The organism is Ruegeria sp. AB10 (genome assembly GCF_056542745.1).
In genome coordinates this window covers 55901-113571 of sequence record NZ_JBQGAI010000002.1, presented here as the reverse complement: position 1 = coordinate 113571, position 57671 = coordinate 55901, and the positions used below count along the sequence as shown (strand labels likewise).

Here is a 57671-nt window from a genome sequence, read left to right as displayed (position 1 = left end):
GACGATCAGGGCTGGGGTGATGATGGCAAAAGTCATCTGGAACGCGAAAAAGAGAACCTCGGGCAGGGTGCCCGACAGGCTGTCGGCATCCACACCGTTCAGGAAGGCCTTGCCCAGACCGCCCCATAGACCCGACGTTCCGTCGCCGAACGCGATGGAATAGCCTGCAACCAGCCACAGGATGCTCATCAGACAGGCGATGCTGAAACAGTGCATGAAGACACTCAGCACGTTGCGGGCCCGTACGAGGCCGCCGTAAAACAGGGCCAGTCCCGGCAATGTCATGAACAGGACCAGGGCGGTTGCCACTATGATCCAGGCAGTATCGGCTCCATTCATCGGCCGGTCTCCTCTACAGCTTGCGTGTCGCGCGTTGAAGCGGAGAGAAGTCGGGGAAAAAAGAGGCAGATGCGATTTTTGACGCCTATTTTGGCGGCTTTTTATTGACTGGTGATTAAGTGCGCATCAAAGGGCGCCAGTTGCCCTATTTTTGGGCGATAGTGAAAAGCCCGTGCGAGAGCAACTCCAGCGCATGATCCCGCGCTGCACGGCGGACGTTGTCACGGCCAAGCGCGCCGAACTCCACCGTTTCGGTGCGGGTGGGTAAGCCTTCCGCGGCAAATCCAAAGCAGACGCGCCCCTCGGGCTTGAACTCGGACCCGCCGGGCCCCGCGATACCGGTGACCGAAACGGCGAGTTGGGCGTCGGAATTCTTCAGCGCACCCTCGGCCATTTCGCCGGCGACCTGTTCCGAGACGGCGCCATGTGCCGCCAGTGTCTCGGCCCGCACGCCCAGCATCTGCTGTTTGGCGGTGTTGGTGTAGGTGACAAAGCCGCGTTCGACCACGGCAGAGCTTCCGGGGATATCGGTCAGCGCCGCAGCGACCATACCGCCGGTGCAGCTTTCGGCGGTGGCAATCATCACCCCTTGCGCCTTGGCGCGGTCGAGGAGCGTGGCGACGGTCAAAGGCCCAGAACCCCGTGTGAGATACCGGCAAGGATCACGACTCCGACGCCTGCGAACATGCCAGCGATCACGTCGTCCAGCATCACACCCATCGGGTCATTGCGCCGGTCGGCCCAACCGACGGGGCCGGGTTTAGTAATGTCGAACAGGCGGAACAGCAGGAATCCGGCGATCCAACCGGGCCAGAGTGCTGTGATATCGATCCCATACGCCCAGGCTGGATAGGAAATCGCCCAAAAGGCGGTGAATTGCCCGGCGACCTCGTCAATGACGATCTCTGATGGGTCGTGATTGTCCTGGCCCTCTGTCATCACGCGCGTCGCCCACAGGCCGCCGAAAAACACGGCGATGGTCGCGATCACCAGTAACGGAAAGCCACCCAGCACATGCAGGACCCATGCCATGGGCAGGGCGGCCAGCGATCCCCACGTCCCTGGCGCAGGGCGCAGATATCCGACGCCACAAACGGTTCCGATCAGGCGCGCGGCATTCATGATTTCACCAGACAGGCAGTGGCGAGCGAGGCGATCCCCTCACTGCGCCCAGTGAACCCCAGCCGTTCCGATGTGGTCGCCTTGACCGAGACCTGATCGGTGCGCAGCCCCATGATCCGCGCCATCTCGTTCCGCATGGCTGGCGCGTGGGGGCCGATCTTGGGGTATTCACAGACCAGCGTGCAGTCGACATTCGAGATGCGGTAGCCCAGCTTTCCGGCCAGATCGACCGCGTGACGCAGAAAAATCTCGCTGGCGGCGCCCTTCCATTGCGGGTCCGAGGGCGGGAAGTGCTGACCGATGTCCCCTTGCGCCAATGCGCCATAAATCGCGTCGGTCACGGCGTGCATGCCCACGTCTGCGTCCGAATGCCCTTGCAGGCCGCGATCATGCGGCACCTTCACGCCGCACAGGATCACGTGATCCCCGTCGCCAAACCGATGCACGTCGTACCCGTTGCCCAGCCTTACATCCATATCCGTTCCCAATATGCGTTCCGCCCGGTCAAAATCCTCGGGCCGTGTGATTTTGATGTTGTCCGCATCGCCCGGCACGATGGCCACGTCCAGCCCCGCGGCGCGGGCGACTTCGACGTCATCGGCAGCCCCTCCGGGATGGGCCGCATGGGCCGCAACAATGGCACCATAGTGAAAGCCTTGCGGTGTCTGCGCGGCAAACAGGCCCGAGCGGTCCTGTGTTCCGGTCACGATGGCTCCGTCCCCGGTCCAGAGCGCATCGGTCACCGCCAATCCGGGCGCAGCGGCCGGGCGGGCCTTCAGCGCGCCCAGTACGTTTTGAATGGTGTCCAGCCCGACACATGGCCGGGCGACGTCATGAATCAGGACATGATCGACCGCCAACTTTGCTAGGGCGGCCAGACCATTGCGGACCGAGCCCGCCCGGTCGCTGTCGCCACGGGTTAGAATCATGTCGGTGTTTTCGAATTCCGTCCACGCCGGGCCGTCATCCTCGGATAGGACCAGTACGATGTGATCCACCTGACCCCGAAAGCGCTCAATGGTCCAGTCTGCCACGCGCCGTCCGGCCAGTGGTCGCCATTGCTTGGGAATCCCCCCTCCGGCGCGCAGCCCGCGTCCTGCGGCGACGATGATGGCGGCGGTGGTCATGAGGGCGTTTTCTCCGGTGATTTGAGGGCAATGTTTAGGGTGCGGTGAATGCAGAGGCAATCACCCGCGTTAACCTGCCTAAAAATTAGGCATGTGATGATTTTGCGGGCTTGAAGGCCGCCGTTTTGTTGTTCATATGCGCTCAATTCGATATCAAAGCCGCAACTGCCCAAGGATTAAGCACGTTGACCGTTCAACTCGCCGACAAAGACCTGAACCCGCCGGTGCTGCTGGCTCCGATGGCCGGAATCACTGACCGGCCGTTCCGTGATCTGGTAATGCGCTTTGGTGCGGGCATGGTCGTCAGCGAGATGGTCGCCAGCCAGGAGATGGTGCAGGCCAAGCCCGGTGTCCGCGAGCGGGCCGAGCTGTCGGCAGATGTAGAAAACACCGCCGTGCAACTGGCCGGACGCGAGGCGCATTGGATGGCCGAGGCCGCGCGGCAAGTGGCCGATCGCGGGGCGCGGGTGATCGACATCAACATGGGCTGCCCGGCCAAGAAAGTGACCAATGGCTACTCCGGTTCGGCCTTGTTGAAAACGCCGGATCACGCACTGACCCTGATCGAAGCGGTGGTCGAGGCCGTTGATGTGCCGGTGACCCTGAAAACCCGTTTGGGCTGGGACGACACCTTGTTGAACGCCCCGGACGTGGCGCGGCGGGCGCAAGAGGCCGGTATTCGCATGGTTACGATCCATGGCCGCACCCGCTGTCAGTTCTATAAAGGGCAGGCCGACTGGAACGCGATCCGGGCGGTGAAAGAGGCGGTTTCGATCCCCGTCATCGCCAATGGGGACATTGTGGATACCGGCTCTGCGCGCACGGCGTTGGAGCAATCGGGCGCCGATGGGGTCATGGTCGGGCGCGGGGCGCAGGGCAAGCCTTGGCTGCTGGCGCAGATTTGCCATGACCTTTTTGGCGCCGAGGCCCCTGACATTCCAACGGGTGCCGATCTGACCGACATGGTCCGCGCGCACTATCAGGCGATGCTGGAATTCTACGGCATCGATCTGGGCCTGCGCGTCGCGCGCAAGCACCTGGGCTGGTATATGGATGAGGCCGGAACACCCGCCGCCCTGCGCCGCGCCGTTCTGACCTCGCGCGATACGGAGGAGGTGATGCGTCTGCTGGGCGAGGCGTTGAGCGCCGAAGCGGAGGTGGCAGCATGACCTCGGATCAAAGCATCTGGACCTCGCTGCCGGTTCCGGCCTTCATCATCGACGCCGAAGACCGGATTGCCGATGTGAACTCGGCCGGTGAGGGATTTCTGAACGCCTCGCGCAAATCGGTGATCGGGCATCCGGTCTGGGATCAGATCGCCGTGGACGCCCCATTGGAAGAAGCTTTTGAGCGCGCGCGTGCCCATGGTACGCCGCTGTTCGTCAACGACGTGGATGCCGGGTCGGGCAACCGTGCACCGCTGCAATGTGCATTGCAGATCGCGCCTTTGGTGGGGCAACCGGGGTCGATGATCATGATCATCTCGCCACGCGAACTGGCGGGGCGGATGACGCGGGGCAATACGGTGAAATCCGCCGCGCAATCGGCCATCGGCATGGCCGAGATGCTGGCGCATGAGATCAAGAACCCGTTGGCCGGGATCACCGGGGCGGCGCAGTTGCTGAGCATGAATATCCCCCAGCAAGACCTTGAACTGACTGATCTTATCGTTGCCGAAAGCCGCCGTATCGTGAAGCTTCTTGAACAGGTCGAGCAGTTCGGCAATCTCTCGCAGCCCGATTTCAAACCAGTCAATATTCACGACGTTCTGGATCGTGCGCGCCGCTCGGCACTGCTGGGGTTTGGCGCGCATATGACAATCATCGAGGATTACGACCCCTCGCTGCCGCTGGCCTATGGTGATCCGGATCAATTCCTGCAGGTGGTGCTGAATCTTCTCAAGAACGCCTCGGAAGCTGCTGATCCCAAAGGCGGAACCATTCGCCTGCGCACCTATTTTGAACATTCCTTCCGGCTGCGGCGCAGTGACGGCTCCGGTCATTCCCTGCCGCTGCAGGTCGAGATCGTCGACGACGGGCCGGGGCTGCCCGAGAAAATCCGCGGCGATATTTTCGATCCGTTCGTTTCGGGCAAGGAAAACGGCACCGGCCTTGGGCTGGCGCTGGTCAGCAAGATTATCTCGGACCATGACGGCTGGATCTCTGCCGACTCGGTTCCGGGCCGCACGGTGTTCCGCATCTCGCTGAGGCGGGCGCCGAAAGACGCAGCATAAACAGCCGAAAAGAGCAGAGAAGTAAGGAGAGCACCCGATGGATGGCACAGTACTGGTCGCAGATGACGACCGCACGATCCGCACCGTTCTGACGCAGGCCCTGACGCGAGCGGGGTGCAAGGTGCACGCGACATCGTCTCTGACCACGCTGATGCGCTGGGTTGGCGAAGGCAAGGGTGACGTGGTGATCTCGGACGTGGTCATGCCGGATGGCAACGGATTGGAGATGCTGCCCAAGATCGCGCAGGATCGGCCCGGTTTGCCGGTCATCGTGATCTCGGCCCAGAACACGATCATGACGGCTATTCAGGCCGCTGAGGCGGATGCCTATGATTATCTGCCGAAACCCTTCGATCTGCCCGATCTGATGAAACGCACCGCGCGGGCGTTAGAGCAGAAACAGCGAGTGCAGACCGAAGTGGTGGAAACAACCGAGGATAGCCCTGAGGAGCTGCCTCTGGTCGGCCGGACGCCGGTAATGCAGGCTCTGTATCGGTTGGTCGCGCGGGTGATGAATACCGATCTGTCGGTGATGATTTCTGGTGAAAGTGGAACTGGTAAGTCTCTGATTGCAAGGGCGATTCACGATTTTTCAGATCGTCGCACATTGCCGTTTGTGACGGCGACGGCGGCGGACCTGCGCGATCTGGAAGGTCCTGCGCGGGTGATGGCCCGGGTGCGTGGCGGTACGCTGCTGATCGATGAGATCGCTGATATCGAGGACGAATTGCAGGCGCGCATCGTGCGGATGATGGACACGCCGGGTGACCACGTGCCGCGTTTCATGGCCACCAGCCAGTCGGACCTGACCGAAGCGATGGAGAGCGGGCGGGTGCGTCAGGACCTCTACTATCGTTTGTGCGGCGCGACCGTGCATGTGCCGGCCCTGCGGGAACGGGTGGACGATATCACACTGCTTGCCGATCATTTTCTGGCGCGGGAGGAACGCGAGCACGGCGCCAAACGCTGGCTCAGCCCTGATGCGGTGGAACTGGTGCGGCGCTATTCCTGGCCGGGCAACGTGCGGCAGCTGGAAAACGCCATTCGCCGCCTGAGCCTGACCAGCCGCGTCGACGAAATCTCCAAGGCTGAGGTAGAGATGGTGTTGGGCAGCCAGCCCGAGGCTGAACCGATTCTGGGCGACGGTGAGCGCGAGAAATTGTCGGCCTCGGTGGCGCGCCATCTGCGGCGGTATTTCGACCTGCACGGCAATTTGTTGCCCCCTCCGGGCCTGTATCAACGCATTCTGCGCGAGGTTGAGGCGCCGCTCATTGAGCTGGCACTGGACGCAACCGGCGGAAATCAGGCGAAATGTGCCGATCTTCTGGGGATCAATCGAAATACGCTGCGGAAAAAAATTACAGATCTCGATATTCAGGTGACACGTCGACGCAAACTGATGTAATATCGCCACACAAATTGTGGCATCCGGGTTTGCGCCCGGCAAGGACCACGACATATGGCGGTACGTCGCACAAGCGACACATCAGGATGAGGGCAGACGGTGGCAACCCGGGCACAGAGCGGGCCGATTCCAGCGATCAATCGGTGGCGGAAATCCCGAAAACTGCGCAATATCGGCACTTTGGGGCTGGTTCTTCTAGGCCCTGCCTTGGCGCTCGCCACCTATCTTGTCATTGGTCCGTTTGATCTTGGGGCAACGGCCCCCACGCTGCGCCTGATCCTTCTTGCAGACTTGGTTTATGTGCTTGTCGTTGCCGCGCTTGTTCTGGGGCAGGTCGGCAGTCTGATCGCCGCCCGCAGAGCGAAATCTGCCGGATCGCGTCTGCACCTTCGCCTGATCGGCGCATTCACGCTGTTAGCTCTGGTGCCGACCGTGACCGTTGCGATCTTTGCGGGTCTGACTGTGAATATCGGGCTTGAGGGGTGGTTTTCGGACCGCGTGCGGCAGGTTGTGGGCTCGTCCCTGACCGCAGCCGAGGCGTATGAGCAGGAGCACCGCGAAGGCCTGACGCAGGATGCCGTTGTGTTGGCGCGGTTCCTGGATAACGCCCGTGCGCGGGATTATTACATCTCGGATGCGGAACTGCGCGAGGTTCTGGCGCAGGGCCAAGCTCAGATTCAGCGCGGCCTGCGCGAAGCCTATGTCATTGATGGCAGCGGAGAAATCCGGTCGCGCGGGGATCGGTCCTATCTGTTCAACTACGAAGAGCCCACGCCCGAGCAGATGGTCGAAGCCACGGATACTGGCTTGTTGATCATCGCCGACTGGCAAAACAGCGAGTTCCGCGCGCTGGTTCCGTTACAGGCCTATCTGGACCGGTATCTCTATGTCAGCCGCGAGGTGGATGGCCAGTTGCTGACGCTGCTGGATGACACCAAGGAAACGGTGCAGTTCTACCAACAGCTTGAAAACGACAGGGGGCAGGTGCTGTTCGAGTTTGGCCTGCTCTATCTGGGATTCGCGGTGATTCTGATTCTGGCGGCTATGTCGCTGGGCATGTGGTTCGCCGAGCGCCTGTCGCGGCCGGTTGGGCGTCTGACCACAGCGGCGCAGCGCGTTGGTGCGGGCGACCTGAGCGTTCAGGTGATCGAAGAGGCCAGCGATGACGAGATCGCCATGTTAGGCCGTTATTTCAACCAGATGACCCGACAACTTAAAGGGCAACGTGACACTCTGCTTGAGAACACCCGCCAGATCGAACGTCGTCGGCGCTTGTTTGATTCGGTGCTCAGTTCGGTAACCTCTGGCGTGGTCGGGGTTGACCCGGATGGTTGCGTGACCTTTGTGAACCGCTCGGCCGAACGGCTGCTGGACTGGGCGCATGTGGACGAGAAGCTGTCGATCGGTATCGCAGTCCCCGAGTTCCTGCCTCTGTTCGAAAGCCTCAAGGACAGCGGGCAGGAGGCAGTTCAGGGTGAGATCAAGGTCACCCGCAAGGGACAGTTGGAAAACCTGCTGGTACGCATGGCCACGCGGCGCGGCGAAGATGGCGGGCTGGAAGGATACGTGGTCGCCTTTGACGACGTCACCGATCTGGTCAGCGCGCAGCGGATGGCAGCGTGGGGCGACGTGGCCCGGCGGATCGCGCATGAGATCAAGAATCCGCTGACACCAATCCAGCTGAGCGCCGAGCGGATCAAGCGCAAATTCTCACGCAAACTGAATGAAGAGGATTGCGACAGCCTCGAATCCATGACCGACGTGATCGTGCGGCAAACCAACGACCTGCGGCGGATTGTGGACGAATTCTCGAAATTCGCGCGGATGCCGGAACCGGATCGGCGCGAAGAAGACGTTGTCGGGCTGGTGCGCGAAGCGGTGTTGTTGCAACAGGCCGGGCAGCCGGACGTTCAGATCGACGCCTCTCTGCCGGATCATCCGATTCTGGCGGATCTGGATGCGACGATGCTGAATCAGGCACTGACGAACCTGATCAAGAATGCGGGTGAGGCCATTGAGACCCTCAAGAAAAAAGGCCCGCCAGACAATCTGAAGCCACAGATCAAAGTGGACGTGATCAGCGACGATGCGGGGACGGTCATTACCATTGCGGATAACGGCATCGGGCTGCCCGAAGACCGGGCGCGCCTGTTCGAGCCGTACGTGACCACACGGGACGAGGGCACAGGTCTGGGCCTGCCCATCGTCAAGAAGATCATCGAAGAACACGGCGGAGCGCTCACACTTGAGGACGCGCCCGTCTTTGACGGACAGGACCATTTCGGTGCGATGGCCGTGATCCGTTTGCCGGGGGGCAATTTCTCTCCGACCGCAGCGCCACAAAAGCAGGCAATTCAAACCAATAAACTGAAAGCAGGCCAAAGATGAGCGACATTCTGATCGTAGATGACGAACGCGATATTCGCGAGCTGGTGTCCGACATTCTGGAGGACGAAGGCTATTCAACCCGGCTGGCCGGCAACTCGGACGAGTGCATGGCCGAGATCAATTCCGAACCGCCGGGATTGTTGATTCTGGATATCTGGCTGAAGGACAGCCGCATGGACGGGATCGACATCCTGAAATCGGTGAAGCGCGACAACCCGGATGTGCCGGTGGTGATCATTTCGGGTCATGGCAATATCGAAATCGCGGTGGCCGCGATCAAGCAGGGGGCGTATGACTTCATTGAAAAGCCCTTTAACATCGACCAGTTGATGGTGGTGATCCGCCGCGCGATGGAGACCTCTCGCCTGCGCCGCGAGAATGCCTCGCTGAAACGCAAAGAGGTCACCAGTTCGGACATGATCGGCAAATCCGCCGCCTTCCGCGCGATGCAGAGCCAATTGGACAAGGTGACCAAATCCAACGGCCGCGTGATGCTGAGCGGTCCGGCCGGGTCGGGCAAGGAGATTGCCGCGCGGTACATCCACGCCCATTCCAACCGCGCCAATGCGCCTTTCGTGACGGTGAATTGTGCAGGGATTGAACCGGAACGGGTCGAAGAGGTCCTGTTTGGCCGCGAATCCTCGGAACGGGGGATTGAATCGGGCCTGCTGGAAGAAGCCCACGGCGGTGTGGTCTATTTCGATGAGGTCGCGGATATGCCGCTGGGCACGCAATCCAAGATCCTGCGGGTACTGGTCGATCAGCAATTCCAGCGCGTTGGTGGATCGGACAAAGTGCGAGTTGATCTGCGGGTAATCTCGTCGACCAACCGCGATCTGGAACATGAAATCGCCGCCGACCGTTTCCGCGAGGAACTGTATCACCGCCTGAACGTGGTGCCGATTGCGGTTCCGTCGCTGGAAGAACGGCGCGAGGATATCCCGGTTCTGGCGCAACACTTCATCGAAATGTGCAATGAATCTCAGGGGTTGGCCCTGCGCGAAATTTCGGAAGAGGCGGTGGCGTTGCTGCAGACCATGACCTGGCCGGGCAACGTGCGTCAGCTCAAGAACCTGGTCGAGCGGGTGCTGATCCTGGGCGATGGCTCTGGCCCGATCGAGGCCAAGGAGCTGCCGACCGAAGAGGAAAAGACCGACGATACAGGCCGCGTCGTGTTGTCGGGTGCCCTGGCGACGCTGCCGCTGCGCGAAGCACGCGAGGCGTTCGAGCGGGAATACCTGCTGACCCAGATCAACCGCTTTGGCGGCAATATCAGCCGCACCGCCAGCTTTGTCGGGATGGAGCGCAGTGCGCTGCACCGGAAGCTGAAATCGTTGGGCGTGGTGACCTCGAACAAATCCGGCGCTCGGGTGGCGCAACTGGACGAACCGGAACCGGCGGAATAATCCGCCGGGTCTTTATCCTGCCTGACCGGGTGTGATGATCTGGAACGACCCGTTGTCGAATTTCACGTAGCAGGATTCGGTGCTCAGCGATGGCAGTTTTGTCGTGGGCACCGCGGCGACCCGTGACTTTACGTTCTGTTTGCAAGGCGGCAGGCTGACCGGGCGAAATCCCTTTTGGGCCATGCACTGAGCCTCGACCTGATTGCGCAGCCCTTGATTGACATCGACGGTATACACGCGCCCCGGCTGCCACCAGCCGGGCGTGCGGTGGCACCGCCCCCGGCTGTCGCAATAGGTGCGACCGGGCCAGTAGGTGGGCGGGCTTTGCCGCACCTGATTGGCCACCGGCACGTCCTCAAGCGCCAGAACCTGACATTGCGTGGTTTCGGACTGCACACGCGATACGCTTTCGCCCTCGCGGTAATACAGCGAAAGTGGGCCGCTGCACGCGGACAGAAACATCACTGGAAGTAGCAAACGAAGTACTGATTTCATGGGCTAATCTTGCCTTAGCTTTGTGGGTATGACAATTCAATTGACCGCTATGAGGGCATCTGTCATTCAAAGATTTCAGGCAGAAGGGCCAAAAACATGAAGGTCATAATTTGCGGTGCCGGTCAGGTTGGCTGGCAGATTGCACGGCATCTGTCGGGCGAGCTTAACGACGTAACGGTGGTGGACAACAACCCCGATCTGGTGCGCCGCGCGACCGAGACGCTGGATGTGCAGGGGATCGCCGGGTTCGCCAGTTATCCGGACGTGCTGAACCGGGCAGGGGCCCGTGATGCCGACATGATCATCGCCGCGACCCATTCGGATGAGGTGAACATGGTCACCTGTCAGATGGCGCACTCGGTCTTTTCGATCCAGCGCAAGATCGCCCGCCTGCGGTCGAAATCCTATCTTGAGGCGATCCATTCGGATCTGTACCGCCGCGACCATCTGCCTATCGATGTGGTGATCAGCCCCGAGCGCGAGGTGGCCGCCGCCGCCATGCGCCGCCTGTCCGCGCCATCAGCCTTCGATACCGAGACGTTCATGGATGGCAAGGCGCAGTTGCTGGGCATCCGTATCGATGAAGACTGCCCCATCATAAACACGCCGCTGCGCCAGTTGACGGATCTGTTTTCGACGCTCAGCTCGATTGTTGTGGGCGTCCGGCGCGACGGGAGCCTGTTTGCCCCGGAATCCGAGGACCAGCTATTTGTCGGCGACGAATGCTATGTCTTTACCAATGTCAAAGACGTGGACCGCACGATGGAGGTCTTTGGCAAGACGCAAAAGAAACAGGACCGGGTGGTGATCGTGGGGGGCGGCAATGTCGGGCTCGAGGTCGCGCGGACGCTTGAGGAACGCGAAAGCCGGGTTCGCGCCAAGATCATCGAGCGTGACCGCCACAGTGCCGAGCTGGCTGCCGAAGCTTTGGAGCGTACCATTGTTCTGAATGGCGACGGCCTGGATGCCGCTTTGCTGCGCGAGGCCGGGATCGAACGTGCTGATGCCATGCTGGCGGTCACCGATGACGACCGCGCCAACATGCTGGCCGCAGTGCGCGCCAAGGCCGAAGGCTGCGCGCTGGCGATTGCGCTGATCAATGATCCCAGCATGGTGGCGCTGATGGGTCCGCTTGGGATCGACGCCTATATCAACCCGCGCGCCACCACGGTCAGCTCGATCCTGCGCCACATCCGGCACGGGCGGGTGCGTCAGGTTTATTCAATCGGCGATGCCGAGGCCGAGGTGATCGAGGCCGAGGTGCTGTCGACCTCTCCCATGGCCGGCCAGAAACTGCGCGACATCGACTTCCCCGAGGGCGTTCTGGTGGGCGCGGTCCGCAAGGGTGATGAGTTGCTGCGCCCCACCGGCAGTTTGCGGATCGAGGAAAAGGACGTGTTGGCGATCTTCGCGATGGCCAAGGACGTCCCGGAGGTCGAACGGCTGATGCAGGTTTCGATCGATTTCTTCTGATGATACGGGCAAGGACACAACGGATCGGGCTGGTGCGGCGCTTGCCGCTGTTTCTGCTGATTTGGGGTGTTGTTTCGCTGTCCATGTGGATACCCGCGATCTATGCGCTGGCGCTGGATAACCACGACGCTTCGCGGTCGTTTTTCTACTCCGGCCTGTTGGGCCTGTTCGTGGTGGGGACGATTGCGATGGCGTCGTCCAGCCGGGTGCCGCGTCGCGGGACGCTGGGACAGTTGGCGGTTCTGCTGGGCTGCTTCACCGTTTTGCCGGCATTCCTAGCAATCCCGCTGCATGATGCGCTGGGAAACACGACGTTCCTGAACGCCTATTTCGATATGGTCAGCGCGCTGACGACCACGGGCGCCGACATATTCCCCGATCCCGACCGCCTGACCGCGCCGCTGCATCTGTGGCGGGCGCTGGTAGGCTGGATGGGTGGTCTGCTGATGTGGATTTCGGCGGCGGCGATCCTGGCGCCACTGTCGCTGGGCGGGTTCGAGGTAACCGCGCGCGGACAGCCCGGTCGGCCGGTCTCGGGCGTGGCGCAAAGCGAAAAGGTCGACCCGCGCGGGCGCCTGATCCGGGTGACACAGACTCTGACACCGGTTTATGCGGGGCTGACAGCGGTGATCTGGCTGCTGCTGCTGATCGCGGGCGAGCAGGGGCTGACCGCCATCTGCCATGCCATGTCCACGATGGCTACGTCCGGCATTTCGCCGGTTGGCGGGCTGGAGGGCGCCCAGGCCGGTTTCACCGGTGAGGCGATCCTGTTCCTGTTTCTGTTCTTCGCGCTGTCGCGGCTGACCTTCTCGACCGATACCGCCACAACGGGGTATTCGCGGCTGGACAAGGACCCGGAGTTTCGGATCGGCCTTATGATAGTGATCGCCGTTGCCACGCTGCTGTTTTTCCGCGCCTGGGCCGGGGTTAACGAAATCGGCGGCACGCTGAACCCGATTGACGCCGTTCGGGTATTCTGGGGGATGACGTTCACGGCGCTGTCTTTCCTGACCACCGCCGGGTTTGAAAGCGCCAACTGGAATGACGCGCAGCAGCTTTCAGGGCTGGGTACGCCGGGTTTGATCCTGATGGGGCTGGCCCTGATTGGCGGCGGCGTCGCAACCACCGCAGGCGGGGTCAAATTGCTGCGGGTGTTCGCGCTTTACCTGAACGGCGCGCGCGAGATCGACCGCCTGATCTATCCCTCATCGGTCAGCGGCGAGGGCGGCGGCAACCGGCGCATTCAAAGCGACGGTGCCTTCATCGCCTGGATCTTCCTGATGATGTTCGCGCTGACGGCGGCGCTGTTCAACCTGTTGCTTGGGTTGATGGGGGCCGGTTTTGAGCAGGCCATGGTGCTGACCGTGGCGTCGCTCAGCACCACGGGCCCGTTGATCGAACTGGCGACGGATATTCCGATCCGGGTCGTGGACCTGTCTGCCGGGGCCAAGCTGACCATGTGCGCGGCGATGGTGATCGGGCGGCTGGAAACGCTGGCGATCATTGCATTGATTACGCCAAGCCTCTGGCGGGACTAAGATTAAACAGTTGCGCAATGCCTGATTTTTGATCTGGAAACTCGGTTAACTCCACTCCATACTCAGCCAGAGGGAGCGCGTTGGTCCGCAGCGCGTAGCAAGAACAACGGCGAGATAATAAAATATGGCTTCGGACAGACAGAATCTTCAGGACGCGTTCCTGAACAATGTACGGAAAGCAAAGGTACCGGTCACAATTTTCCTGATCAACGGTGTGAAATTGCAGGGCGTGATCACATGGTTCGATAATTTCTGCGTGCTGCTGCGCCGCGACGGACAGTCGCAGCTGGTCTACAAGCACGCGATTTCGACCATCATGCCGTCGCAGCCGATCAGCCTGTATGAGGGCGAAGACGCCTCTTGATGGAACATGACAGGACGCGCACCCGGGCCTGGGTGCTGCATCCGGAAATCAAATCAGATGAACAGCGCCGCGTCCCTGAACCGGCGCTGGCAGAGGCGGTGGCACTGGCCGCCGCTTTACCCGATCTTGACGTGATCGGGTCCGAGATCGTGCGCCTGCAACGTGCCCAGCCCGGCCTGTTGTTCGGCAGCGGCAAGATCGAGGAATTGGCCGAACGTTTGCACGACAACGAGATTGAACTTGTGCTGATCGACGGGCCGGTGTCGCCGGTTCAACAGCGCAACCTCGAGAAGGCGTGGAAGGTCAAGATCCTCGACCGAACCGGATTGATCCTCGAGATTTTCAGCGACCGGGCCCGCACCCGCGAAGGTGTGCTGCAGGTCGAGATGGCGGCGCTCAGCTATCAGCGCACGCGATTGGTGCGGGCCTGGACCCACCTTGAACGTCAGCGGGGCGGATTGGGATTTGTCGGTGGTCCCGGTGAAACCCAGATCGAGGCCGACCGTCGCGCAATCGACGAACAACTGGTCCGTCTGCGGCGGCAATTGCAGAAAGTGGTCAAGACCCGCACGCTGCACCGCGCGGCACGGGCCAAGGTGCCCTATCCGATTGTTGCCTTGGTTGGGTACACCAACGCCGGCAAATCCACGCTGTTCAACCGCCTGACCGGGGCCGAGGTTATGGCCAAGGATATGCTGTTCGCCACACTGGACCCGACCATGCGCCGGGTCGAACTGCCCGATGGCCCTGAGGTGATCCTGTCGGATACGGTGGGGTTCATCTCGAACCTGCCGACGGAACTGGTCGCGGCCTTCCGGGCGACGCTTGAGGAAGTTCTGGGTGCCGATATCGTGGTCCATGTCCGGGACATCAGCCACGAAGAAACCGACGCGCAGGCGCAGGATGTCGAGACGATCCTGACCTCGTTGGGGGTCGATGACGAACGGCCTCGGCTTGAGGTCTGGAACAAGATCGACCTTTTGAACGCTGAAGAGCGTGAGGCGGCATTCAAACGTGCAGATCGCGACCCGTCGATCTTTGCCATATCGGCGGTGACGGGTGAGGGGGTCGAGCCCCTTTTGGCCGAGATCGCCACCAAGCTGCAGGGCGCGCGCCACGAACAGACGCTGACGCTGGGCTTTACCGAGGGCAACAAACGCGCCTGGCTGTTCCGGCAGGATGTCGTGCGATCCGAAAAGCAGACCGAGGACGGGTTCGAGATCACTGTCTTATGGACGGATAAGCAGGCGGCGCAGTTCGGGGCGCTTTAGCAGTCAGGCGCCGTCAATCTGGCGCTGCATATCCTCGACATCGAACCATCCCTGTGAGGACAACACCTTGTGGTCTTCGCTCAGGTCCCATTCTTCCCATCCTCTGGTCAGGACGTAGTTGCCGGTTTTGGCGTGATGGCCTTCAAACGTCCAGACAAAGATCGCGTGATGACCAGCCCACCGCATCATATCGCAGCGAAGTTCAAGATCGGGAAAATCGGCTTGAAATCCACGCACCATCTCGGCGATTGCGGCCCGACCTTGCAATGTCTCAGTTCGATTCATGATCATCTGCCCGTCAGGGGCAAAAAACTCGGCCACCGCGTTCGGGTCGCCCGAACTCCAGGCGATTGCGTAGTCGCGTGCGAGATTGTTCAGCCTATCCCGTATACTTGCCATTTGTGCCCCCGGTCCCAACTTGTTGGTCCCCAGATCGTAGGCGAAAAGACGGGTCCGCGTCCACGGCACCCGGAAAAAGGGGCAAGGTCCTGCCGAAACAGGCGAAATCAGCGCGGGATCAGGTGCGTCACGCCAACGGCGGCCGCCCGCGCCAGGTCAAGGTCCAGCGACATCGGAATGTACTCACCCCGCCGCCACAGCTGCGCCTGATCGTCATAATAGCGCGACAGGAAATGGCCGGACTGACCCGTGGCGGTGATAAAGACCGAGCTGTCAGGGTCGGCAAAATCATAAACTCCGCGATAACCCGCGCCGTGGACGTTTCGGAACGGGTTCTTGCCTTCGCCAGCGGTACGCCCGCGCAGCAAGGTGTTGTCACCGCCGCTGGTCGATTGGCGGATATTGACAAAGAACCGCAGCACCGGAACCGTGCCTAGAACCGGGTGGTCATGGGTAGCCTGATGCGCATCGCCCCAGCGCAGGGATTGCAGCGCGCTGCCATAGTTCTCGGAAATCCAGATGATCGCGTCGTCCAAGGCCAGCCGCGCCATGTCGGTGCAGGTCTCGGTCGGGGCGCTCTGGCGCACGTCACACCAGACCGAAGCGCCGTCGATATCGCGGTAGACGCGTTCGATGAACAACGGCTGAACATGTTTGTATTCGGCGGCCAGCGGTCCGAGGTCGTCCGAGATCAGACGGATTTGCAAAGCCCGCAGCCATGCGGCGTAGATCAGCGGTTCCGGTAGGTGTTCGTTCATCTCACCATTCCACTCGGCCAGCAGGGACAAAGCGATCTGGCGCTGGCGTTCGGGCGTGCCCTCGGGGGCGGAGGCTCCGGTAAACCAAAGGTCAGCGCCGATCAGCGGCAGCAGTGACCGGGCGGTGAAGCTGACGGTATCTAGCTGCGCCTCGATAAAGCTGTCGCGGGTGTGGACCTCACGCGATTGCATCAGGCGCTCCCAGCGGTGCACACGTTGGGTGTCGCCCCATTCATAGGACACGTGCTCGGGGAAGGGGCGGTCGATGATTTTGTTGTTGGTGTTGCCCAGAATGCCGCCCACCGGGGCCACGAATTCCGGGTTGTCGGTATAAGGCAGGCGCCCCTGCCAAAGGTTTTCGGCCAGCCAGCCGGGTGTCGGGATGCGGCCCCGGCTTTGGTTCAGCAGGTCGCGTTTCGGCATCGCTCCGATCAGCTTGAGGCCAATTGTGTCCTTGTCCACAAGTGACAGGTTTTGCGAGGGTGCGATGAACAGTTCGGCCGCGTCGATGCCCTGCCGGACAGTGTCGGCATTCATCAGCGCCATCGACGCTGTCATCGACGTATCGCGCGGGCTGAGCGCCGTCCAGGAAAGTGACGCGACATGACCCGGTGGAGTGATCGTTTCCAGATCATAGTGACTGCCGGGCAGGACAGGGCCGTTTTCCGTCCAGCGCAGGGTCAGGGTGATCGGGGCCTCGTCCTTGATCTCGATGATCGAGGGGCGGGAGCGGAATGTCTTGTAGCCGTCCGGCGTCAGGTATTCCTCGGGGTTTTCTGGGTTCAGCTGCTCGATATGCACGTCCTGATCGTCCAGATACGAGGATGTCAGACCCCAGCCCAGCCGGTCACTGCGTCCGGCCATGATGGCTGGAATGCCGGGGACGGTCGCGCCGATCACGCCGCCCTTGGCCAGTTCCAGCCGGGCCAGATACCAGATGCCCGGCGCGGTGAGGCCCAGATGTGGATCATTGGCCAGCAAGGTGCCGCCGCTGGCCGAGCGTGAAGGCGCGGCAGTCCATGCGTTCGACGCCCCGGCGAGCCCGCGTTTGGGGAAGGGTGACAGCGGACTGTCGGGCATCGGTGTGCCGCGGGCATAGCGGGGCAGGCCTGGAAACAGCGCGGCGTATTCGGGCAGGGCCGCGATGCCCGCACCTGGAACGTTCGGCAGTATGTCGGCCAGCCGTGCGGGGTCGTTCAGCATCAGCGATGTGCGGGCGCGTAGAACCTCGTCTTCGAGATGGCCAGACAGTTGCAGGCTCATCAGTTTTATCACGGCGATGCTGTCGCCGGGCTGCCACGGGGACACGGGCGCGTTGAACAAAAACATCTCGGGCGCGCCACGGCCCAGGGCGGCCTCGTTGATCTCATCCAGACGGGCGTTGACCCCGGCAGCATAGGCGCGCAGAGCGGCTTTGGTGTAGTCGTCCTGCACCTCGACCGAGCGATGGGCCAGCCCATAGAGGTCCAGCCGCCGCAGCAGCTTGTCTATATGCAGGGTGCGGGTGCCGAAAATTTCGGACAGGCGGCCCTGAGCAGTTCGGCGCATCACGGTCATCTGCCACAAGCGATCCTGCGCGTGCGCATAGCCGAGGCCAAAGAACACGTCCGGGTCGTTTTCGGCCAGAATATGGGGGACGTTGGCCGTATCGCGGATAATCTCGACCGGGGCGGTTGGACCGTTGACTTCGACGGTCTGGTCATAGTCCGGCAGGGATTGGCTGGCCAGGAAATACACCAGCCCCACAGCGGCCAGGGCCAGCAGGATCAGACCCGTTGTAAGGCGCAACAGCCAGCGAAAAACGAAACCCATTTGTGGCCTTTAATCCCGATCCATTTCCGATTTCGGCAAGATTAGTGGATGGCCGGACTGACCGAAAGAGGAACAGCCCGGGAATATTCGTGTTTGCAGAACTATAAATGAAAAACCCCGCCACAGTTGGGCTGTTGGCGGGGCCGTCCGAGGGGCGCGTGGTAGCCCGGAGTTACGGAATGATCCGTGTGTATTTGGTGCCTTCGACCGTGGCGCCGAATTTCAGGCCGGCTTGCCCGAATACGACAGCCAGTACTGGCGAGCGCAGTGTCGTCGTGTCCGTGGATAGGGAGTTCCCAGTTGCATCAACGACATAGCCAATGTCGGCTCCGGCGGTCCAACCGTTGGAGCGGCGGAAATCGTTCAGCGCGTCCTGCGTCATGAAGAACAGGACATGTGTATATTGCTGTGCGCCAATTTGCAGGCCGGCGGTTCCGGAAATCGCGGAATAGTAGTCGACCGTTGCGCCCTGAATGCGCAGCGCGCCCTGACCGTAAGCGCCGCCGAAGAAGACTAGCCCGGCGTCAGTAATCAAGGGCATAACCAACATGCCGGTGGCTTTGTTGGCGATCTCAACCGTGTTGGGATATTTCGCATACATCTCGGTCAGCGTGGCATCGACGCGGGCATCGATGGTGGCGGCGTTGGAATTGCCGACGCCGTTGCCGCAAGCTGCGGTTACCGTCAGACCGGCCATGCCAAAGGCAAAGCCACGACGGCTTAGTCGGGGTGCGTTGGAACTGCTCATGTTTTTTTCTCTGTACTGCTGCCTGATATGTCGGGTGATCCCGATCTTATGTGCAAGAATACGCCGATTGCGGCTGCGTGTCACGGGAAAGCTGCGTGACCGCAGATCACAATCGGCGAAAAATTGCGACAATCTGGGGTTTTAGCCCTGAAGGATGCGGGCGACCTCGGGCGCGAAATAGGTCAGGATGCCGTCGCAGCCTGCGCGTTTGAAGGCCAGCAGGCTTTCCAGCATCACCTTCTCACCATCGATCCAGCCGTTCTGCGCCGCCGCCTGGATCATCGCGTATTCGCCCGACACCTGATAGGCATAGGTCGGCGCACCGAACGTGTCTTTCACGCGACGGCAGATATCCAGATAGGGCATCCCCGGCTTGATCATCACCATGTCGGCGCCCTCGGTCAGGTCGCGTTCGATCAGGCGCAGCGCTTCGTTCGAGTTGGCCGGGTCCATCTGATAGGTCTTCTTGTCACCGGTCAGCGCGCCCGAGGCCCCCACCGCATCGCGGAACGGCCCGTAAAAGGCGCTGGCGTATTTCGCGGCATAGCTGAGGATCATGACGTTCTGGTGCCCGGCCGATTCCAGCGCCCGGCGCATCTCACCGATGCGGCCGTCCATCATGTCGGACGGGCCGATGATGTCCGCCCCGGCATCGGCCTGAGCGAGGGTCATCTTGACCAGCGCCTCGACCGTCTGATCGTTCACAATTTCGCCATCGACCACGTAACCGTCATGCCCGTTGATGTTGTAGGGGTCCAGCGCCACGTCGGTCATCACCGCGATATCAGGGGCGGCCGCCTTGATCGCGCGGATGGCGCGATTGGACAGATTGTCGGGGTTCCAGGCTTCGGCGCAGTCCTCGGTCTTCAGGCTGGGGTCGGTGTAGGGAAAGATGCAGATCGCCGGAATTCCCAGCGCCTGAGCCTCGACCGCGGCCTTGGTGATCAAATCGACCGACCGGCGCACGACGCCGGGCATCGAGGGCACGGGTTCCTCCACACCTTCGCCGTCGCGCACGAAAACCGGCCAGATCAGATCATCCGTGGTCAGGGTGTTTTCCCGGACAAGCCCGCGTACAGCGTGCGACTGGCGTGCCCGGCGGAACCGGGTCAGGGGATAGGGGGCGATGGTCGGTTTCATGTCGCGCTCTCCTTGAATATTCCCGCATTGGGTGGCATGAATTCCGTGTGGTCTCAAGGGTAAGGATGGACGCAGCGGTGCGAAAAAGCCCCTCAGGACTGAGAACAAAGGGCTGACGCTTGGACTTATACTCTTCGCTATTCGAAATCATCGACATGCGCAGCTTTTCGAATCTGTGGTATTGGATCGTGCTGGCCGTGCTGTGGTCATCGGCAAGCCACTGGGCGATGGGTGTCCCGTTCGATCTGCTGGTGCGCGCCCGCCGGGTCGGAGGGCAGACCGAGCAGGACTTGCTGGATATCGTCCGGATCAACGGCAACCGTATTCTGTTCATCGTCGACAAGTCCGGACTGATCATTCTTGGGCTGAGCTGTTTCTTTTTCACTGGCCTTGCGATGCTTGGATTTTATTATGGGATCGAGTTCGCCCAGGCCGTGTTCCTGTTGCTGTTTCCCATGTGCCTTGTGACGCTTATTAACGTTAGGGCCGCGCATAAGTTGCGACGCAGTGATGGGTCGCTGGAGTTTACCGGCAAAGTTCTGACACGGTGCCGGATCTATACCCAGATCATCGGTATGATCTCGATCTTGATCACGTCGCTTTGGGGTATGTATCAGAACTTCTCGATTGGGGTTCTGGGATAGAAAATTCGGAAAGGCTAGGCGATGACGGCTCCGAACCACGTAACTGTTGGCGGCGCCCCTGAGGGGTTTGACGCGCAGCTTGTCCTGAACGAAATCGCGCGTTCCGGCGGGCCGGTTTGCCATGTCGCCCGCGACGACAAGCGGATGGAGGCGATGCGCGCCGCACTCGCCTTCTTTGCACCTGACATGCCGGTCTTTGTGTTTCCGGGTTGGGACTGTCTGCCCTATGATCGGGTGTCGCCCAATGCGGATATCGCAGCAGCCCGTGTGGCGACGCTGGCGGCGCTGGTGCACCAGATGCCGGACCGGTTCGTGCTGCTGACGACGCTGAACGCCGCAACCCAGCGGGTGCCCGCACGAGATGTGCTGCGAGAGGCCGCATTCACCGCGCGCGTCGACCGCCGCGTTGATGAAACCGCGCTGCGGAACTTTCTGGTGCGGATGGGGTTCACGCAAAGCCCGACGGTGATGGAGCCCGGTGACTACGCCATCCGGGGCGGCATCATCGACATCTTTCCACCCGGTGAATCCGGCCCTGTGCGCCTGGACCTGTTCGGCGACATCCTGGACGGTGCGCGTCGCTTTGATCCCGTATCACAACGCACGACCGAGAAACTGGAGGTGGTGGAACTCGCCCCGGTCTCTGAGGTCATTCTGGACGAAGCCGCAATCACCCGGTTCCGGCAGAACTACCGCATCGAATTTGGCGCGGCGGGCACCGATGATCCGCTTTATGAGGCCGTCAGCGCGGGCCGCAAGCATCAGGGCATTGAACACTGGCTGCCCTTCTTTCACGAGAAACTGGAAACCTTGTTCGACTACCTGCCGGATGCGACCGTAACGGTGGACGATCAAGTGACGCCCGCGCGACTTGCGCGTTGGGATACGATTGCCGATCAGTACGAAACCCGGCGGCTGGCGCTTGAGAACCGCTCCCGCATGGACACGGTGTATAAACCGACGCCGCCCGGTCTGCTGTATCTGGACGATGCCGCGTGGGATCAGGCGGTGGGCGATCGGCGGGTGCTGCAATTCAGCCCTCTGCCACAGGCCAGCGGTCCCGGAGTGATTGATGCGGGCGGCCGGATCGGGCGCAACTTTGCTCCGGAACGGCAGCAGGAAAGCATCAGCCTGTTTGGTGCGCTGGCTGGGCATATCACCGATAAGATGGCCAAGGGTCCGGTGCTGATTGCCTCTTATTCCGAAGGCGCACGCGAACGCCTGACCGGGCTGATCGAAGACGAAGGTCTGGCCGAGGCAATCCCAGTCACCGACGGTACGCGCGTCGGCAAACGAGGTCTGCATCTGGCGGTCTGGGCGCTGGAGCACGGGTTTGAAACGCCCGGCCTGACCGTGATTGCCGAACAGGACGTGTTGGGCGACCGCCTGATCCGCCAGCCTAAGAAACGCCGCAAGGCCGAGAACTTCCTGACCGAAACCCAATCGCTGTCCCCCGGTGATCTGGTGGTGCATGTGGACCACGGCATTGGCCGCTATATGGGGATGGAGGTCGTCACCGCCGCCGGGGCCGCGCACGAATGCCTGCTGCTGGAATATGCCGAACAGGCCAAGCTCTACCTACCGGTCGAGAACATCGAACTGCTGTCGAAATATGGTCATGACGAAGGCCTGCTGGACCGTCTGGGCGGTGGTGCATGGCAGGCCAAGAAAGCCAAGCTGAAAGAGCGCATCCGCGAGATGGCGGATAAGCTGATCCGCATTGCCGCCGAACGCGCTCTGCGGAAGGCTCCGGTCATGGACCCGCCGCCCCACGCGTGGGAGGAGTTCAGCGCGCGCTTTCCCTATCAGGAAACAGACGATCAGTTGCGGGCCATCTCGGAGGTCATGGATGACATGCACTCTGGCGCACCGATGGATCGCCTGATTTGCGGCGATGTGGGTTTTGGCAAGACCGAGGTGGCAATGCGCGCCGCCTTTGTCGCCGCCATGTCAGGCGTACAGGTGGCGGTGATCGCGCCAACCACCCTGTTGGCGCGCCAGCACGCGGCGTCGTTCAAGGACCGTTTCCGGGGCTTCCCGCTGGAGGTGCGGCAGCTATCGCGTTTTGTTTCGGCCAAAGAGGCGCAGCAAACCCGCGACGGGCTGGCGCGTGGCACGGTGGATATCGTGATCGGCACCCATGCGCTGCTGGCCAAAGGGATACGGTTCAAAAACCTCGGCCTGCTGATCATTGACGAGGAACAGCATTTCGGCGTCGGGCATAAGGAACGGCTGAAGCAGTTGCGCAGCGACGTGCACGTGTTGACCCTGACTGCCACGCCGATCCCGCGGACGCTGCAATTGTCGCTGACCGGCGTGCGCGATCTGTCGATCATCGGCACGCCTCCGATCGACCGTCTGGCGATCCGTACCTATGTCAGCGAATTCGACGCGGTCACGATCCGCGAGGCATTGTTGCGCGAACACTATCGCGGCGGGCAGAGCTTCTATGTGGTGCCGCGCATCTCGGACCTGCCCGAGATCGAAGAGTTCCTGAAAGAACAATTGCCCGAACTGACTTATGTGGTGGCACATGGGCAGATGGCGGCGGGCGAACTCGACGACCGGATGAATGCGTTTTACGACGGTAAATACGATGTGCTGCTGGCGACCACGATTGTGGAAAGCGGGCTGGATATCCCGACCGCGAACACGATGGTCGTGCACCGGGCGGATATGTTCGGCCTCGCGCAGCTCTATCAAATTCGCGGACGGGTAGGGCGGTCAAAGACCCGCGCTTACGCTTATCTCACTACCAAACCCCGTGCGCGCCTGACCGCGACGGCCGAGAAACGCCTGCGGGTTCTGGGTTCGCTGGACACGCTGGGGGCGGGGTTCACGCTGGCCAGTCAAGATCTCGATATTCGCGGTGCGGGCAACCTGCTGGGCGAGGAACAATCCGGTCAGATGCGCGACGTGGGCTATGAACTCTATCAGTCCATGCTGGAAGAGGCGATTGCCAAGATCAAAGCCGGTGAAATGGAAGGACTGTCGGACGCCGATGACCAATGGGCCCCGCAGATCAATCTGGGCGTCCCGGTTCTGATCCCCGAGGATTACGTGCCTGATCTGGACGTGCGTCTGGGTCTTTATCGCCGCCTGTCGTCGCTGTCGACCAAGGTCGAGCTGGAAGGGTTTGCCGCCGAATTGATCGACCGGTTCGGAACCTTGCCGAAAGAGGTGAACACCCTGATGCTGGTTGTCCGCATCAAGGCCATGTGCAAACGCGCCGGGATTGCCAAGCTGGACGGCGGGCCGAAGGGTGCGACGATCCAGTTCCACAATGACAAGTTCGCCTCGCCTCAGGGGCTGGTCGAGTTCATCCAGAACCAACGCGGGCTGGCCAAGGTCAAGGACAACAAGATTGTTGTGCGCCGCGACTGGAAGAAGGACAGCGACAAGATCAAGGGCGCCTTTGCCATCGCCCGCGATCTGGCCGAAAAGGTCTTGGCCGAGAAGAAAAAGGCGAAGGTTTAGTCTCCGAGTTTAGCCTGTGCTATTCTGATGCCGTATTCCTCAGCGGTATTGGATTTTGTTATGTGCAAAGCTCTTATTGCTTCTCTGTGTATTGCTCTGCCGGCCTCTGCCGCCCCGCCACAGAAGCTGGAGGTCATCGGAACCTTTCAAGAGTTCGATGAACATGGCGATGAAATCGAACAAGGCGCGTCGGTGAATGTCAGCGGTGTGGCCTGTATGGCCAGTGGACTGTGTTTTGCTGCCGCCGACGAGGGGCGTTTTGTCCAGGCCTTTAAGCTTGAGAAGGACGCTCTGTTCGTCGGACAGCGGGTTTACATGGCCGAAACCAAGGACAAGAAGAAGTCCGAACTGAAGGACTTTGATCTGGAGGGGGTGACGGTCGCGGGGGATAACCTGATCGTGGTGGGTTCGCATTCGCGCGGGCGGAAAAGCTGCAAATCGCCAAAGCGCAACACGCGTATTTTCTGGGGCGAGGTGGCGCCGCAGCATATCGGCTCCCGGGTTCCGTTGTCGCAACAAGAGGTATCGCTTGAGCCGCTGTTTGGGCAATTCGATCAGTTGAGCGCAGCCTTCGATGTTCCGTTGCAGCAAAATGGTCTGAATATAGAAGCGATTGCTGCCGTGGATGACGCTGTGCTGATCGGGTTCCGCGCACCTTATCCGGAAGCCGAACCGGCACGGGTCTTTGTCGCCGAATTCCCACTGAGCGCGTTGGAAACCGGCGATTTTTCCACTGCTGCTTTGCACGAAATCCCGGTTTCAGCCGAGATGGGGCGCGGGATCAGGGGGATGGAGCAGTCTGGTGAGGATGTGTTCCTGCTGCTGGGGGATGCGGGCGCTGGTGCCGGTACCAAACCCGAATGCGATCAACCGAGCCCGCACCTTACGGGAACATTCTCGATACACCGGTGGCAAAAGGGGGATGCTGCTGCAGAGCATGTGATGGACATTATCCCGCCCGATCCTGAGTGGAAGGCCGAAGGTCTTTTGCCACTGGATGCCACACGGTTTGTTATCTTTTTCGATGGGCCGCCCAATGGCAGCCCGCATATCTACAGTGTCAATTAATCACCGCTGACAAAGGTACATAGCTGCCATTCTCCCGCGTCCGATTTCACCAACGCGGCGCGATAACCTGTCATGGGCCACAGGTAATCACGGTGCATGTAGCCTTGCGTTCCATCGGTCAGCAGCACCTGTTGATATTCCGAGCCGGCCTGAAAATCGCGGACGATGGCGATCTCGTGGCTGATCAGGCCAGCGGTCGGTGCGTTGCGATCACCCGACTGACGAAGGGCAACGTCCGAACCGGTGACGTAGTAGGCCATGAACGGGTCCAGCGAGGCGGGCAGGGTGATCTGCCACTGGTGCGGCATCCAGAACTCGCCCTCGTCATCGAAATAGCCGGGCTGGGACAGGGTGTTTTCCAGATCGGACCAATACGCCTCGCGCAGGATATCCGCGTCTTTGCGGTACTCCTCCGACAGGGTTTCCGGGTCCAGGATCAGATTGGCATGCAACTCGTCCGGGCCGCCGTTTCCTCCGTGGCTCAGGTAGACATCCGGGCAGGCTGCCGCGACCACGGCATCGGTGTCCCGCGCGGCCACCTTGGCCAACAGCGCATCGCGAAACGCCACCAGTGACGGGTCCTGCGCGGCCTGATCGACCGGAGGGAAAGACTGACGATCCGCAAGGGCGGGGCCGCAGAGCAGAGCAGCCAACAGCAAGGCGTATCTCATTCCGCAGCCCTCATTGCGGCTTGAGCGCAGAAACAGGACGCGCCCACCGCACGGTCGGCCCGCGCCAGCGCCAGATCGAGCCGTTGTTTGATCTGCACGATCTCGACCGTTTCGCCACGGGCCTTCAGGCAGTCATGCAGCCCCTTGAGGCTCCAGACATTGTCGGGATGAACTGAGGCGCGGCTGAGCGTCCCGCCCAACCCCAGATCCTCGCGATAGGCCGCTTCGGCCTCGGCCACGTGCCCCTGTTCGAACAGCAAAGCCCCCAGCGCATGGCGGGTCGGTTGCATCCAGCCCCATGGTTCGTCGTAGGGCAACGTGTCGTCCAACTCGACCGAGCGTCGCAGATGGGCATAGGCGATCTCATGGTTACCTTTGCGGTATTCGATCTCTCCCCGCAGCATTTCGCCCGCGATCTCCAGCAGATCGACGACACGATTGTTGTGCAGCAGACGGGTCTCGGGGACGCAGGCCTTGGCGGACAGGAACAGTTGCTCCTCGGCCTCTGCCTCGGCCACCTGGTCGGTGGCGGCATGGGCGATGGCGCGGGCGTAATGGGTAGTCGCCGTCAACGTGCGATAGAGGTCGGGGTCCGAGGGCAGCTCCAGCGCCTTGGCCTCTTCCCATCGGCCAAAGCGGATCAGGATATGCGGGCCCATCGACATGTAGCTTTCGAAGTAGTCCGCCATTGGCGGGCTTTCGATGCGCAGCATTTCCTCGGGCGTGGTATCCCACATCCCCTGATTGGCGCGCAGGGCCGGTTCCATCTGGCCAATGAACAGCGCGCCATAGATGACAAAGTGATAATCGTGCTGGCGATAGCCGGTATAGATGTTGAACGCGCCTTCACGTTCATAATACTTCAGATCGGCCTCAATGGCTTTTTCGTTCCAGTAGACGACGTTGTGATAGTGCCCGCAGAGCACGTCGATATGGGTGGGCATATGCACCAGATGGCCCGCATCAGGGACCAGCGTGCGCAGCACATCCCCGGCCTTGAGCGCCTTTTCCGGTGTCGGTGACATCTCCATCAGGTGCACATAAAGGTGCAGCAGGCCCGGATGCGACATTGCACCGGGGTCATTGGCCATCGCGTCCTCCAATGCCTTCTGCGCCTCAACCGTGGCTGCGCCTTTGGCGGGTTGGCCGGATTGGAGATCCCACATTTGCCAGGGGGTCAGGTTCAACAAAGCCTCGACATAGATAGTGCGCAGGTCCAGGTGGTCGGGGTGTTCGGCAAAGGCTGCGCGCATCGCCTCGGCAAAGTCATGATCCCAGCGGTGCATATCCTCAACCGGGTCACGTTGCGGATATCGGGCGGGCAGGGCGCGGATCAGGGCTTGCTCGACCGGAGTGCAGGTGTCGAGCAAAGCCAGCGCCCGTTGCGCCGCATCGTAGGCCTGTGCCAGCGCCTTTTGCTGCCCGCTTGCGTCAAGCAAATCCCAAGGCAAGTTGTAATTCGGGCCAGCCGAATAGGCGATCCCCCAATAGGCCATGGCGCAGTTCGGATCATGGTCCGCCGCGCGTTGGAAGCAGACCACGGCCTCTTCGTGGTTATAGCCGTAGGTCCAGACCAATCCCCGGTCGAACCATAGCTGGGCCTCGGGTGATGATGTGGTGACCGGACAGGAATGGGACCCCAGATCGTAATCGTAACGCATTGAAAACCTCCTCTCGGATCAAGGGAAGGTTAGCGGGATTCGCGCAGTCTGCACAGATCAGGCAGGCAGTCTGTTTTCGATCCGGCCCATATGCAGCATCAGGCCAAAGCCGGTCACGCTCATGACAAGAATGCCGGTGGTCAGCGGGGCCAGGGACCCGTCGAACAGCAACCCGATGGGGGCCGCGATGGCTGCGGCCAGAACGGTCGAGACCGCACCGATGACCGAGGCTGCCATGCCGGCGATATGGCCCATCGGCTCCATCGCGATGGCGTTCAGGTTGCCCATCGTCATGCCCGCCATGAAAAAGATCGAGGTCTGCCAGAAGACGAACACCGCAAAGGACAGGTTCGCCGACAGGGGCGTCGCGTTCAGGGTAATGACGCCAATGGTGATGACGATCTGCGCGCCCAAAGCCCAGGTCACCAGCCGACGCATCCCCACGCGGATCACCAGCGCCGCGTTCAGCAGGCTGGCGGACCCGGACATCAGGGCCACGAACCCGAACCAGAAGGGAAAGCTGTCGGCGCTGTCGTGGATCACGTCATAGACCGGCTGCACCATGGTCAACGTGGTGAACAGCATGCCCAAACAAAGGGTCTGCACGAAAATCGATACCCGAACGGTGGGGTGCGTGAACATTTCGCGCGCAGCCGAAGCCATCAGAGGCAGGCGCAATGGCCTGCGGTTCTGAGGCTTAAGCGATTCCGGCAGGCGCAGGCCCATCCAGACTACGGTGCTCAACGAAAATAGGATGAACGAGACGAAAATCCCACGCCAGCCTGTGAGGGCGATCATCCCGGCCCCCAGCATAGGTGCCACGGCAGGCACCAGGGTGAAGATCATCATGGCAATGGATACGATCCGCGCCATTTCTCGGCCCGAGTACAAATCCCGGATGATGGCCATGGCAACCACGCGCGGCGCGGCACAGCCAACACCTTGCGCGACCCTCGCAATCAAAAGCAGCTCTAACGAAGAACTGGCCCAGGCTACGGCAGCAGACACGATGTATAAAGCCGAACCGGCGTAGATTACCGGCTTGCGTCCGAACGCATCCGACAGCGGGCCCATGAAGAACGTACCGATCCCCATGCCCAGCACGAAAGAGGTCAGGATCAACTGCGCCCGGTTGATGTCTTCGGGGCTGAGCTGTGCGCCGATCTCGGGCAAGGCGGGCAGCATCGAGTCGATGGAGAACGCAATCGTCGCAAACATCATTGCGACAAGTGCGATGAACTCACCTTTGGACATGCGATTGGCCATTGCGCCCTCCTGACCTGATCGCGCTATCACGACATGTCAGGCGGCGCTAGGCATCAATGTGCACAGACCCCTGTGCTAATTTGCAGGGGAGGCCTCAAGTTGAGACATGATCTCGCCAATTACTTTTTCCCACATTTCAGGCGGTTGCGCGCCGGGAACAGCGTGCTGGTTGGCCACAATGAAGGTCGGCACCGAATTGACGCCCATCTGACGCGAATGGGTGTCGCGATTGCGTATATCCTCGCGATCTGCATCCGATTTCAACAGTTTCAGAACCACGGCCGCGTCCATACCGACACTGTCGGCGATATCGGCCAGCACCTCATGGTCGCCGATATCGCGGGCCTGCACGAAATAGGCGTCAAACAGGGCGTCCACGACCTCGTTTTGTTTGCCCTCGATCCCGGCCCAGTGGATCAGGCGATGGGCGTCCAGCGTGTTCGGTGTGCGTTTCATGCCTTCGAAATCGATGCTCAGCCCGGCCTTCTCGGCGTGTTCGACAACCGGGGCATAGGCCTGAACAGCACCGTCTTTGCCACCGAATTTGCGCTCCAGATACTCGCGGCGGTCCATGCCTTCGTCCGGCATGTCGGGGTTCAGCTGGAACGGGTGCCATTCGATCACCATTGGATGATCAGGGATTGCGGCCAGCGCCTTGTCCAGATGGGTTTTGCCGATGTAGCACCACGGGCAGATCGGATCGGACATGATGTCGAGTTTGACGGTCTGGGTCATGGTGTGGTCGCCTTGAAATAGGCCGGCAGCGCCCGGCGCAGGAGTTTGCCGTTGCCGCCAGTTGGCAGTTCGGGCAGGTGAATGAATGCGCGCGGTTGTTTGTACCGCGCCAGATTTGCCTCCACATAGGTTTGCAGGGCCGCGTCGTCCAGCTTTTCCGGCCCGGTATAGAAGGCGGCGATCACGAATGTGTCTTCTTTGACCTCAACCGCTGCCGCGCCGACCTGGGTGATTCCGGGGAATTTGGACAAGGTGGCCTCGACCTCGACCGGTGAGACGCGATAGCCGCCCGCATTCATCATGTCATCGTCGCGGCCCAGATAGGTGATCTGCCCGTCGACGGCCATGGCGCCCTGATCTCCGGTCAGAAACCAATCGCCCTGCATCCGCGCCTCGGCTTCGTCCGGCGCGTTCAGGTAGGTCAACATCAGGCCAGGGTCCGAGCGGTGAATGGCAATAGTGCCCTCTTGGCCTTGAGGCACCGGGCCATCCGGCCCGAGGATCGCGATCCGGCGACCCGGTTGCGGTTGCCCCAGCGACTCGCCCCGCGCTGGATGAGCCGGGCTGGAGGAGATGAAGGTGGAACACTCGGACATGCCATAGGCTTCGTAGAGTTCGGTCCCGGTTGCCTCGACCCATTGTGCGTGCAGGTGCCGCGACAGTTTCTCGCCCGCGCAGAGGCCGTGGCGGAGCGTAGGTAGGTGCAGGTCCTCAGGCGTTTTCAGCAGCTTGCGAAACACGCCGGGGGCTGCCGCAAAGATCGTCGCGCGGTGCTGTCGCAGCAGGGCGGGCAGGGCGCCCGGATCGGTTCCAGGTTCGGGGATCAGGGCGGTCGCGCCAATGGTCCAGGGATCCATCAACCCGGTGCCCAGCGTATAGGTCCAGTTGAACGCGCCCGCATGGCACAGGCGATCCGTGTCCTGCAACCCGTACCAGCCATCCACCATCATCTGACGTGCCCAGATCGCACGATGCGCATGGGCTACCGCGCGCGGTTTGCCGGACGTGCCCGAGGTATAGACGACATAGGCCAGCCGCTCGGGGTCGCCCATCTGGAACTCGGCTGGGGGCAGGGCGCGCATTTCAGTCAGTTCAGACAATGCGATCTGCAGCGGGTGCGGTGCGCAGGCAACAGCCGGGTCCCGCAGAATGGCGGCCGGTTTCAATTCCGCGATCATGCATTCGGTTTCCGGCTGAGTCAGTTGTGAGGATGTCGGCACGGGTACGATCCCCACCGCAATCGCCCCAAGATAGGCAATCGGGAAATCAACCGTGTTCCCCAACCGCATCAGCGCAATGTCACCCGGTTTCAGCCCGGCGCGCAGCAACCCGCTGGCGGTACCCAGAATGGCTGACTTCAGCGCGCGATAGGTCCAGTCTTCGGCCCCGTCAGGTTGCAGAACCGACAACGCGATCTTTTCCGGATCATCGTCCGTTCGGCGCAGCACATGAGCGGCCAGATTGAATGGCGCGGGGCAAGGCAGAGGTGGCCCCTGATCAAAAACAGACAGCATGGCAACTGGCTACCTTGGTGCTTGGCGCGTTGCAAGCGGGACAGGCTGGGCCTATAGAGTTGACCCATGAGCACCAATGAACAGCCTTCCCTGATCCGCATTGCCCGGGATTCGGGCGACCATGCCGAGCATGAACCGCTTGATCTGGGCGCACGCGTGCGCCAATTGCGCAAGGCGCGGAACTGGACGCTGGAACAGGCGGCCACGCAGGCCGGGCTTGCGCGCTCGACCCTCAGCAAGATCGAAAACGGCCAGATGTCGCCCACTTATGATGCGCTGAAAAAGCTGGCGATCGGGTTGGAGATTTCGGTGCCACAGCTTTTCACGCCGCCGCAACGCGATCAGGTAATCGGGCGCATGGCGGTGACGCGGATGGGTGAAGGGGCCGCGCATCCCACAACGACGTATGAGCACGAGCTGCTGGCCGAAAACCTGACGAAAAAGCAGATGCTGCCCTATCGGGCCCGCGTGCGTGCGCGGTCAATGGATGAGTTTGAAGGCTGGGTGCGCCACGATGGTGAAGAATTCCTGTATGTGCTGACAGGGGTCGTCCAGCTTTATACCGAGTTCTACGAACCCGTCGAAATGCGTCGGGGGGACAGCGCTTATTACGACGGCAGCATGGGGCACAACGTTATTTCGGTCAGTGACGAGGATGCAACGATCCTCTGGGTCACGTCACTTGCTTAAAGACCGGCTGAACTCGCGGTTCAGGCCTTCGGTAAACAGAAAATCCTCTAGCTCTTCGTGTGCTTCATTCACGGTCAGGTGGTGGCGTTCGGCCAGATACGCTTCGAACCCTTTGCGGTCTTTGCTCAGCCGCACCTTGTCCTGATCGCGCAGGTTCGGAAAGCGCCGTTTTGCGCGGGAATACATAGCGTCCCAGTCTTGCGTGAGGTCAGTCCAGTTCAACATTTGTCAGCTATCCGTATTTAGGGTTTCACGGCTGCTCGGCCCTCATATCAGGGTACGGAGGGCACAGGGGTGCACGCGCATGACAAAATGTCGCACCTTGTTTGAGCTGACGTCGGGTCAAAGAGGCCCGCCACGCTGATTGCGCGACGGGCCCACGGACCTGAGGTGTGAGTGAGTGGAGGCCGGTCCGCAAAACCCAGGTGTGACGCGTCGAATGATCAGCTATCTAACGAATTTATCATAATTTATCCGGTCAACCGGTGCGTCTGAATGCAGATAGGCTATCTCGTTGGGATACGATACGTAAAGCCCCTTGTGGTCATTTTTCAACTTTTAGCTGGAAATGGGTATCTTTGCCATATGCAGCGAACGAAGGTGGATGGGTGCACAATATATGGCGTGCATCAAAGCGTGTGCTGAAATCCGCCGAAAGATGCGACCATTTGGCATGGCACTTCCTGGCGTATAAACCTGCAGATGAAAGAAACCACCGCGTTGAAGGCTCTGAGGCGTATCACGCCGATAACCAGCCGGATTTGGTCACTCTTCGTACCACCAAACCTGCGGCATATACTCTGGTCCATCACCATAGATCGGAACGATCTGGGGCTGTTTCAGTTCTTTGGCATGGGCAATGCGCCCGACGTCGAAGTTCCAGATCGGGATGATATAGCGCCCGGCGGTCAGAACCCGATCCAGCGCACGGGTGGCCGCCACGAAATCCTCATGACTTTCCGACGCCAGCATGGAGTCGATCAACCCATCCACGGCCGGAGAAGCAACACCCATCAGGTTGCGCGTACCCTGAGTGTCAGCATTTTCGCTACCCCAATACAGACGTTGTTCGTTGCCTGGTGACAAGGACAGGGCACGGCGGAAAAAGGTCATGTCGAAGTCCAGCTCGGCCTGGCGACCGGTGAACTGGGCACTGTCCACCTGTTCAACGGTGACCTGAATGCCCAGCCGTTCAAGCGCGCGGGTGTAGATTTCGATGGCCGTCTGCCCCTCGGTATCCCCCTGTTGCAGCAGGACGGTGATAGCGAAGTCTTTGCCGTTCTGATTCCGCAGCACGCCGTCCTGAACGGTCCAGCCCGCTTCGGTCAGCAACTTGTTTGCCTTGCGGATATTGGCGCGGTTGCGGGCTGAACCGTCACCGACGGGCAGGGTATAACCTTCCAGCGTGCCGGGAAGCAGGTCGTCGGCATAGGGCTGCAACAACTCGGCAACGCGACCGGTGGCCGGGCCGGGCAGCATACCCAGATCAGAACCCGAGAAATAAGAGGCGATCCGGGGTTGCGCGCCGCCGGTGATCGTATCGTTGATGTATTCGAAGTTGAACGCCAGCAGCAGGGCCTCGCGCACACGCCAGTCATCGAAGGGGGCTTTGCGGGTGTTCATGACAAACCCGGTCATGCCCGAAGGTTTGCCGTGCGGGATCTCGGTCTTGATGACGTCGCCGCGTTGCACGGCGGGGAAGGTGTACTGGGTGTCCCACTTGTCGGCATTGAATTCCCGTATTGCCGTCAGTTCGCCGGCCTTGAACGCCTCGAACAGAACGGTGCCGTCGCCGTAAAACTCGATCCGCATCTCATCGAGGTTCATGGTGCCGCGGCGAAACGGGATATCGGCGCCCCAATAGTCGGGGTTTCGGCGCAGGGTCACATAGCGACCGGCCTCATAGTCATCGACCACATAAGGCCCCGAGCCGACGGGTACGTCATGAAGTGCGGCGTCAGCGAAATCCTTCCCCTCCCACTGCGCTTTTTGCAGGATCGGACGGAGACCGGCGATCAGCGCCAGTTCCCGGTCAGGTTCGTTAAAGGTGATCCGCACCGTGCGCGGGCCGGTCTGTTCGATGCTGTCGATCTTGCCCCACAGCCCGCGATAGCGCAGATGCCCTTCGGTGCCCAATGTCTGATACGACCAGATGACATCATCCACGGTCACCGGGCTACCACCCGAAAACCGGGCGTTTTCTCGCAGGGTAAATTCGACCCAGGACCGGTCGGGCGCAGTCTCAACTGATTCGGCTAACAGCCCGTAAAGAGTGAAAGGCTCGTCCCAGGATCGGCCCATCAGGCTTTCGTGGGTCCAGAACCTTAACTGCCAGGGGACGGTGCCTTTCTGCACGAAAGGGTTCAGACTGTTAAAACCGCCGGTATTTCCGAAAACTACTTTGCCGCCTTTAGGTGCTTCGGGGTTGGCATAGGGCAGAGACACAAAATCCGGTGGTAGGGCGGGGTCTCCGTACATAGCTATGCCATGAGCCGATTCTGCATGGGTGATTGTGGCAGCAAAAACAGCGGCGATTCCCGCGATCACAGGGCGAACGGGGCGTAGAAAATCGGGGCGCATTTTGGAAACAATCCTGCTCTGGCCTTATTTTGTTGGGTTTCATCGTACCGATGATTTTTCTTGTTTTCAAACTTTTAGCTTGGACGAAGGCAGGGAATTGCGTATAAAGGGTGCACTGCTCGATAGGTTTCTTGCCTGTATGAAACCTGCCTCAATAACTTAACGCCCGCTTCGCGCGGGCGTTTTTTTTGGCAAATTTTCGTGTGACTCCGGAACCCTGATGTTTCCCCGTTTTCTTTGCAGGTGCAGCATGGCACTGTGCGCACAAAGCGGATTTTGAGGGAGAGAGCCCATGAACCTTTCGGGAAAAACAGCGATCATCACGGGGTCGAATTCGGGGATCGGTTTGGGCGTCGCGCGAGAGTTGGCAAAAGCCGGGGCCGATGTGGTTCTGAACTCGTTCACCGACCGGGAGGAGGACCACGCGCTGGCCGCAGAGATCGCGCAAGAGACCGGCACTAAGGCGCGTTACATCAAGGCGGACATGTCCGTTGGCGGTGAATGTCGTGCGCTGATCGAAAAGGCAGGGGCTTGCGACATCCTGGTGAACAACGCGGGCATTCAGCACGTCGCACCGATTGATCAGTTCCCGGTCGACAAATGGGATGCGATCATCGCGATCAACATGAACTCGGCCTATCACACCATGGCGGCGGCGCTGCCGATGATGCGCGCGGCCGGATGGGGGCGGATCGTGAATATCGCCTCGGCGCATGGTTTGACGGCGTCACCCTTCAAGGCGGCGTATATCGCGGCCAAGCATGGCGTCGTCGGGATGACCAAGACCGTGGCGCTGGAAACCGCGCAAGAGCCGATCACCTGCAATGCGATCTGTCCGGGCTATGTGCTGACGCCGCTGGTCGAGGCGCAGATCCCTGACACGATGAAAGAATACGACATGAGCCGGGAGGACGTGATCAAGAACGTCATGCTGGAACGCCAGCCCTCGAAAGAGTTTGCGACCGTTGAGCAACTGGGTGGTACAACGGTGTTCCTGTGCTCGGACGCGGCGGCGCAGATCACCGGGACGACGATTTCCGTCGATGGAGGTTGGACGGCTCTTTGAGGTGTCATGGGGGCTCTGCCCCCAAACCCCCGGAGTATTTCGAAAAAGATGAAGGGGTCACGTCGTGAAACGGATCAATCTGGCATTGCAGGGCGGTGGGGCGCATGGGGCGTTTACCTGGGGTGTTCTCGACCGGCTGCTGGATGAGGAAGATATCGAGGTTGCGGCGATCACCGGAACCTCGGCTGGGGCACTGAACGGGGCGGCTTTCAAATCCGGCATGGTGCGGGACGGGCGCGACGGTGCGCGCGCCAATCTGAATGGGCTGTGGGAGCGGATGGGCGCGGTCGGTGACATGCGTCTGGCAAATTGGATGCAGGCCATCGAACCTGCGCAGATTGCACAGGCGATGGAGTATTCCTTGCCGTTCTCGGTCGGCGATGCCTGGTCGCGGCTGGTGTCGCCCTATGCTTATGGTCCGTTCTACCGCAACCCGCTGGAGCCGGTTGTGGACCGGTTCAACTTCAATGAGATCTGCGCCGATGAGGGCCCGCGTTTGCATGTCTGTGCCACCTGTGTGCGCAGCGGCAAGATTCGGGTGTTCACCGGGGATGAGATTTCGACGGATGCGATTCTGGCTTCGGCCTGTTTGCCGACGCTGTTTCAGGCGGTAGAGATTTTTGATCCCAAATCGGGCCGGACCGAGGCCTATTGGGATGGCGGCTATACTGGAAACCCCGCGCTTTACCCGCTGTTCAACAACGATCTGCCTGATGACGTGGTGATTGTGAACATCAACCCGCTGGAACGCGACGAGGTGCCGAAAACGCCTCAGCAAATCCAGAACCGGATCAATGAGATCAGCTTTAACTCCTCGCTGTTCCGCGAGTTGCGCGCGATCAGTTTCGTTCAGCGGCTGCTGGCCGAAGGTAAGCTGAAGGCCGGAGAGATGAGCCGCGTTCTGGTCCACATGATCGCGGATGACGAACTGATGAACGATCTGTCGGTGGCAACTAAGACGGTGCCGAACCCGGTGATCCTGCATAAGCTGAAAGAGGCCGGACGCGCGGCGGCCCATCGGTTTATCAATGATCACAAAGCCGATTTGGGCGAACGCAGCACCGTCGACCTGCCCGAGATGTTCGGCTGACTACTCCGGCGGCTGTGTCGGGTCTTTTTCGTTCGGATAGACAAGCCCGGCGGAAATCACCAGCTTTGCAGCCTCTTCGATCGACATGTCCAGCAGGATCACGTCCTCTTCGGGGAAGAACAGCAAAAAGCCTGAGGTCGGGTTGGGCGTGGTCGGGACGAAGATGCTCAGCAGTTCTCCACCGGTTTCGGCACGCTCGCTGACCTCGCCTTTGGCAGTGGTTGAGACGAACCCGATCGCCCAGATGCCCCGGCGGGGGTATTGGATCAGGCAGGCTTTTTCGAATGACCGTTCGGTCTGGGCAAACACGGTTTCCGATATTTGCTTGATCCCGGAATAGACCGAGCGGACCACGGGCATTCTGTCGACGACGCTTTCCGCGAAATGGATCAGCGAGCGGCCCAGGATGCCCTTTGCGATCCAGCCGACCAGAACGGTGAAGATCAGGAAGATCACCACGCCGACGCCGCGCAGGTTGACGCCCACGTATTCCTCGGGCTGGAACTGCTGGGGGATCAGCGGCAGAACCGCGCTGTCGACCCAGCCCACTACGGACCAGATCAGCCAGATTGTCAGCCACACCGGTGCAATGACGACAATGCCCGTCAGAAAAGACGCGCGCAGCCGGGAAAACAGGCCCGGTCGGCGGTGTGGTTCTTCGTCAAAAGGCGTGTTCATTGCAGTCCTGAGTGGTTCGCCGAATTAGTTAAGCAGTCCGGGGCCTTGGTACAATAGGTTTATGTCACTCAGTCCGTGCGGCCAGCGAACGTGCGATTCCGGCCGCCAGTTTCGCGTTATTTCGAACCAGCGCGACATTGGCGGTCAGCGAGCGGCCTTCCGTCTGTTCGTAGATTCGCTGCAACAGGTAGGGCGTGACGCCTTTGCCGGTGATCCGGTGCGTATCTGCGTCGGCCTGGGCTGAAGCGATGATGGGGGCCAGTTCCTCGGACGGAATCTGATCGGCGGCTGGGATCGGGTTGGCGACCAGCTGCCCTCCGGGCAGGCCAAGCGCGCGGCGGGTGGCGTGGGCCTTGGCGATGTCCTCGGCGGCGTCCATGCGCAGGGGGGCGGCATAGGGCGACTTGGCCGACCAGAAGGCGGGGAATTCGTCCTGACCATGCGCGATAACGGGAACGCCCAGGGTTTCCAGAACTTCCAGTGTCTTGGCCAGATCCAGGATCGACTTCGCGCCCGCAGCCACAACCGTGACAGGTGTCTGTGCCAGTTCGTGCAGGTCGGCGGAGATATCGAATGACGTCTCGGCCCCCTGATGCACACCGCCAATACCGCCGGTGGCGAAAACCTCGATACCGGCGAAATGCGCTGCAATCATGGTGGCGGCCACTGTGGTGGCCCCGGTGCCGCCGGTGGCGACGCAGGCGGCCATGTCGGCGCGGGACAGTTTGGCGACGCCTTGTGCTTGACCCAGTGCCTGCAACTGATCGGATTCCAGGCCGACATGCAGCTTACCGTCGATCACTGCAATCGTGGCCGGAACTGCACCCGCATCGCGAATGTCCTGTTCGACCTGGGCCGCGACCTCGATGTTCTGAGGGTAGGGCATCCCGTGGGTGATGATGGTGCTTTCCAGCGCGACGATGGGTTGGCCTGCGTCTTTGGCGGCGCGGACCTCGGCGGAATAGTGGATGTCGATCACAGTGGGGTTTCTCCGGAAACGTAGGTTGCGGCGGCGTTCAGGGCGCGGGTCAGGGCCTCGTCGCTGGATGCTCCGCCGGATTCTGAGGCGATATGGGCTGCCATGAAGGTGTCCCCTGCGCCGGTCACGCGGGTGACCAGAACAGAGGGTGGTGTTTGCGTCAGGATTTCGTCTGCGCTGCCGACGGTGGCCGAGTTGCCGCCATCCGTGACCAGCACCCGCAGCGCGCCGCGGTCCAGCAGGCCTTTGGCCGCGGATTCGGAATCGGTGAACTCGCGCTGGCACAGGATGCCGGCCTCTTCGAGGTTCACGTACAGCGTCGCACGGGCATGTTTCAGGAACGGTAACAGGCGCTCCGCCTTGCCGGGCGAGGCCGGGGCCACACGCAGATCGGCCTGTGCAAAGGCCGGGCTTTGGGCGATTTCTTCCAGCAGCGTCAGGGTCAGGTTGCCGTCCAGTGCGATGGGGCCGTCGAACGGTGCATTCTCGTTACCCAGAGGCCCGTGCATCAACGGGTGCAGGATTTTGGCTCCGGCGGCCTCCAACGAATGTGCATCGGCAATTGCGGCGATCAGGCCGTTGGCGCCTTCGACAGCCATGTAACGGTCGGTCGGCAAATCCTGCGAGCGGTAGATGTGGTCTGTTACCATACCCAAACGGGCACAGGCGTTGACCAGTTCGTCGCCCTCGGAGTCGCGGCCAATGGCGGTCAGCAGGGTTGGAGTCATACCGAATCGCACCAGCGTCATGGCGATATTCATGGCCACACCACCGGGCAGGCGGGTGATCCGCCCCGGCACGTCGGAACCTTGCCGCATGGCGCTGGCCGAGCGCCCGATCACGTCCCACAGGACCGAGCCGATACACAGGATTTCGCTGTTCTGAGTCATGACGAACTCATGCCGCAGCCCCGGCGCGGGCGCAAGGGTTAACGCTCACATCGCGTCAGTCAGGATCTTCAGCGCGGCCAGGGGGTCGTCCTGCGACCAGATTTCATCCCCGATGCCGAAGAAATCGGTGTGGGGGGCCAAGTCGCGGATCAGGTCAGGGGTCAGGCCGCCTTCGGCCACAACCGGAACCTCGATCATCTCGGACCACCATTGGAACAGGTCCTTTTCGGCGATGGTTCCGTCGCCCAGAGCCGACGCGCCAACCGGACCGAAGGCCACGTAATCTGCGCCAGCTTCTCCGGCGCTCATGCCGTCATGGCTGGAGGCGCTGCAGAAACTGCCGACGATGGCATCCGCACCCAGTTCCTTGCGCGCGGCCCGGATGGAGCGGGCCGCGTCATCCAGATGCACCCCGTCCAGCCCCAGCCGCTGCGCCAACAGAACGTGGTTCGAGATCACGATGGCCACGTCCCGCGCATGGGCTACCTCGCGGCACGCGTCAGCCGCGCGGGCGATGGTGTCCTCGTCACTGCCCGCCAGCGCCAGCCGGATACAGGCAATCTCGGCGCCGTCCAGCACGCGGGCCAATTGTTCGGGAAAAGTGCTCAAGGTGATTGCGGGCGGGGTGATCAGGTAAATCTGCGGCTGCTCGGGGGTGTCCATTGGCGCGTCCTTCGCTTTCAGTCTTTGGCGCGGTTTAGCGGATTGCGCCGGGGAAGCAAACTTTTATGCCCGATTAAGGCGCAATTGATCGACCCAACGCCTTGCCCTGCGCCAATGCGCCGATTACAGCATCCCGAAGTTTTCCGGAGACAGCCATGCCCAGCGACAAATCTCAGCCCTCCTTTGTGCTTGTGCGCCCGCAGATGGGTGAAAACATCGGTGCCGCCGCGCGGGCGATGTGGAACTTCGGTCTGGACCGGATGCAGATCGTGGCCCCGCGAGACGGGTGGCCGAACCCCAAGGCCGTAGCAATGTCCAGCGGGGCCGGGCGGCTGCTGGATGAGGCGCAGCTGTTCGACGACCTGGCCGGGGCACTGGGTGACAGCACCTATGTCTTTGCAACCACCGCACGGCAGCGGGGCCTGACAAAACCGGTCTACAGCCCCGAGCGCGCCATGCAGATCGCAGCCGAAAAAGTGGCGGCGGGCGAAAAGGTGGCCGTACTGTTCGGCCCCGAACGGGCAGGGCTGGAGAATGACGATATCGCCAAGGCCAATGCCATTATTTCGGTGCCGGTGAACCCGGAATATGCCTCGCTGAACCTTGGGCAGTGCGTGTTGCTGACCGCCTATGAGTGGATGCGCCAGACCGGGGACGTGGTGCACGAGGCCACCGATCTGGGCAAAGGCGACTGGGCCACGGGGATTGAGGTCGAAAAGCTGGTCGAACATTACGAGGGCCGGCTGGAAGAGGCCGGGTTCTTCTACCCGCCCGAAAAGGCCGAAGGCATGAAGACCAATCTGCGCAATCTGTGGTCGCGGATGCGGATGACGCGGGCGGATGTGCAGATGCTGCACGGGATCATGCGGCAGATGGTCCGCTGGAAGGAGAAGGGCTGAGGCTGGACCTCGGCCCGCCATGGCCCTAGCTTGCGGACAAATCAAGACATGAGGACGGCATGAGCGGTAAGCGCAGCATCTTCGAAGAGGTCTCGGACACCGAGAAACAACAGGCGGTGCAGCCCGGCATGATCGACCGGGGAAGGGGCGGAGCGCGTGGGGCGATCCGCGTCTGGCTGATGATCCTGTTCGCGCTGGTCGTCGTGATGATTGCTGTTGGCGGCCTGACCCGCCTGACCGATAGCGGATTGTCGATCACCGAATGGCGTCCGATCACCGGGGCCATCCCGCCGATGACCGAGGCCGACTGGCAGGCCGAGTTCGATAAGTACAAAGAGATCGACCAATGGCGTATCCAGAACCAGTGGATGGAACTGAGTGATTTCAAATCCATATACTGGTGGGAATGGGGCCACCGGCAGTTGGGCCGCGTGATCGGGCTGGTTTGGGCGCTTGGGTTCTTCGGCTTCCTTGTGGCGCGAAAAATCCCGACCGGTTGGACCGGCAAGCTGCTGATCCCCGGCATTTTGGGCGGCGTTCAAGGGGCCGTCGGCTGGTGGATGGTCGCTTCGGGCGTGACGCAAGGCGAAGGCATGATCGCCGTCGCCAGCTATCGCCTGGCGGTGCATCTTGGTCTGGCCTTTGTGATCCTCGGCCTCCTCGCCTGGTACATCTTTGAGCTGGGCCGCGAAGAGCGTGACCTGATGCAGGCCCGCCGCGCGAAAGAGGCAAAACTGTTCTCGTTGTCCACCGGCCTCATGCACTTCGCCTTTTTACAAATACTCATTGGCGCGCTCGTTGCCGGGATCGACGCCGGACGGTCTTACACCGACTGGCCACTGATTGGCGGGCAACTTCTGCCGCCCGACGCGGCGATGCTGGAACCGATGTGGCGCAACTTCTTTGAAAGCCCGGGTCTTGTGCAGTTCATCCACCGCTGCGCGGGGTACCTGCTGTTCATCTTCGCCATCATCGTCTGGCGACGCGGCAGCACCAGCGCGCACCCGCAGACGCGCTTTGCCTTCAACGCGGCTTTTGCAGCATTGTCGCTGCAGGTGGTCATCGGCATCCTGACCGTGGTTTACGCAGCCCCGTGGCAGCTTGCCATCTTCCACCAGTTCATGGCCGTCGTCGTCTGGACCCTGATCCTGCGCGCGCGGTTCCTGACCGCTTACCCAATCGCCACTTCCATCCGCGGAGCCTGACCCTGATGACCGCCTATGACGACCTGATGGCCTTTCAACGCGAAACCTCGGCCCTCGGGCAGATTGCCGGGCGGTTGGGCTGGGATCAGGAAACAGTGATGCCCCGCGGCGCGGCCCCGCAACGCGCCGAAGAAATGGCCGCGATCGAGGCGGTGCTGCACGCCCGCCGCTCGGACCCGCGTGTGGCTGAATGGCTGGAACAGGCCGATCCGCAGGACGAGGTGGGCAAAGCGCAGCTCCGCGACATCCGCCGGTCCTATGAACGTACGGTCAAAGTGCCCGCCGATCTGGCCAAAGCCATCGCGCGTGTGACCTCGACAGCGCAGGGCACATGGGCGCAGGCTCGTGCCGATGAGGATGTGGCTGCGTTCCTGCCCGTGTTGCAAGAGGTCGTTGCACTGAAACGCGAAGAGGGCGCAGCACTTGCGCAAGGCGGCGATGTCTATGAAGCCATGGTCGAGGATTACGAACCTTACACGACAGGCGCGCAGATTGCCGAGATTTTCGACCAGATGCGCCCGCGTCTGGTCGCCTTGCGCGCGGCGGTTCTGGACAAACCTGCGCCGCAAGCGCTGACCGGAACGTTCGACGAACTGGCGCAGATGCGCCTGTCGCAGAAACTGGCGACCACCTTCGGTTATGACCTGAACACCGGTCGGGTCGACAAGGCGGTGCACCCGTTCAGTTCCGGCAGCGGACTGGACGTGCGGATCACCACCCGCACCAGCGAGACCGACCCGTTCAACTGCTTCTATTCGACCATTCACGAGGTCGGCCACGCCGCCTATGAACAGGGCATCGCCCCAGATTTTCTGCTGACGCCGTTGGGGCAAGGCGTATCGATGGGCGTGCATGAAAGCCAAAGCCGGATCTACGAAAACCAGCTGGGCCGCTCGCGCGCATTTACCGGCTGGCTCTATGGTCAGATGGTGGAGACGTTCGGAGATTTCGGGATCACGGATGCCGACGCTTTCTATGCCACGGTGAACGGCGTCCATAACGGCTATATCCGCACCGAAGCGGACGAGGTGCAGTACAACCTACACATCATGCTGCGCTTTGATTTGGAACGCGCCCTGATGGCCGGAGACCTGCACGTCAGCGATCTTGAGGCCGCGTGGAACGACCGGTTCTTGGCCGATTTCGGCTATGCGGTCGACAAGCCCTCGAACGGGTGTTTGCAGGACGTGCATTGGTCGGTCGGGTTGTTTGGTTATTTTCCGACCTATTCGCTGGGCAATGTCTATGCCGGGTGCCTCTATCAGGCGTTGCGCGCCGCGGTGTCAGACCTGGACACGCAACTGGCCGAGGGCGATACGTCCGGTGCAACCGGCTGGCTGCGCGAAAACCTGCAGCGCTATGGCGGGCTATATGCCCCGCGCGACACCATCCAGCGCGCCAGCGGGATGGAGCCGGGGCCGGAACCTCTGCTCAGCTATCTCGAGGACAAGTTCGGCAGGCTCTACGACCTGTAACCGTCACGTTCCCGTGTTGCGGCATGGGTTTTCCTGCCGCAGCCGTTACAGTGCCTCGTAACCGTTGCCGGAGGGGGCCTTGTCAATCAGCCGCAAACTTAAAACGCAAGCCGCGATGGCGCTGACCAGTTGCCGTCTGCAGACCTCGCGCCGCTACGTGCATGAGGTCAAGCGGCGGCTGGCCGGGCGACCTCATGTAGTCCGGTATTTTCACGACATATCAGACCCCTACAGCCTTTTGACCGTGCAGGTGTTGCAGCAGCTCCAGGGCAGATACGGGATCAGTCTTCAGCCCTACCTGATTTCCGGCCCGCCGCCGGACATGATGCCCGCACCCGACGAATATCGGCGCAATGCAGTCCGCGATGTCGTGCGTGTGGCAGGTCGCCTTGGTCTGGTTTCTCCACCGCTTTTCAATCCCGATCCTGAGACCCTTGAGAAAGCTGAAAGGATATTGGCCGCAGGGTTGGGCACGGATGAGTTTGCGTCGATCGCGCAGGCCGTGACACAGGCCGTGTGGACAGGAGGACCGGTCCCGCTCGGGCCAGAGACAGACCCCATGCCTGCAAAGAATGCAGGCGATCGGGCCCTTGCGTCGGTAGGGCACTATCAAGGCGGGTGTTTTGCCTATGGGGCCGAGAGCTATTGGGGGCTCGACCGGCTGCACTATCTGGAAGCCCGGCTGCAGGGCCTAGGATTGGGAAAAGCGCTTGCACCGATTGTGCCCGATATCACGCCACAGCCAGTGACCGCAAAGGGCCAAGAGATCGAGTTCTTTTTCTCCTTCCGCAGCCCGTATTCCTATCTGGCTTTTGACCGCGTTCGCGACCTTGCGCGCAAAAGCCAGGCCGATCTGATCCTCAAACCCGTGCTGCCGATGCTGATGCGCGGATTGCCGGTGCCGCCCGCAAAGTCTTCGTACATCCTGCACGATTGCACCCGCGAAGCACGGCGATTGGGTATCCCGTTTGGTTGCATTTCCGATCCCTTGGGGGCGGGGGTTGAGCGTGGTTACGCCTTACTGGGCCATGCCGAAAAGTGCGGATGCCTGGCCGAGTATTGCTCGGCCTTCCTGTCGGCTGTGTGGTCGCAGGGGATCGATGCAGCCACAGATGCGGGTTTGGCCAAAATCACGGAAGTCGCAGGTTTGAACTGGAGTGAAGCCAAGTCAGAGCTGGCTTCAACTGATTGGCGTAATCGGGTCGAGGTCAACCAGAACCGCCTGCACGAAATCGGTTTGTGGGGCGTGCCGAGCTTCCGTGCCAACGGTCAAAGCATCTGGGGTCAGGATCGCTTGTGGGTGATTTCTGATGTTTTAAACGCAGACCAGATGGCAAAGAAAAAGGCGCCGTAGCGCCTTTAACTTATTCCGGGGCTTGCTCGTCGCCATCCTCATCGCCCTGATCGGCGATCCATGCGACGCTGACGACCTCTTCGCCCTTGCCGGTGTTGAACACCTTCACGCCGCCCGCGCTGCGGGATCGGAACGAGATGCCATCGACCGGTACCCGGATCGACTGGCCCTTGGAGGTGGCAAGCATGATCTGGTCGTCGATCTCAACCGGGAACGAGGCTACAAGTTCACCGCCGCGCATCGCCTTGTCCATCGCTGCAACCCCCATGCCGCCGCGCCCGCGGACCGGGTAGTCATGGCTGGAACTCAGCTTGCCCGCACCGCCTGCCGTAATGGTCAGGATCAGGTTTTCAGCAGCCGACATTTGGGCATAACGCTCTTGCGAGATTGCTCCGGGTGCGGCTTCATCCTCATCCGTTTCGCCGTCATCCGCGATGCCTGCCACCGCGCGGCGCATCTTGAGGTAGGCTGCACGCTCATCCGCTTCAGCCTCGAAGTGGCGGATCACCGACATCGACACCACGCGGTCGCCATTGGTCAGCCTGATGCCACGCACACCGGTGGACTCGCGCGAGTTGAACACGCGCACATCGGTGGTCCGGAAGCGGATCGCGCGGCCGGAATTGGTGACCAGCATCACGTCTTCGTCCTCCGAACAGATGCGGGCGTTCACCAGTTCCACGTCCTCGGGCAATTTCATCGCGATCTTGCCGTTTCGACGCACATTGGTGAAGTCCGACAGGCGGTTGCGGCGCACGTCACCGGCGCCGGTGGCAAAGATGATCTGCAGGTTTTCCCATTCCTCATCCGGTACATCCACGGGCATGATGGCCGCGATGGACACGCCGGTCGGGATCGGCAGGATGTTGACGATCGCCTTGCCCTTGCCGGTCCGGCTGGACTGCGGCAGGCGCCAGGTCTTGAGCTTGTAGACCATGCCTTCGGTGGTGAAGAACAGCAGCTGCGTGTGGGTGTTGGCCACGAAGAGGTTGGTAACCACATCCTCTTCCTTGGTCTGCATCCCCGACAGGCCCTTGCCGCCGCGTTTCTGGGCGCGGAAGTCGGCCAGAGGCGTCCGCTTGATGTAACCGCCCGAGGTGACGGTCACGACCATGTCTTCACGCTCGATCAGGTCCTCGTCTTCCATGTCACCGGACCACTCGACGATCTCGGTACGGCGCGGTACGGCGAACTGTTCACGTACGCTGCGCAACTCATCACCGATGATCGACATGATCCGTTCGCGCGAGGACAGAATATCCAGATATTCCTTGATTTTGGCGGCCAGTTCTTCCAGCTCGTCGGTAACTTCCTTCACGCCCAGTTGGGTCAGGCGTTGCAGACGCAGGTCGAGAATGGCGCGGGCCTGAACCTCGGTCAGGTTATAGGTGCCATCGTCGTTCATCTTGGACAGAGGATCGTCGATCAGGCGCAGATAGCCTTCGATTTCTGCCGCAGGCCAGCGACGGGTCATCAGTTTCTCGCGCGCCTCGGCTGCGTCGGCAGACGAGCGGATGGTGGCAACCACTTCGTCCACGTTGGAAACGGCCACGGCCAGACCACACAGGATATGGCTGCGTTCCCGCGCTTTGCGTAGATCGTAGGCGGTGCGACGGGCGACCACATCTTCGCGGAAATCGATGAACGAGGTCAGGAACCGGCGCAGGGTCAGTTGCTCGGGCCGTCCACCGTTCAGGGCCAGCATGTTGCAACCGAACGAGGTCTGCATCGGCGAGAAGCGGTAAAGCTGGTTCAGCACAACCTCGGGCGTTGCGTCGCGTTTCAGCTCGACCACGACACGCACGCCGTTGCGGTCGGATTCGTCCTGCACATGCGCCACGCCTTCGATGCGCTTTTCACGCACGGCTTCGGCGATCTTTTCGATCATCGCGGCTTTGTTGACCTGATAGGGGATCTCATCGACGACAATGGCGTAACGGTCGCGACGGATTTCTTCCACGCGCGTCTTGGCGCGGATGATGACGCTGCCGCGACCCTCCAGATAAGCCTTGCGCGCACCGGACCGGCCCAGCATCACGCCGCCTGTCGGGAAGTCGGGGCCGGGGACGTATTCGATCAGCTGCTCGGACGTCAGATCGGGGTCGTCGATCAAGGCCAGAGTGGCGTCGACCACTTCGCCCAGATTGTGAGGCGGGATGTTCGTCGCCATACCGACGGCGATACCACCGGCACCGTTGACCAGCATGTTCGGGAACCGGGCGGGCAGGACTGTTGGTTCACGGTCCTTGCCGTCATAATTGTCCTGAAAATCGACCGTCTCTTTTTCGATATCGGCCAGCAGGGAGGCGGCGGGTTTGTCCATCCGCACTTCGGTATAACGCATGGCCGCCGGATTATCGCCGTCCATCGAGCCAAAGTTGCCCTGACCATCGAGCAGCGGCAGCGACATCGAGAAATCCTGCGCCATCCGCACCAGCGCGTCATAGATCGCGCTGTCACCATGCGGGTGGTACTTACCCATCACGTCGCCAACTGGGCGGGCCGACTTGCGGTACGCCTTGTCGTGCGTGTTTCCGGTCTCGTGCATGGCATACAGGATGCGCCGGTGTACCGGTTTCAGCCCGTCGCGCAGATCAGGGATCGCGCGCGAGACGATGACCGACATGGCATAGTCCAGATAGGACGTGCGCATCTCGGATTCGATGGACACCGTCGGGCCGTCGTATACGGGGCGCTCGGGCGGGGTTTCATCCATGTTTTCAGAGGTATCTGGCGTATCGCTCACGTAAACTGCCCGTGTATTGTTCTGGGTCTATATCTTGTGGATGTACCTTATCAGACCCGGCACATAAGGTGCAAGCAAGCAACCCTTTTACCCGCGAAAAACCCCGGTAACATCAGAGTAACACTTTGTTAACTAAGGATTAGGGTGTTTTTGTGCTACCATGAAGAGACCTTGCAACAAAATTGGAGGTCTGCATGGAGCAAAGCGAAACCGAATTGATGCTTAAGGGGTACGGGCTGACGACGGCAGAATTCTTCTACCATATGCCCGACTATATTCACGTTCTGAACACGTTCATCTGGCAGGATTACGATCTGGCGCCGGACCATCCGAAGCTCTTTAAATTTGTCGAGTTCTGGCAGCGCGAGATCGAAGGTCCGCTGCATTCGGTTCGGTTCACGCACCGCAAGATGATCGCGCCCGGAGAGTGGCGCAATGTCGTGGGTGAGTTCAGAGTGAATTGAGTGTCAGGCCATATTTTTGGCCAGTAACGATTGAAACGCATTATTTTCTTGGTGCTTGGGTTAAGGTGTCGACCAAATCATTGGTCATATACGGAATCGCTTTATGTCTCGGGTATTGTTTCTTGTTGCCACCTTGTTGATCGGTGGGCCTGCCGCCGCCGAGGGCGTTCTGGATAAAATCAAAAAAGGTGCGGAAAACGCGGCCGATGCCATCGGGCACGGAGCCGAAGCCGTGGGCGACACGGTGGAAAAAGGCGCGGAGGTCGTCGGCGAGACCGTCGATTCAACCGCTGATCTGGTCACAAATGAGGCCACGCCCGAGGAGACCCGCGCCAAGCTGGACCTGATGGCCAGCGAGGTTCTGACCCAGTTGCTGGCGGAAAACCCCGAGGCAGACAAGTTGTTCAGTATCAGCGCAGGTTACGCGGTGTTCGACTCGCGCAAGGTTACGGTGTTTCCGGTCTCGGCCGGGTATGGGCGCGGTGTAGCGGTGTCGAAGGATACCGGCCAGCATACCTATATGAATATGGGAACAGGCGGCGTTGGCGCGGCCGTGGGTATCGGCGGGTTCGAAACCAAATTCGTGATCCTGTTTGAAGCCCCCGCTGATCTGGAGAAGTTCATCGAACACGGTTATGACGCGACCGCTGAAACCGGTGCCATGTACGGGGAAGACAGCAGCGCAGAAACCGTGCGGTTCACCGATGGCCGGTCGTTTTTTGTGCTGGGCAAGAAGGGCTGGCGGGTCTCGGCCGGGGCGTCCGGCACGAAGTTCTGGAAATCCCCCGAACTAAACTGATCAACCCGAGCAACTGGCTCCGCCCAGCACGCAGAACTTGGCGCAGTGGGGATGGTTCAGGTGCACGTCCGCTTCGGCCTCGGCCAGGGTGTGCCCCATCTCGAATTCAGGCGCGTAGGGCAGCAGGGTACAGGCCAGAACCGCCGGACGGTCTGCGCCCTTGCGTTTCACGACCATGCGGGCGCTGGCGCACATCACAGCGTCAGGGGATTTGTTCAGGATGTCCCAGCAGGCAGTGGTAATCTCGGGGACCTCGACGGTCTCATCCATCTCGGGGAACAGAACGGTCTGACCCGTGTTTTGCGCGTCGATCTCGAACCCATGTTCAGCAAAAAAGGCACCATATCCGGCGCGGCTTTCGGCGTCGGTATCGCCCCAGACGGTGCGCCCGGCAACGGTCATGTTGAACCCGTGGTCGTGCAGCCACTCCATCCCGGTCAGGGTCTTGGCGAAACTGCCTTTGCCGCGTTCTTCGTCATGCAATTCGGGACGGTAGTGATCGACCGAGATCCGCAGGGTCAGCTTGTCGCCAAAGTCGCGTTGCAGTTGCACCAGACCGTCTTGCACCCGGCGGCGCATCATTGGCTGCATCGCGTTGGTCAGGATAAGCACCTCATAGCCGCGCTCGAGACAGGCGCGGGTCATGTCGATCATTTCGGGGTTCATGAACGGCTCACCACCGGTGAATCCGATTTCGCGTACCGGCCAGTTGCGGTCGTCGATCTGATCCAGGTAATCCCGCACTTCATCAGCGGTGATATAGACCAGCGCGTCATTGGTCGGGCTGCTGTCGATATAGCAGTTGAGGCATTCGATATTGCACAGGGTTCCGGTGTTGAACCAAAGCGTTTCGGGGTTGCTAAGCGAAACCGAGGCCCGCGTCTGCCCGTCAGCTGTCACCATTTTGTCCTGAAACTTGCCTATATTGGCGCTCTGAGGGGCGTTGTCTTTCATGCCGGTATCCGGTTCCTTGGCGTCTTAGTGCTGACTTAGCCTTTCAGGCCGGGTTAGTTAAGGGGCTCACGCCGCACCTGACAGAGTTTTGATGAGCAAAAAAATACCAAAAATGATTGCGCTAACATTAGACATGTCCGCAGGGGTAAGGTAGGGGAAACACATGGTTTCTCGTGTCATACCCGTCGATCCGTTCGATCTGGTCATTTTCGGCAGTACCGGCGATCTTGCGCAACGCAAGATCCTTCCGGCGCTGTTTCGTCGGTTTTGTGCCGGGCAATGGCCGGGTGACGTGCAGATCATCGGTGCAGCCCGCGCCGTTTATGACCGGGATGCGTTCCGGAGCATCGTCGCCGAATCGTTGCGCACCCACGCGGCCAAGCAGTGCCGTGACGCCGATGCGTTGAACTCTTTCCTCCAACGGGTCGACTATGTCCCGCTGGACGCGCTGTCGGACGAGGGGTGGGACCAACTGGCGGCAAAGCTGACCGTCGACCGGGTGCGGGCCTTCTATTTCTCGGTTGGGCCGCGCCTGTTTGGTCCTTTGGCCGAAAGCATCAAATCGCACAAGCTGGCGACGCAGCAGACACGGATTGTCGTGGAAAAGCCATTCGGTCACGATCTGGAAAGTGCCCGGACGTTGAACGCGACGCTGGCCAAGCATTTCTCGGAAGGTCAGATTTATCGGATCGATCACTATCTGGGCAAGGAAACCGTTCAGAACCTGATGGCCGTCCGCTTTGGCAACATGCTGTTCGAGCCACTCTGGAACAGCCAGTATGTCGATCACATCCAGATCACGGTGGCCGAATCCGTCGGCATTGACGGGCGCGAGGAATACTATGACCGCGCGGGCGCCATGCGCGACATGATGCAGAACCACCTGATGCAATTGCTCTGCCTGATCGCGATGGAGCCTCCGGCCAAGTTCGACCCCGATGCGGTGCGCGACGAAAAGCTGAAAGTGATCCGTGCGCTGGACCCGGTCGAGCCGCATCATATCGTGCGCGGCCAGTTCGAAGGCGACGGACCCAGCTACCGTCAGGTCGTGGGCAATCCGCGCTCGACGACCGAAAGCTATGTGGCGCTCAAGGCGCATATCAGCAACTGGCGATGGGCAGGTACGCCGTTCTATCTGCGCACCGGCAAGCGGCTGGTGGCACGGTCTTCGGTGATCAATGTGATGTTCAAGGACGCGCCGCATTCGATCTTTGGCGCGGATGCCGGGCGGCACGCCAACGTGTTGTCGATCCGGTTGCAGCCAAACGAAGGCATCACGCTGAAGGTGACGATCAAGGAACCGGGGCCGGGCGGGATGCGTCTGGTCGACGTGCCCTTGGACATGAGCTTTGCCGAGGCGCTGGGGCCGGAAAATCAGGACCCGCCGGATGCATATGAGCGGCTGGTGATGGACGTGATCCGCGGCAACCAGACCCTGTTCATGCGCGGCGATGAGGTCGAAGCCGCCTGGGCGTGGACCGACCCGATCATCGCGGGCTGGCAGGCGCGCGGAGACGTTCCCAAACCTTATGAAAGTGGCAGCACAGGCCCGGGCGACGCCGAGCTGCTGATGAAACGAGACGGTCGCCGCTGGCAAGGGATAAACCCATGAAATTACAGGAATACGCAGACAGGGACATGCTGGCCATCGACGTTGCAAACGAGTTGGCGGGCGAGCTGGAATCTGCCTTGCTGCATCATGACATGGTTTCGATGGCGGTTCCCGGAGGCACCACGCCCGGCCCGGTTTTTGACGTTCTTTGCGCGGCCAACCTGGAATGGGACCGGGTGCGGGTTCTGCCTACTGATGAACGCTGTGTGCCCGGCGATCATGAGCGTTCGAACGAACGCCTGATCCGCGAGCGGCTGCTGACCAACCGCGCCTCGGCGGCGCAGTACATCCCACTTTATGTGCCCGGCGAAGAGCCCGAGGATGTGCTGCCGGAACTCGAAAGCCTGATCACTCCGATCCGCCCCTTGTCGGTTGTCGTGCTTGGGATGGGCGAGGACATGCACACCGCGTCTCTGTTCCCCGGCATGGATGGGCTTGAGGCCGCGCTTGACAGCCATGCGCGCCCGTTGGCGGTGGCGCGGACCGATGTGCAACCTGAACCGCGGATAACCCTGACCGCTCCGGTGCTGGACGGTGCCTTGTCGAAACACCTGATCATCTTTGGCAGCGCCAAGCGCGCCGCGTTGGAGCGCGCCATGTCCCTGCCACCGGAACAAGCGCCCATCGCGGCGGTCCTCGGCGGTATGACGGTTCACTGGGCGGAGTAAGCAGATGCAACTTGACGGTCTCACCGCCCTAGCCAGCGAACGAAAAGACCAGACCATTCTTGGCCTGTTTGACAAGGATGCAAACCGGGCGGGGACATATTCAGCCTCGACCGGTGATCTTTTGTTTGATTATTCGAAAACGCAGATCGACCACGACACTCGGGACGCCCTTATTGCCCTGTGTGATGCAGCCGGGCTGGCCGAACGGCGCGAGGCGATGTTCTCGGGCGCCAAGATCAACGAAACCGAAGGGCGCGCGGTGCTGCACTCGGCGCTGCGCAATCTGGACGGCGGACCGGTTGAGGTTGACGGTCTGGACGTTATGCCCGACGTGCTGGACACATTGCAGCGGATGCGGGTCTTTGCCGAAGAGGTGCGCGGCGGCGCGATCACAGGGGCAGGGGGCAGTTTCAGCGATGTGGTGAATATCGGCATTGGCGGTTCCGATCTGGGGCCGGTGATGGCGACCCATGCGCTTTCCCCATATCACGACGGGCCGCGGCTGCACTATGTCTCTAACGTGGATGGCGCCCATATCGCCGATACGCTGCGCCAGCTTGATCCGACGCGGACGCTGGTGATCGTGGCGTCCAAGACCTTTACCACCATTGAGACCATGACCAACGCCCGCACCGCGCGGGCATGGATGATGGATGGCGGCGGTGATCCGGCCAGACAATTCGCCGCCGTGTCCAGCGCCGTGGACAAGACCGAAACCTTCGGCATTCCCAAGGATCGCGTGTTCGGCTTTGCCGATTGGGTCGGCGGGCGCTACTCGGTCTGGGGGCCGGTCGGCCTGCCGGTGATGATCGCCGTGGGTTCGAACGCTTTCGACGCCTTCCTGCGGGGCGGGCAGGCGATGGACATGCATTTCCGTGCCGCGAGCTGGGCCGAGAACATGCCGGTGATGTTGGCCTTGGTCGGTATCTGGCACCGGCAGGTTTTGGGCCACACCAGCCGCGCGGTTTTGCCTTATGACCAACGCCTGTTGCGTCTGCCGGCCTACTTCCAACAGCTCGAGATGGAATCGAACGGCAAATCCGTTGCTATGGATGGCAGTTCGCTGACGATGCCCTCTGGTCCGGTGGTTTGGGGCGAGCCCGGCACCAATGGCCAGCACGCCTTTTACCAACTGATCCATCAGGGCACCGATGTAATCCCCTGTGAGTTCATGGTCGCCGCCGAAGGTCACGAGCCCGAACTCGCCCACCACCACCGCCTGCTTCTGGCCAATTGTCTGGCGCAGTCCGAGGCGCTGATGCGCGGCCGGTCGCTGGACGAGGCCCGGCAGCGCATGGCCAGCACGGGCCTGCAAGGCGATGAGCTGGAGCGTCAGGCCCGCCACCGTGTGTTCTCCGGTAATCGGCCGTCCACGACCCTGATCTATCCGAAGCTGACGCCATTTGTGCTGGGCCAGATCATTGCACTTTACGAGCACCGCGTGTTTGTCGAAGGGGTGCTGCTTGGGATCAACTCGTTCGACCAGTGGGGCGTTGAGTTGGGCAAGGAACTGGCAACTTCGCTTGGCCCGATTGTCGATGGTGAGGAAAGCGCGGACGGCAAGGATGGTTCGACCGCCGCGCTGGTGGCCTATGCGCTGCGCCACCGGGACTAGGTTCAGGTAAACCAGCGATCTGCCGCTGCGGCGGGCCACAATCTTTTGTTGTCAGAAAAATAAATGATTGGCAGGATTTCCCCCAGGTCAGAGCCTTGACGACCCGGTGTTTCATAAACTCCGGGGAAGGCAATAAATGGTGCCGCCAAACAGAAGCGCCGCCACCAAAGGGAGGACGCCCATGCTGGGACAGATGATGACGCAGCCTTTGCTGATCTCGTCGCTGATCAATCACGCCGACAGATACCACGGTCAGACCGAGATTTACTCGGTCGAGACCGACGGCACGGTGACTGGGACACATTGGGCAGACGTTGCGGAAAATGCGCGGAAACTGGCCTCGGCGCTGACCGCATTGGGGCTAGAGCCGCAAGCCCGGATTGGGACCCTGGCCTGGAATAATCGGCGACATCTTGAAATCTATTTTGCGACGTCGGGCGCAGGGTTCGTCTGCCACACGGTAAACCCGCGCCTGTTCCCCGAGCAACTGACCTATATCATCAACCACGCGCAGGATCGGGTGCTGTTCTTCGACGCGACATTCATCCCGCTGGTGGCCGCGTTGCAGGAGCATCTGACAGAAGTTCAACACTTCGTCCTGATGGGGCCGCGGAATGAAGACGCGGTCGCCCAAATCCCCGGCGTTCAGTTCTATGACGACCTGATCGAAACCGGCGATGCGGGGTTCCAATGGCCCAGCTTTGACGAGAATACCGCGTCCAGCCTTTGCTATACGTCGGGCACGACCGGTAACCCCAAGGGGGTGCTGTATTCGCATCGCTCGACCGTGTTGCACAGCTTTGGGTCGAACACCCGCGATGTGATCGGGTTCTCGGCGATGGATGTGGTGATGCCCGTTGTGCCGATGTTCCATGTAAACGCCTGGGGTTCGCCCTATGCCTGCGCCATGTCGGGTTCTCGCATGGTGTTGCCGGGGCCGGATTTGCATGGTGAGGCCTTGGTCAAGCTGATCGACACATACGGTGTCACGCTTGCCCTTGGGGTGCCGACGATTTGGCAGGGGTTACTGGCCTATGCGGCGCAATCTGGCACCACGCTGGCCAGCCTCGAACGCACGGTCATCGGCGGGGCTGCGTGCCCGCCGTCGATGATCGAAACCTTCCGCGAAACCTATGGCGTTGATACCGTACACGCCTGGGGCATGAGCGAGATGAGCCCGCTGGGCACTGCAAACCAGCCCTTGGCCAAACACCTCGGCTTGCCAGTGGACGAGCAGCATAGGCTACGGGAAAGCCAGGGGCGGCCCTGTTACGGCGTTGAGTTGAAGATCGTAGACGACGACGGCAATGACTTGCCGCATGACGGTGAAACGCAGGGCGATTTGTTGGTGCGCGGATACTGGGTGCTGGACAGCTATTTTCAGATGCAGGATCAGGGTCTGTTGCAGGATGGCTGGTTCGCCACCGGCGATGTGGCCACGCTGGACCCTGACGGATACATGACCATCCGCGACCGCTCAAAGGATATCATCAAGTCCGGGGGCGAGTGGATCAGTTCAGTAGAATTGGAAAACATCGCCGTTGCGCATCCCAAACTGGCGACCGCCGCTGTGGTCGGCGTGCCGCATCCGAAATGGGGTGAGCGCCCCTTGTTGGTGGCGGTCAAAGCCGACGGTGAAGAGCCGGCCGAAGAAGAGATACTGGCGTTTTACGACGGCAAGATCGCCAATTGGCAGGTGCCGGACAAAGTGGTGTTCGTCGATGCCTTGCCATTGAACGCCACCGGCAAGGTTCTGAAGCGAAATCTGCGCGCGGATTTCGAGAACGCCTTCACGGGCTGAACTTTGAAAGAAGGGGATATGGCTCCGGCGGTAGGGATCGAACCTACGACCAATTGATTAACAGTCAACTGCTCTACCGCTGAGCTACGCCGGAACGGTTCGCGCCGTATAGCAACCTGCATCTGCGGCGTCCAGAGGGCGTTTGAGATTTTTCACCGAAAAATCCCGCGACGTGACCTATGCGATATTCAGTGTGCGGAAGTGCAGGGAATTAGGGGGATTTTGGCTCCGGCGGTAGGGATCGAACCTACGACCAATTGATTAACAGTCAACTGCTCTACCGCTGAGCTACGCCGGAACTGAGGGGCGTATAACAACCCGGATTTTCGCCGTCCAGAGGGGAATGTGACGTTTTCCCAAAAAAGTTCCGTGCTGTCAGGATTGTCTGTAAAAACGCGCGGTTGCGGATAGCGCACCGTCGGTGGTGACCTTTGATTTTCCAAGCAGATCAATAAGATGCGCGAAAACGTTTCTTTCCGCAGCTGGCAGTAGCGTAGCCGGAGTGTCCACGTAAATACGTTCGGCCAGGTCTCGGGCCGTGCCGGGTTGGTGTTCGAGTGCCGACAGAATCTGTGCCTCGCGTGTCAGGCGATGATTGATCAGCCAGTCGAGCCGCGCGGCAGGGTCGGGAATCGGGGCTCCGTGCCCCGAGTGAAACACCGACCAGTCGCGCGCCCGCAACCGATGGCAGGCGGTCATGAAATCCGTCAGATCTCCGTCCGGGGGTGAGACCAGCGAACTTGCCCATCCCATGACGTGATCTCCGGTGAAGCAGACATCGCCCCAGCCCAAAGCGATGTGGTTGCCCAGATGGCCGGGGGTGTGAATCACTTCAAGCTGCCAGCCATCGCCAGTGATCTGCGCGCTATCGGGCAGTTCGACATCCGGGCGAAAAGCGGTGTCGATGCCTTCACCGCCGCCTGCCAACCCGCCTTGCGCCAGTTCGGTCATTACTGCGCTGCGCCCGGCCTCAGGTCCGCCAAAGGCCAGAACGGGCGCGCCGGTGCGCTCGGACAGGGGGCGCGCCAGCGGAGAGTGGTCCAGATGGCTGTGGGTCACGATGATGTGGCTGATGCGCTGGCCGGGCTGCATGGCGTCCAGAATCGCCCCAAGATGCGCGTCGCTGCGCGGGCCGGGATCAATCACCGCAAGGTCGCCAGTACCCAGCAGATAGGTGTTGGTCCCGCGATAGGTCATGGGTGAGGGATTCGGGGCCAGAATTCGGCGCAGACCCGGTTGCAGCTCGATAGCTGGTCCGGCAGGTGGGTTGAAATCGTCCGGGGTCTGCATTCTGCGCTCTTTCTCTTGTCGTAACAGCCCGTTAGGTTTAGCGCATGTCGGCGCAATGGCTCAAATCCTATATGCCGCGCAGCCTCTATACCCGTGCTGCGCTGATACTGGTTCTGCCAGTGGTCGTCCTGTTGTTGGTGGTGGGCGTCGCGTTCCTGCAAAAACACCTTGAGGATGTCACCGCGCAGATGACCCGGGCGGCCTCGCGCGAGGTGATGCTGGTGGTTGATGAGGTGAACGCGACCGAAACCCAACGGCAGGCGCTGGCGTTTGTCCGGCCCGATCTGCAGGCACTGGATATGAAGGCGCGCTTTCTGGACATCAACGAAGAGCCGATAGTCGGGCAACGTCGCTGGTATGACTTCATCGCACCGCAGGTCGAGGCGGACCTGCGCGCACTGCTGCCGGATCTGGCGGCGGTTGCCTTGCCCAGCGGGCAAGAGGCGCGCGTGTATATGCAGACCGATCTTGGCCTGTTGCAGTTGACCTTTGATCGGCGGCGTCTGTCACCGGTGGCACCGCATCAGTTGATCGTGACGATGCTGTTTTTTGCGATCATCATGACCTCGATTTCGTTTCTTTACATGCGCAATCAATTGCGTCCGATCACCCGTCTGGCCGAAGCCGCGCAGGCCTTTGGCCGGGGCAGGGTGGTGCCGTATTCGCCGGGCGGCGCCATCGAGGTACGCGCGGCGGGCAGCGCCTTTCTGGACATGCGCGCCCGTATCGAACGCCAGATGGAGCAGCGCACCATGATGCTGTCTGGAGTGAGCCACGACCTCCGAACCCCTCTGACCCGCCTGAAACTGGGCCTGTCGATGCTGCCTGAAGACGAGGCCGCGCCCCTGCAACAAGACGTCGATGAGATGCAGTTGCTGTTGGACGCCTTCCTTGAGTTTTCGCGCGGGGCGGCCGAAGGATCGCCCGAGGCCGTTGATCCCAAAGCCCTGTTGCAGCAGATCGTCAAGGACGCGCGCCGAGCGGGTTATGAGGCCGATCTGATCTCGGTTGACGGCGAGGGGATTGCGATGTTGCGCCCGACAGCCATCCGGCGCGCGGTTGAGAACCTGATCGGGAATGCCGTGCGATACGGCAAACA

Annotated in this window: 49 protein-coding genes and 2 tRNA genes (2 of these 51 running past the window's edge); 26 read left to right on the top strand and 25 right to left on the bottom strand. The window is 61.0% G+C overall.

Going from position 1 to position 57671, the window contains the following annotated elements; translation table 11 throughout:
- The 4 genes from ACR0NT_RS05505 to ACR0NT_RS05490 all read right to left on the bottom strand — a co-directional run.
- On the bottom strand, positions 1 to 339 hold the 5' portion of the coding sequence (locus ACR0NT_RS05505; RefSeq protein WP_170671741.1) for an ammonium transporter. Its footprint begins 843 nt before the window's first position; the window shows 339 of its 1182 coding nt (coding positions 1-339); its start codon is at positions 337 to 339; its stop codon lies off the left edge, out of view.
- A gap of 145 nt (positions 340 to 484) precedes the next feature.
- Positions 485 to 967, bottom strand: coding sequence for a CinA family protein (locus ACR0NT_RS05500; RefSeq protein ID WP_170671739.1), 483 nt, complete (start codon positions 965 to 967; stop codon positions 485 to 487).
- Entirely contained in the window at positions 964 to 1461 is a 498-nt protein-coding gene (locus ACR0NT_RS05495) for a phosphatidylglycerophosphatase A family protein (protein ID WP_170671737.1), read from the bottom strand. Before ACR0NT_RS05495 ends, ACR0NT_RS05500 begins: the two co-directional genes overlap by 4 nt.
- Entirely contained in the window at positions 1458 to 2588 is a 1131-nt protein-coding gene (locus ACR0NT_RS05490; RefSeq protein ID WP_170443681.1) for a bifunctional 2-C-methyl-D-erythritol 4-phosphate cytidylyltransferase/2-C-methyl-D-erythritol 2,4-cyclodiphosphate synthase, read from the bottom strand. The genes ACR0NT_RS05495 and ACR0NT_RS05490 overlap by 4 nt, the downstream gene beginning before the upstream one ends.
- 185 nt (positions 2589 to 2773) lie before the next feature.
- Between ACR0NT_RS05490 and dusB the strand changes: the two genes are divergently transcribed.
- The 5 genes from dusB (at position 2774) to ntrX (ending at position 10020) form a co-directional block, all read left to right on the top strand.
- Positions 2774 to 3757 carry a tRNA dihydrouridine synthase DusB gene (gene dusB / locus ACR0NT_RS05485; RefSeq protein ID WP_480442706.1) on the top strand — a complete coding sequence of 328 codons (984 nt, stop codon included), beginning with the start codon at positions 2774 to 2776 and terminating at the stop codon, positions 3755 to 3757.
- Positions 3754 to 4821 (top strand): ATP-binding protein, encoded by a 1068-nt coding sequence (locus ACR0NT_RS05480; protein WP_170671735.1) that lies wholly within the window; start codon positions 3754 to 3756, stop codon positions 4819 to 4821. The genes dusB and ACR0NT_RS05480 overlap by 4 nt, the downstream gene beginning before the upstream one ends.
- 37 nt (positions 4822 to 4858) lie before the next feature.
- Complete coding sequence (locus ACR0NT_RS05475) at positions 4859 to 6226, top strand: sigma-54-dependent transcriptional regulator (protein WP_170443687.1); 1368 nt, start codon at positions 4859 to 4861, stop codon at positions 6224 to 6226.
- A gap of 99 nt (positions 6227 to 6325) precedes the next feature.
- Complete coding sequence (locus ACR0NT_RS05470; RefSeq protein WP_170671733.1) at positions 6326 to 8614, top strand: sensor histidine kinase; 2289 nt, start codon at positions 6326 to 6328, stop codon at positions 8612 to 8614.
- Entirely contained in the window at positions 8611 to 10020 is a 1410-nt protein-coding gene (gene ntrX / locus ACR0NT_RS05465) for a nitrogen assimilation response regulator NtrX (protein WP_170443691.1), read from the top strand. The genes ACR0NT_RS05470 and ntrX overlap by 4 nt, the downstream gene beginning before the upstream one ends.
- Before the next feature lie 12 nt (positions 10021 to 10032).
- Here ntrX and ACR0NT_RS05460 read toward each other — a convergent pair whose 3' ends face one another.
- On the bottom strand, positions 10033 to 10515 hold the full coding sequence (locus ACR0NT_RS05460) for a hypothetical protein (protein ID WP_170443693.1): 483 nt from the start codon (positions 10513 to 10515) through the stop codon (positions 10033 to 10035).
- Positions 10516 to 10611: 96 nt separating this feature from the next.
- Between ACR0NT_RS05460 and trkA the strand changes: the two genes are divergently transcribed.
- From trkA to hflX, 4 genes are all read left to right on the top strand, one after another.
- Complete coding sequence (trkA, locus tag ACR0NT_RS05455) at positions 10612 to 11988, top strand: Trk system potassium transporter TrkA (RefSeq protein WP_170443695.1); 1377 nt, start codon at positions 10612 to 10614, stop codon at positions 11986 to 11988.
- Positions 11988 to 13526, top strand: a complete 1539-nt coding sequence (locus ACR0NT_RS05450; protein WP_170671731.1) for a TrkH family potassium uptake protein — start codon at positions 11988 to 11990, stop codon at positions 13524 to 13526. Before trkA ends, ACR0NT_RS05450 begins: the two co-directional genes overlap by 1 nt.
- A 124-nt stretch (positions 13527 to 13650) precedes the next feature.
- Positions 13651 to 13890, top strand: a complete 240-nt coding sequence (gene hfq / locus ACR0NT_RS05445) for an RNA chaperone Hfq (RefSeq protein ID WP_010440340.1) — start codon at positions 13651 to 13653, stop codon at positions 13888 to 13890.
- Complete coding sequence (gene hflX / locus ACR0NT_RS05440; protein WP_170671729.1) at positions 13890 to 15161, top strand: GTPase HflX; 1272 nt, start codon at positions 13890 to 13892, stop codon at positions 15159 to 15161. Before hfq ends, hflX begins: the two co-directional genes overlap by 1 nt.
- A gap of 3 nt (positions 15162 to 15164) precedes the next feature.
- Here the strand turns inward: hflX and ACR0NT_RS05435 are convergent, their stop codons facing one another.
- The 4 genes from ACR0NT_RS05435 to hemB form a co-directional block, all read right to left on the bottom strand.
- On the bottom strand, positions 15165 to 15560 hold the full coding sequence (locus ACR0NT_RS05435) for an SgcJ/EcaC family oxidoreductase (protein WP_170671726.1): 396 nt from the start codon (positions 15558 to 15560) through the stop codon (positions 15165 to 15167).
- Positions 15561 to 15667: 107 nt separating this feature from the next.
- A complete protein-coding gene (locus ACR0NT_RS05430) occupies positions 15668 to 18130 on the bottom strand; it encodes a penicillin acylase family protein (RefSeq protein WP_170671717.1) in 2463 nt (820 codons plus the stop codon).
- 172 nt (positions 18131 to 18302) lie between these two features.
- Positions 18303 to 18878 (bottom strand): YSC84-related protein, encoded by a 576-nt coding sequence (locus tag ACR0NT_RS05425; RefSeq protein WP_170443705.1) that lies wholly within the window; start codon positions 18876 to 18878, stop codon positions 18303 to 18305.
- A gap of 141 nt (positions 18879 to 19019) precedes the next feature.
- On the bottom strand, positions 19020 to 20018 hold the full coding sequence (gene hemB / locus ACR0NT_RS05420) for a porphobilinogen synthase (RefSeq protein ID WP_170671714.1): 999 nt from the start codon (positions 20016 to 20018) through the stop codon (positions 19020 to 19022).
- Between the two features lie 119 nt (positions 20019 to 20137).
- On the opposite strand from hemB, the gene ACR0NT_RS05415 reads away from it, so the two are divergent.
- Genes ACR0NT_RS05415 through ACR0NT_RS05405 form a run of 3 tightly spaced genes read left to right on the top strand, consistent with a single transcriptional unit; the run spans position 20138 to position 25207 of the window.
- Positions 20138 to 20662 carry a component of SufBCD complex gene (locus tag ACR0NT_RS05415; protein ID WP_170443709.1) on the top strand — a complete coding sequence of 175 codons (525 nt, stop codon included), beginning with the start codon at positions 20138 to 20140 and terminating at the stop codon, positions 20660 to 20662.
- 21 nt (positions 20663 to 20683) lie between these two features.
- Positions 20684 to 24139, top strand: a complete 3456-nt coding sequence (mfd, locus tag ACR0NT_RS05410; protein ID WP_170671712.1) for a transcription-repair coupling factor — start codon at positions 20684 to 20686, stop codon at positions 24137 to 24139.
- Positions 24140 to 24199: 60 nt separating this feature from the next.
- Positions 24200 to 25207 carry a DUF3616 domain-containing protein gene (locus ACR0NT_RS05405; protein ID WP_170671710.1) on the top strand — a complete coding sequence of 336 codons (1008 nt, stop codon included), beginning with the start codon at positions 24200 to 24202 and terminating at the stop codon, positions 25205 to 25207.
- Here ACR0NT_RS05405 and ACR0NT_RS05400 read toward each other — a convergent pair.
- From ACR0NT_RS05400 to ACR0NT_RS05380, 5 genes are all read right to left on the bottom strand, one after another.
- Complete coding sequence (locus ACR0NT_RS05400; protein ID WP_170671708.1) at positions 25204 to 25878, bottom strand: saccharopine dehydrogenase family protein; 675 nt, start codon at positions 25876 to 25878, stop codon at positions 25204 to 25206. The genes ACR0NT_RS05405 and ACR0NT_RS05400 overlap by 4 nt on opposite strands.
- Complete coding sequence (locus ACR0NT_RS05395) at positions 25875 to 27539, bottom strand: hypothetical protein (protein ID WP_170671706.1); 1665 nt, start codon at positions 27537 to 27539, stop codon at positions 25875 to 25877. The genes ACR0NT_RS05400 and ACR0NT_RS05395 overlap by 4 nt, the downstream gene beginning before the upstream one ends.
- A gap of 57 nt (positions 27540 to 27596) precedes the next feature.
- The gene (locus tag ACR0NT_RS05390; protein WP_170443718.1) at positions 27597 to 28805 is read right to left on the bottom strand and encodes a multidrug effflux MFS transporter; all 1209 of its coding nucleotides are present in this window, start codon (positions 28803 to 28805) and stop codon (positions 27597 to 27599) included.
- 75 nt (positions 28806 to 28880) lie between these two features.
- Positions 28881 to 29540 (bottom strand): DsbA family oxidoreductase, encoded by a 660-nt coding sequence (locus ACR0NT_RS05385; RefSeq protein ID WP_170443720.1) that lies wholly within the window; start codon positions 29538 to 29540, stop codon positions 28881 to 28883.
- Entirely contained in the window at positions 29537 to 31054 is a 1518-nt protein-coding gene (locus tag ACR0NT_RS05380) for a class I adenylate-forming enzyme family protein (RefSeq protein ID WP_170443721.1), read from the bottom strand. The genes ACR0NT_RS05385 and ACR0NT_RS05380 overlap by 4 nt, the downstream gene beginning before the upstream one ends.
- A gap of 66 nt (positions 31055 to 31120) precedes the next feature.
- On the opposite strand from ACR0NT_RS05380, the gene ACR0NT_RS05375 reads away from it, so the two are divergent.
- Positions 31121 to 31744 carry an XRE family transcriptional regulator gene (locus tag ACR0NT_RS05375; RefSeq protein WP_170671704.1) on the top strand — a complete coding sequence of 208 codons (624 nt, stop codon included), beginning with the start codon at positions 31121 to 31123 and terminating at the stop codon, positions 31742 to 31744.
- Here ACR0NT_RS05375 and ACR0NT_RS05370 read toward each other — a convergent pair.
- Both ACR0NT_RS05370 and ACR0NT_RS05365 read right to left on the bottom strand, forming a co-directional pair.
- The gene (locus ACR0NT_RS05370; protein ID WP_170325112.1) at positions 31733 to 31969 is read right to left on the bottom strand and encodes a hypothetical protein; all 237 of its coding nucleotides are present in this window, start codon (positions 31967 to 31969) and stop codon (positions 31733 to 31735) included. The two genes, ACR0NT_RS05375 and ACR0NT_RS05370, sit on opposite strands and share 12 nt — an antisense overlap.
- A 540-nt stretch (positions 31970 to 32509) precedes the next feature.
- Positions 32510 to 34324 carry an extracellular solute-binding protein gene (locus tag ACR0NT_RS05365; protein ID WP_170671702.1) on the bottom strand — a complete coding sequence of 605 codons (1815 nt, stop codon included), beginning with the start codon at positions 34322 to 34324 and terminating at the stop codon, positions 32510 to 32512.
- A gap of 292 nt (positions 34325 to 34616) precedes the next feature.
- On the opposite strand from ACR0NT_RS05365, the gene ACR0NT_RS05360 reads away from it, so the two are divergent.
- Both ACR0NT_RS05360 and ACR0NT_RS05355 read left to right on the top strand, forming a co-directional pair.
- Entirely contained in the window at positions 34617 to 35390 is a 774-nt protein-coding gene (locus ACR0NT_RS05360) for a 3-hydroxybutyrate dehydrogenase (protein ID WP_170443727.1), read from the top strand.
- Positions 35391 to 35454: 64 nt separating this feature from the next.
- A complete protein-coding gene (locus tag ACR0NT_RS05355; protein WP_170671700.1) occupies positions 35455 to 36480 on the top strand; it encodes a patatin-like phospholipase family protein in 1026 nt (341 codons plus the stop codon).
- On the opposite strand, the gene ACR0NT_RS05350 is transcribed toward ACR0NT_RS05355, so the two are convergent.
- The 4 genes from ACR0NT_RS05350 to ACR0NT_RS05335 form a co-directional block, all read right to left on the bottom strand.
- Positions 36481 to 37158, bottom strand: a complete 678-nt coding sequence (locus ACR0NT_RS05350) for a DUF502 domain-containing protein (protein ID WP_170671698.1) — start codon at positions 37156 to 37158, stop codon at positions 36481 to 36483.
- A 64-nt stretch (positions 37159 to 37222) separates the two neighbouring features.
- Positions 37223 to 38137, bottom strand: coding sequence for a pseudouridine-5'-phosphate glycosidase (locus tag ACR0NT_RS05345; protein WP_170671696.1), 915 nt, complete (start codon positions 38135 to 38137; stop codon positions 37223 to 37225).
- Positions 38134 to 39027 (bottom strand): PfkB family carbohydrate kinase, encoded by an 894-nt coding sequence (locus tag ACR0NT_RS05340; protein WP_170671694.1) that lies wholly within the window; start codon positions 39025 to 39027, stop codon positions 38134 to 38136. Before ACR0NT_RS05340 ends, ACR0NT_RS05345 begins: the two co-directional genes overlap by 4 nt.
- 45 nt (positions 39028 to 39072) lie before the next feature.
- Entirely contained in the window at positions 39073 to 39690 is a 618-nt protein-coding gene (locus ACR0NT_RS05335; RefSeq protein WP_170671692.1) for a thiamine phosphate synthase, read from the bottom strand.
- A 155-nt stretch (positions 39691 to 39845) separates the two neighbouring features.
- Between ACR0NT_RS05335 and ACR0NT_RS05330 the strand changes: the two genes are divergently transcribed.
- From ACR0NT_RS05330 to ACR0NT_RS05315, 4 genes are all read left to right on the top strand, one after another.
- Positions 39846 to 40589 (top strand): RNA methyltransferase, encoded by a 744-nt coding sequence (locus ACR0NT_RS05330; protein ID WP_170671690.1) that lies wholly within the window; start codon positions 39846 to 39848, stop codon positions 40587 to 40589.
- 59 nt (positions 40590 to 40648) lie between these two features.
- Positions 40649 to 41794, top strand: a complete 1146-nt coding sequence (gene ctaA / locus ACR0NT_RS05325) for a heme A synthase (RefSeq protein ID WP_170671688.1) — start codon at positions 40649 to 40651, stop codon at positions 41792 to 41794.
- Positions 41795 to 41799: 5 nt separating this feature from the next.
- Positions 41800 to 43269 (top strand): carboxypeptidase M32, encoded by a 1470-nt coding sequence (locus tag ACR0NT_RS05320; protein WP_170671686.1) that lies wholly within the window; start codon positions 41800 to 41802, stop codon positions 43267 to 43269.
- A gap of 115 nt (positions 43270 to 43384) precedes the next feature.
- Complete coding sequence (locus ACR0NT_RS05315; RefSeq protein ID WP_170671685.1) at positions 43385 to 44623, top strand: DsbA family protein; 1239 nt, start codon at positions 43385 to 43387, stop codon at positions 44621 to 44623.
- A 10-nt stretch (positions 44624 to 44633) separates the two neighbouring features.
- On the opposite strand, the gene gyrA is transcribed toward ACR0NT_RS05315, so the two are convergent.
- Positions 44634 to 47369: a DNA gyrase subunit A gene (gyrA, locus tag ACR0NT_RS05310; RefSeq protein ID WP_170443748.1), complete on the bottom strand. Its 2736-nt coding sequence runs from the start codon at positions 47367 to 47369 to the stop codon at positions 44634 to 44636.
- A gap of 194 nt (positions 47370 to 47563) precedes the next feature.
- Here gyrA and ACR0NT_RS05305 point away from each other — a divergent pair, with 194 nt between their 5' ends.
- Both ACR0NT_RS05305 and ACR0NT_RS05300 read left to right on the top strand, forming a co-directional pair.
- Positions 47564 to 47833: an usg protein gene (locus tag ACR0NT_RS05305; protein ID WP_170325099.1), complete on the top strand. Its 270-nt coding sequence runs from the start codon at positions 47564 to 47566 to the stop codon at positions 47831 to 47833.
- Between the two features lie 103 nt (positions 47834 to 47936).
- A complete protein-coding gene (locus ACR0NT_RS05300; RefSeq protein ID WP_170443750.1) occupies positions 47937 to 48632 on the top strand; it encodes a hypothetical protein in 696 nt (231 codons plus the stop codon).
- On the opposite strand, the gene ACR0NT_RS05295 is transcribed toward ACR0NT_RS05300, so the two are convergent.
- On the bottom strand, positions 48633 to 49586 hold the full coding sequence (locus ACR0NT_RS05295; protein WP_170443751.1) for a radical SAM family protein: 954 nt from the start codon (positions 49584 to 49586) through the stop codon (positions 48633 to 48635). It lies immediately after the preceding gene.
- 163 nt (positions 49587 to 49749) lie between these two features.
- On the opposite strand from ACR0NT_RS05295, the gene zwf reads away from it, so the two are divergent.
- From zwf to ACR0NT_RS05275, 4 genes are all read left to right on the top strand, one after another.
- Positions 49750 to 51198: a glucose-6-phosphate dehydrogenase gene (gene zwf, locus ACR0NT_RS05290; protein WP_170443752.1), complete on the top strand. Its 1449-nt coding sequence runs from the start codon at positions 49750 to 49752 to the stop codon at positions 51196 to 51198.
- Positions 51195 to 51866 carry a 6-phosphogluconolactonase gene (pgl, locus tag ACR0NT_RS05285; protein WP_170443754.1) on the top strand — a complete coding sequence of 224 codons (672 nt, stop codon included), beginning with the start codon at positions 51195 to 51197 and terminating at the stop codon, positions 51864 to 51866. Before zwf ends, pgl begins: the two co-directional genes overlap by 4 nt.
- A 4-nt stretch (positions 51867 to 51870) precedes the next feature.
- Positions 51871 to 53481: a glucose-6-phosphate isomerase gene (pgi, locus tag ACR0NT_RS05280; protein WP_170671683.1), complete on the top strand. Its 1611-nt coding sequence runs from the start codon at positions 51871 to 51873 to the stop codon at positions 53479 to 53481.
- Positions 53482 to 53662: 181 nt separating this feature from the next.
- Positions 53663 to 55282 (top strand): long-chain-fatty-acid--CoA ligase, encoded by a 1620-nt coding sequence (locus tag ACR0NT_RS05275; RefSeq protein ID WP_170443758.1) that lies wholly within the window; start codon positions 53663 to 53665, stop codon positions 55280 to 55282.
- Between the two features lie 19 nt (positions 55283 to 55301).
- On the opposite strand, the gene ACR0NT_RS05270 is transcribed toward ACR0NT_RS05275, so the two are convergent.
- The 3 genes from ACR0NT_RS05270 to ACR0NT_RS05260 form a co-directional block, all read right to left on the bottom strand.
- Positions 55302 to 55376: transfer RNA gene (locus ACR0NT_RS05270), tRNA-Asn, on the bottom strand.
- Between the two features lie 129 nt (positions 55377 to 55505).
- Positions 55506 to 55580, bottom strand: a tRNA-Asn gene (locus tag ACR0NT_RS05265).
- A 77-nt stretch (positions 55581 to 55657) separates the two neighbouring features.
- Positions 55658 to 56572, bottom strand: coding sequence for an MBL fold metallo-hydrolase (locus tag ACR0NT_RS05260; RefSeq protein WP_170671681.1), 915 nt, complete (start codon positions 56570 to 56572; stop codon positions 55658 to 55660).
- 44 nt (positions 56573 to 56616) lie between these two features.
- Here ACR0NT_RS05260 and ACR0NT_RS05255 point away from each other — a divergent pair, with 44 nt between their 5' ends.
- A protein-coding gene (locus tag ACR0NT_RS05255; RefSeq protein ID WP_170443762.1) for an ATP-binding protein crosses the window boundary here: on the top strand, positions 56617 to 57671 show its 5' portion. Its footprint extends 265 nt past the window's final position; 1055 of the gene's 1320 nt are visible here — the first part of the coding sequence; it begins with the start codon at positions 56617 to 56619; the stop codon falls past the right edge of the window.

Bases quoted from the DNA above. Each gene is read 5' to 3' on its own strand.
- ACR0NT_RS05390 (WP_170443718.1), bottom strand. From the start codon at position 28,805: ATGGCCAATCGCATGTCCAAAGGTGAGTTCATCGCACTTGTCGCAATG.
- zwf (WP_170443752.1), top strand. From the start codon at position 49,750: ATGGTTTCTCGTGTCATACCCGTCGATCCGTTCGATCTGGTCATTTTC.
- ACR0NT_RS05335 (WP_170671692.1), bottom strand. From the start codon at position 39,690: ATGGACACCCCCGAGCAGCCGCAGATTTACCTGATCACCCCGCCCGCA.
- ACR0NT_RS05495 (WP_170671737.1), bottom strand. From the start codon at position 1,461: ATGAATGCCGCGCGCCTGATCGGAACCGTTTGTGGCGTCGGATATCTG.
- ACR0NT_RS05350 (WP_170671698.1), bottom strand. From the start codon at position 37,158: ATGAACACGCCTTTTGACGAAGAACCACACCGCCGACCGGGCCTGTTT.
- mfd (WP_170671712.1), top strand. From the start codon at position 20,684: ATGACGGCTCCGAACCACGTAACTGTTGGCGGCGCCCCTGAGGGGTTT.
- ACR0NT_RS05320 (WP_170671686.1), top strand. From the start codon at position 41,800: ATGACCGCCTATGACGACCTGATGGCCTTTCAACGCGAAACCTCGGCC.
- hfq (WP_010440340.1), top strand. From the start codon at position 13,651: ATGGCTTCGGACAGACAGAATCTTCAGGACGCGTTCCTGAACAATGTA.
- ACR0NT_RS05380 (WP_170443721.1), bottom strand. From the start codon at position 31,054: ATGCTGTCTGTTTTTGATCAGGGGCCACCTCTGCCTTGCCCCGCGCCA.
- ACR0NT_RS05400 (WP_170671708.1), bottom strand. From the start codon at position 25,878: ATGAGATACGCCTTGCTGTTGGCTGCTCTGCTCTGCGGCCCCGCCCTT.
- ACR0NT_RS05365 (WP_170671702.1), bottom strand. From the start codon at position 34,324: ATGCGCCCCGATTTTCTACGCCCCGTTCGCCCTGTGATCGCGGGAATC.
- ACR0NT_RS05490 (WP_170443681.1), bottom strand. From the start codon at position 2,588: ATGACCACCGCCGCCATCATCGTCGCCGCAGGACGCGGGCTGCGCGCC.
- ACR0NT_RS05375 (WP_170671704.1), top strand. From the start codon at position 31,121: ATGAGCACCAATGAACAGCCTTCCCTGATCCGCATTGCCCGGGATTCG.
- ACR0NT_RS05330 (WP_170671690.1), top strand. From the start codon at position 39,846: ATGCCCAGCGACAAATCTCAGCCCTCCTTTGTGCTTGTGCGCCCGCAG.
- ACR0NT_RS05480 (WP_170671735.1), top strand. From the start codon at position 3,754: ATGACCTCGGATCAAAGCATCTGGACCTCGCTGCCGGTTCCGGCCTTC.
- ctaA (WP_170671688.1), top strand. From the start codon at position 40,649: ATGAGCGGTAAGCGCAGCATCTTCGAAGAGGTCTCGGACACCGAGAAA.
- ACR0NT_RS05475 (WP_170443687.1), top strand. From the start codon at position 4,859: ATGGATGGCACAGTACTGGTCGCAGATGACGACCGCACGATCCGCACC.
- ACR0NT_RS05315 (WP_170671685.1), top strand. From the start codon at position 43,385: ATGGCGCTGACCAGTTGCCGTCTGCAGACCTCGCGCCGCTACGTGCAT.
- ACR0NT_RS05275 (WP_170443758.1), top strand. From the start codon at position 53,663: ATGCTGGGACAGATGATGACGCAGCCTTTGCTGATCTCGTCGCTGATC.
- pgl (WP_170443754.1), top strand. From the start codon at position 51,195: ATGAAATTACAGGAATACGCAGACAGGGACATGCTGGCCATCGACGTT.
- trkA (WP_170443695.1), top strand. From the start codon at position 10,612: ATGAAGGTCATAATTTGCGGTGCCGGTCAGGTTGGCTGGCAGATTGCA.
- ACR0NT_RS05425 (WP_170443705.1), bottom strand. From the start codon at position 18,878: ATGAGCAGTTCCAACGCACCCCGACTAAGCCGTCGTGGCTTTGCCTTT.
- ntrX (WP_170443691.1), top strand. From the start codon at position 8,611: ATGAGCGACATTCTGATCGTAGATGACGAACGCGATATTCGCGAGCTG.
- ACR0NT_RS05340 (WP_170671694.1), bottom strand. From the start codon at position 39,027: ATGACTCAGAACAGCGAAATCCTGTGTATCGGCTCGGTCCTGTGGGAC.
- ACR0NT_RS05460 (WP_170443693.1), bottom strand. From the start codon at position 10,515: ATGAAATCAGTACTTCGTTTGCTACTTCCAGTGATGTTTCTGTCCGCG.
- ACR0NT_RS05295 (WP_170443751.1), bottom strand. From the start codon at position 49,586: ATGAAAGACAACGCCCCTCAGAGCGCCAATATAGGCAAGTTTCAGGAC.
- ACR0NT_RS05360 (WP_170443727.1), top strand. From the start codon at position 34,617: ATGAACCTTTCGGGAAAAACAGCGATCATCACGGGGTCGAATTCGGGG.
- ACR0NT_RS05305 (WP_170325099.1), top strand. From the start codon at position 47,564: ATGGAGCAAAGCGAAACCGAATTGATGCTTAAGGGGTACGGGCTGACG.
- ACR0NT_RS05450 (WP_170671731.1), top strand. From the start codon at position 11,988: ATGATACGGGCAAGGACACAACGGATCGGGCTGGTGCGGCGCTTGCCG.
- ACR0NT_RS05260 (WP_170671681.1), bottom strand. From the start codon at position 56,572: ATGCAGACCCCGGACGATTTCAACCCACCTGCCGGACCAGCTATCGAG.
- ACR0NT_RS05300 (WP_170443750.1), top strand. From the start codon at position 47,937: ATGTCTCGGGTATTGTTTCTTGTTGCCACCTTGTTGATCGGTGGGCCT.
- ACR0NT_RS05435 (WP_170671726.1), bottom strand. From the start codon at position 15,560: ATGGCAAGTATACGGGATAGGCTGAACAATCTCGCACGCGACTACGCA.
- ACR0NT_RS05430 (WP_170671717.1), bottom strand. From the start codon at position 18,130: ATGGGTTTCGTTTTTCGCTGGCTGTTGCGCCTTACAACGGGTCTGATC.
- hemB (WP_170671714.1), bottom strand. From the start codon at position 20,018: ATGAAACCGACCATCGCCCCCTATCCCCTGACCCGGTTCCGCCGGGCA.
- ACR0NT_RS05395 (WP_170671706.1), bottom strand. From the start codon at position 27,539: ATGCGTTACGATTACGATCTGGGGTCCCATTCCTGTCCGGTCACCACA.
- ACR0NT_RS05370 (WP_170325112.1), bottom strand. From the start codon at position 31,969: ATGTTGAACTGGACTGACCTCACGCAAGACTGGGACGCTATGTATTCC.
- pgi (WP_170671683.1), top strand. From the start codon at position 51,871: ATGCAACTTGACGGTCTCACCGCCCTAGCCAGCGAACGAAAAGACCAG.
- ACR0NT_RS05405 (WP_170671710.1), top strand. From the start codon at position 24,200: ATGTGCAAAGCTCTTATTGCTTCTCTGTGTATTGCTCTGCCGGCCTCT.
- ACR0NT_RS05385 (WP_170443720.1), bottom strand. From the start codon at position 29,540: ATGACCCAGACCGTCAAACTCGACATCATGTCCGATCCGATCTGCCCG.
- hflX (WP_170671729.1), top strand. From the start codon at position 13,890: ATGGAACATGACAGGACGCGCACCCGGGCCTGGGTGCTGCATCCGGAA.